We start from the raw sequence: 56,096 nt of genomic DNA, 5'->3' as shown, positions 1-56,096 counted from the left end.
GTCTGGTCAACTTCGGCGAGAGCCCCGCGGACGTCCGCAGGCGTGAGCTGATCGGCCGGATCAACCAGCCGCTGCGCGGCTGCTACAAGATCGCCATGCTGAGCCTCAAGGGCGGCGTCGGCAAGACCACGACGACGACCACGCTCGGCTCGACGTTCTCCTCGCTGCGCGGCGACCGGGTCATCGCGGTGGACGCCAACCCCGACCGCGGCACGCTGGCGCTGAAGGTGCCCAGGGAGACCACGGCGACCGTGCGGCACCTGCTGCGCGACGCCTCGAAGATCACCCGGTACAGCGACGTGCGCGCGTACACCTCGCAGTCGCCCAGCCGGCTCGAGGTGCTGGCGTCGGAGCAGGACCCGGCGGTGTCGGAGGCGTTCAGCGACCTCGACTACCTGCGCACGATGGGGCTGCTGGAGCTCTTCTACAACATCGTGCTCACCGACTGCGGCACCGGCTTGATGCACTCGGCCATGAAGGGCGTGCTGGACCAGGCCGACTCGCTGGTGCTGGTGTCCTCAGGCTCGGTGGACGGCGCGCAGACCTCGGCGGCGACGCTGGACTGGCTGGACGCCCACGGCTACCGCGACCTGGTCGCGAAGTCCGTCGCGGTGATCAACTCGGTGCGGCCGGGCTCGGGCAAGGTCGACCTGGACAAGCTGGCCGCGCACTTCGCCCAGCGGTGCCGCGCCGTGGTGCGGATCCCGTTCGACACGCACCTGGAAGAGGGTGCGGAGATCGAGCTGGACAAGCTCGCACCGGACACCCGGCTCGCGCTGCTGGAGCTCGCCGCCACCGTGGCCGACGACTTCCCGAACAACTGACGCGACGAGGGGGCCTCGGTGCGAGGCCCCACCGTTGTCACTCTTCGTCGTCCGGCTTCTTCTTGCGCTGCTCACCGAGCTTGCGCAGGAAGTCCGGGTCGTCGTCCGGCGCCACGATCCGACGACTGGGGGCGGTATCGACCCGGTTCGGTCCGAACGCACGCCACAGCAGCACGGCGATGGTGAGCGCACCGATCACCGCGAGCAGGTAGAGCATGGTCGCCACCTCCTTTGCCACGAGATTACCCGTGTCGCGGAGGTGCACGTCGTCAGTGCCGAACCGGCTCCGTCGCCTCCGTGGTCAGCTGGGACAACAGCTGCTGCACCTCGGACTCCCGGAACCTGCGGTGCCCGCCCGGCGTGCGGATCGAGCCGATCCGACCGGCGGTGGCCCAGCGGGTGACCGTCTTCGGGTCGACCCGGAACAAGTTCGCGACCTCACCCGGTGTCAGCAGGCGTTCCCCCTGGTGTCCCTGCGTCACGGTCACGGCATCCTCCCCGATGGCGATCAGACGTACCGGACGCATCGTGGCACCCCACCCATCGGGTACTCGAACGCTTGGGTGATGGTAAAGAGGTAGTAAGGGACGAAGCGCGCGGTTCGGACATCGAGGTCGGTGGGCCTACCCTGTGACCGGTGGACGCTCTTGATCGACAGATCATCGCCGCGCTGCGGGAGAACGGCCGGGCCACCTACGCCGACCTGGGGCGCAAGGTGGGCCTCTCGGCCTCCGCCGTGCACGAACGGGTCGGCAAGCTGGAAGCCACCGGCGTGATCGTCGGCTACCACGCGGTGGTCGACCCGAGCGCCGTCGGCCTCGGCGTGACCGCCCTGGTCAGCATCCACCCCACCGACACCGCGGACGACGACGAGCTGGCCGTCGCGCTGGCCGAGCTGGTCGAGGTCGAGTCGTGCTACCGGGTGGCCGGCGACGAGTCGTTCATCGTGAAGGTGCGGGTCGCCACGGTGGACGACCTGGAACGCTCGCTCGGCCGGCTGCGGCGCATCCAGGGCGTCGCGCGCACGCGCACCACGGTGGTGCTGTCCACCCGGTTCGAGGGCCGTCCGAACACCGCGGCGGCCGGTCCCGCGGACGACGCGTAACCTGGGTAACCGTGCACCTGGGTCGTGATGTGACGCTCTACATCGGCGCGCGCCTTGGCATGGTCGCCGCGGTCACCGCGCTGCTCGTGCTCGTGAACGTGCCGCTGCTGGTCGCCCTCGCCGTGGGCGTGGTGGTGGCCCTGCCGCTGTCGCTGTTCGTGTTCGGCGGGTTGCGCAAGCGGGTCGCGCAGGGCCTCGAGGAGAAGCAGGCGGTGCGCCGCGCCGAACGCGAGAAGCTGCGCGCCCAGTTGCGCGGCGACGCCGCCTAGCGCCTCACAGCACCAGCAGGATCGCCCCGCCGACGTTGGCCAGCACCATCACGGCCAGCACGGCGCCGATGTTCGTGCTCTCGCGCAGCCGCAGGGCCAGCGCCAGCGGGCCGATCGGCAGCAGCACCGGCTTGCGCTCCCGGTTCGCGATGCGGGCCGCGCCGAACGCCACGCCGAGCGGGTTCAGGCCCAGCTCCCGCGCGCCCTCGACGTCGGCGCGCCACTGCTCCAGGTAGCGGTCCCGCTGCTCGCGCCGCAGCCGCAGGGCGGCGGCTCGGACCACGGCGAGGGCCAGTCGGGTCGTGAGTCTGCTCATCGGGCGACCTCCGGTCGGGTGACGGGCTTGGCCTTCGTTCGGCTCGCGGCCTTCGCGCACACCTTGAGCGCCTCCTGGGCGCCTTCGGGCGTGAGCACGTACATCCGGCGGCGCGGGCCCCGGCGTTCGCTGTCGTCGTCCCACGACGAGGTGACCCACCCGGCCCGTTCCAGGCGGTCGAGCAGCGGGTAGACGCTGCCGGACGGGCGCCCGGTCAGCTTGATGATCTCCAGGCCCCAGCGCGGCTGGTCGCTCCCGAGGAGCACCTCCAGCACGTCGACGGTGGCGCCTCCGATGCGTGCGAGCGGTTCCACGCCTCAAGCCTACCTATGTAGATTAAGGGTTGTCCACCCGTCGGGGTCCGCCCGTCGTCCCCGACGGTCCGGCCCGGCGGCGAATCGGCGCGGGATTCCCGCCGGGAATTGGCCCGGTCCCCGGCCGCGACCCGTGCCACTGTTCGACCGTGCAACGGCGATTCCTCGGAAGAACCGGGCTCGAGGTCAGCGAACTCGCGCTCGGCACCATGACCTTCGGCAGCCAGACCGACGAGCCGACCGCCCACCGGATCCTCGACGACTTCACCGCCGCGGGCGGCACCTTCGTCGACACTGCCGACACCTACCAGCACGGCGGTTCGGAGCAGATCCTCGGCAGCTGGCTGCGCTCGCGGAACCGCGACGACCTGGTGATCGCCACCAAGGCGTACGGGGAGATGGCCGCCGGCGCACCGGTGAACGGCGCCGGCCGCAAGCACCTGGTGCGGGCCGTGGAGGAGAGCCTCCGGCGGCTCGGCACCGACTACGTCGACCTCTACCAGATCCACGTCTTCGACGACGCCACCCCGATCGAGGAGACCCTGTCCACCCTCGACCGACTGGTCGGCAGCGGCAAGGTGCGATTCGTCGGCGCCAGCAACTACACCGGCTGGCAGCTGCAGAAGTCGATCGACCTCGCCCGTCACCACGGGTGGGAGCCGTTCGTCAGCCTGCAACCGCTCTACAACCTGCTCGACCGCGACGTGGAGCTCGAACTGCTGCCGATCTGCCGCAACGAGGGCCTCGGCCTGATCCCGTGGAGCCCGCTCGGCGGCGGCAGGCTGACCGGCAAGTACACCCGCGAGATGACCGAGGCCCCGGCCGGCACCAGGCTGGCCGATCGGCGGCAGTCGGTGCACCAGGACGCGACCGAGGGCACCTGGCAGGTCGTGGAGGCGGTCTCGACCGTGGCCGCCGAGGTCGGGAGGACGCCGTCCCAGGTCGCCCTGCGCTGGCTGCTCCAGCGGCCCGGGGTGACCGCCCCGATCATCGGGGTCCGGACCCCGGAGCAGCTCCGGGACAACCTCGGCGCCACCGGTTGGTCGCTCGACGACGACCGGCTGGAGCGCCTGACCGACGTCAGCAGCCGGCCGTTGCCCTACCCGTACGGCCTGCAACGCCTGCCGCAGTTCGTGCGCCGGCCGTCCTGATCGGAGCGGACGGGTCCGCGGCGGCGCGTCCGGTCACCGCGCGAACGCCACCGCCGCGTCGTCGGCCAGGCGCTCGATCACGTCCCGCAGCTCCAGCGCCTCCAGCCAGTGCCCCGGGATGGCCTCGACGCCGTCCCGGGCGCCGAGCAGGTTCCCGCACAGCGCGCCGGTCGAGTCGCTGTCCCCGGAGTGGTTGACCGCGAGCAGCAGCCCGTCGGCCAGGTCGCGCGCGGCCAGCGCGGTCAGCACCGCGATCGCCAGCGCCTCCTCGCCGACCCACCCGCCGCCCAACGCCGTCTCGATCACCTCGGGCGTCGGCCGCACGCCGCCGACGCCCAGCTCGACGGCGAGGTCCAGCAGGGCCAGCTGCTCCTCGTGGCCGTCCCACCTGATCAGCTCGGCGCGGGCCACCTCGATCGCGGCCGGCAGCGGCGCGCCCGCCAGCAGCTGCCCCACGAGCACGGCCAGCACGCCCGCGGACAGGTAGCCGCTGGGGTGGCCGTGGGTCAGCGCGCCGGTCGCGGCGGCCAGCTCGAACACCTCGCGCACGTCGTCGGACCACAATGCCACCGGCGCCGCGCGCATCACGGCGCCGCAGCCCTTGGAGTCGTTGATCGGCGCGTCCACCGTGCCCAGCACGCCCGAGCGCAACGCGGTCAGGCACGTGTTGCCGGGCGCGCGCAGGTCGTGCAGCTCGGGCACGTCCAGCAGCCACCCGTCCGGTCTGACCTCCGGGCCGCCCTGCGTGCGCAGCCACCGCGCGTACGCCACCCGCACCTCGTGCACCGGGTCGCTGCCGCGCTTGCGGGCCAGCAGCAGGCCTTCCAGCGTGAACAGGGTCATCTGCGTGTCGTCGGTGATCGCGCCGAGCCGGCCGTAGGCGGGCGCGTAGTCGGTGAGGCCCGATGGACCGAACCGGCCCCGGATGCGGTCGATCCGGTCGAACTCGATCGAACCGCCGAGCGCGTCGCCGACGGCGCCGGCGAGGAGGCTGCCGCGGAGTGGGCCGATCGGAAGTGAGGTCACGTCGCAGAAGTTATCGTGCCGGCGTGACGACTTCGGTAGACCGATGTAGCTCCCGGACCAGGGAATGGGTGTGCGAGGCCGTCCGCATCATCGAAGCGGACGCCAACCGCAGCGCCGACACGCACCTGCTGCACTTCCCCCTCCCACCGGAGTGGGGCATCGACCTGTACTTGAAGGACGAGTCGACCCACCCCACCGGCTCGCTCAAGCACCGGCTCGCGCGCTCGCTGTTCCTCTACGCGATCTGCAACGGCTGGGTGGTCGGCGGCACGCCCGTGATCGAGGCGTCGTCCGGCTCCACGGCGGTGTCGGAGGCGTACTTCGCGCGCCTGCTCGGGTTGCCGTTCATCGCGGTGATGCCCCGTTCCACCAGCCAGGAGAAGGTGACGCTGATCGAGCGCCAGGGCGGGCGGTGCCACTTCGTCGACGAGCCGGGCGCGATCTACGACGAGTCCCGGCGGCTCGCGGCCGAGCTGAACGGGCACTTCATGGACCAGTTCACGCACGCCGAGCGGGCGACGGACTGGCGCGGCAACAACAACATCGCCGAGTCGGTGTTCCAGCAGATGGCGCTGGAGTCCGCGCCCGAGCCGGAGTGGGTCGTGGTGGGTGCGGGCACCGGCGGCACGAGCGCCACCATCGGCCGCTACATCCACTACCGGAAGCTGCGGACCCGGTTGGCGGTGGTGGACCCGGAGCACTCGGTGTTCTTCGACGCGTGGCGCGACGGGAGCCCGTCGTTGACCGGGACGCGCGGGTCGCGGATCGAGGGCATCGGGCGACCGCGGGTGGAGCCGTCGTTCATCGGCAACGTGATCGACCGGATGATCAAGGTGCCGGACGCGGCGTCGGTGGCGACGATCCGGCACGTCGAGGACGTGCTCGGGCGGCGCGTGGGCGGGTCGACCGGCACGAACCTGTGGGGCGCGTTCCAGCTGATCGCGGAGATGCGGGCGTCGCGGTTGCGCGGGAGCGTCGTGACGCTGCTGTGCGACGGCGGCGAGCGGTACGCGCACACGTACTACGACGACGAGTGGGTGGCCGCGCAGGGCATGGACCTGGAACCGCACCTGGCCGCGTTGGCGAGGTTCCGCTCGACCGGCATGTGGGGCCGGTGATTCCTGCTTTCATGGGAACGCGCGGGGCGTGCCGTGCGTCGCAGCGGGGATCGGCGCGTGGGAAGGGGTGTGCGGTGAGCGCGTGGCGGACGGCGGAGGTGCTCACGGCGGAGGACGTGCTGGCCAGGTCGGTCGCCGATGCCGACAAGGCGATGCGCGAGGCGGCGAAGCTGCGGTACCCGCAGCGCGAGCCGTCGGCCGACGACGTGCGCCGGGTGATGCAGTACGCGAAGTCGAACGCGGCGACGCCGGAGCTGCAGGCGTTGCAGCGCCGGATCGCGGGCGGCTACCTGAGCTGGCGCCAGGTGCTCATGGGCGAGGCCGCCGACGACCGCGGCGTGAAGGCGGCGCTGGAGGCGGACCGCGACGCCCTGGCCGCGCTGTGCCGCGGCGAGGAACCACGCGTCGAACCGCCGAAGCCCGCACCGCGTGACGACGACGAGCCGATGACGTTCACCGAGGACGCCTGGTAGCGGGCGAGCACTGGCGCGGGCACACCGAGGGCGCGACCACGCCCGCGCGCAGCGATCCGAACAGCCTCAGCCCGCGCACCCGACCGGTCTGGCGCCCGGAGCGCGGGCAGCGCGCCCCGGTGGTCCAGGACCGGCCAGGAATGGGCCAGGGCTCAGCCCAGCACCAGCGCGGCGGGCACGGCGATGCCCCACACCAGCATCGCCAGGCCCGTGTCGCGCAGCACGGGGATCAGGTCGCGGCCCTTGCTGCCGTTCAGCACCCGTCGCGCGCCCAGGACGACCAGCGGCAGGGCCAGGAAGCCGATCAGGGCCAGCGGCACGCGCAGGCCGATCGCCAGCGTGATCAGGAACGGGATCGAGACCAGGGCGAGGTAGAGCCTTCGGGAGTCGCGGTCGCCCAGGGTGGAGGCCAGCGTCCGCTTGCCCGCCTGGATGTCGGTGGGGATGTCGCGCAGGCTGTTCGCGATCATCACGCCGGTCGAGAACGCGCCCATGGCGACCGCGCCGCCGATGCCGATGCCGGTGACCTCGCCGGTCTGCACGTACAGCGTGCCGAGCACCGCCGCCGGCCCGAAGAACAGGAACACGGCCAGCTCGCCGAGACCCGAGTACCCGTACGGCTTGCGGCCACCGGTGTAGAACCACGCCGCCGCGATGCACACCGCGCCGAACGCCACCATCCAGTACCGGCCCGACAGCACCACCAGCACCAGGCCCGCCACCGCGGCCACGCCCAGCGCCGCGAACGCCGCCGTGCGCACCGCACGCGGATCGGCCGCACCCGAGCCGACCAGCCGGAACGGGCCGACGCGGTTCGCGTCCGTTCCCCGGATGCCGTCGGAGTAGTCGTTGGCGTAGTTCACACCGACCTGCAACGCCACCGCCACCACGAGCGCCAGCGCCGCCCGGGTCAGGTCGAAGCCGTCGATGTGGTGCGCGGCGCCCGCGCCGACCAGCACCGGCGCGATCGAGTTCGGCAGCGTGCGGGGGCGGGTCCCCGATACCCACTGGGCGACTGTGGCCATGCCGGACATCCTCCGACATGGTGAACGGGGACCCGCTCCCGGGTGGTCGCGTGATCAGCAGGCGGTGGCGCCCGACACGCCCGACACGTACGCCCGGGCGACGAACTTGCCCGTCGCGATCCGGAACCAGATGTTCGAGGTGCCCTGCGAGCCCGTCACGGACTGGCCGGTGACCTGGCACTCGACCCGCACCTGCGCGTAGTTCGCGGCCAAGCCGACCTGCGAGGCCGTCGACGTCGCGCCGCTGCGCACGTTCAGCGGGTCGCCCGCGGTGCGGACGAAGCCCGCCGGGCCCGAACCGGTCCACTGGTAGGTGACGGTGACCCAGGCGTTGTCGGTCAGCTTCAGGCCGTCCCAGAACGTGCCGTCGGCCAGGTCGATGCCCGCCGGGTTGGCCACGGTGCGGCCGAACTGGTCCTTGCCGCCGTTGTAGCCGTCCTGGTAGGCGGCCTGCGCCTCGGGCTTGCCCTGGGGCAGGTCCTTCCACATCTCCCGGGTGGCCGACGGGTTCCAGTAGTCGTCCTTGGTGTTCCACGGGCCGACGTCCCACACCGGCGCCCACTCGCAGCGGCCGTTCGACGCGCACACCCGCACGCTGTACGTGCCGGTGCCCTTGGCCGACAGGCCGCGCCGCGACGGCAGGGCGACGAAGTGGTCCCGGCTGACGATCACGTGCCCGTTCGCGGTCGTGCCGCCGACCAGGCCCTCACGGGTCGCGTAGACCCGGTAGGACAGGCCCGCGGCCTGCGCGACGACCCCCGACGCGGCGGTCGTCGTGAACGCCCGCAGGTCCACCTGGCTCACGGCGGGCGACGCCTTCTCGGCCGTCAGCGCCAACCGGACCTGCACGGTGGTGACGGAGGTCGGCAGCACGGCTGGCGCGTCGGGACGCGCCTCGACCCACTCGGTCCACTGCTCGTCGCCGACCGCGCCGCGCACGTCGACGGCGACCTCCGCGCCGGCGGGGACGCTGCTCTTCACGGTCGCGGCGACGGCGTTGACCGGCGCGTCGAACGTCCGCGGTTCGAGTTGCAGGAACCCGGTGCGGATGGCGGCCCGCGCGCTCGCGGGCGTCGGTGCGGCGCGGTCGAGCCGCACCGCGCCGTCGTGCGTCGTGACGCCGTTGTCGTCGGCGTCCACTGTGGACAGGTCGGCTCGCCACTCGACGTCGGCCGCGGCCGCGGCGGGCGACGCGAGCCCGGCGGTCAGGACGGTGGCGACGGCGAGCGGTATCAGGTAGCGCCTGGTCATCGCAGCACTCCTCGTCCGGGCGCGCGGTGCGGTGGTGACCGCGGCAGGGCCGCGCGCCTCGGCGCTGCGAGCCAATCGCCTGGCGTGGTTAGCTGTCAACCAACAATCTTGCTAATAAGACAGAACCTCACCCAAACGAGCTAGCGACCGCCCTCCGATCGACCTTGCCGGGTCCGCGCGACGGCAGCTCCGCCACGAACACGACCCGCTTCGGCATGGCGAACCGCCCCACCACGTCGCCGACCGCCGCGCACAGCTCGTCCACGTCGGGCGGTTCATCCGGATTTTCCGGCACCACGGCCGCCGCCACCACTTGGCCCCACTCGGGATCGGCCAGCCCCACCACGCACGCCTCCCGCACGCCGGGCTGGGCCGTCAGCACCCGTTCGACCCTGGTGGGGGCGATGTTCTCGCCGCCGCTGATGATCACGTCGTCGGCCCGGCCGAGCACCTCCACCGTGCCGTCGGCGCGGACGCGGCCGAGGTCGCCGGTGCGGAACCACTCGCCGAACGGCTCGCCGCCCTGGTAGCCCAGCGCCAGCACGGGGCCGCCGACCTCGATCCGGCCGTCGACCAGCCGCACGCGCACGCCGTCCAGCGGCAGCCCGTCGTAGACGCAGCCGCCGGACGTCTCGCTCATCCCGTAGGTGGTGACCACCCGGACGCCGAGCTGCCGCGAGCGTTCGAGGAGGGTGGGCGGGGTGGCCGCACCGCCGATCAGCACGGCGTCGAACTGCCGTGCGGCGGCCAGCCCCGGGCCGTCGGCAGCCACCAGGCGGGCCAGCTGCGTCGGCACGAGGGCGGTGTAGTGCCGTCCCGGCGTGGCCAGCACCGGCCGGGACGCCACGGCGAAGTCGGCGGCGCGGAAACCGGGGGCCAGGTCCATCACGCCCGGCTCGACGCCCGCCACGACCGACCGCACCAGCACCTGGATGCCCGCGATGTGCGTGGTCGGCAGGGCGAGCAGCCACCGGCCGGGCCCGCCGAGGCGGGCGTGGGTCAGCTCGGCGGACGTGGTGAGCGCGTCCGCGCCGAGCAGCACGGTCTTCGGCTCGCCGGTGGAGCCCGACGTCGTGACCGCGAGCGCGGCTCCGGTCTCCCAACCGCGCAACGGCGGCAGGTCCCCGGGCTGTGCCGTCACCGGGCCGCCGCCGGAGGTCAGCGCGGCCCTCAGCTGGTCGAGGGTGACCATCAGTAGAAGTAGGGGTAGTCGGACCAGTCCGGCGGGCGCTTCTCCAGGAAGGCGTCCCGGCCTTCCACCGCCTCGTCGGTCATGTACGCCAGGCGCGTGGTCTCGCCCGCGAAGATCTGCTGCCCGACCAGGCCGTCGTCGATCAGGTTGAACGCGTACTTCAGCATCCGCTGCGCCGTCGGCGACTTGCCGTTGATCTCCTTGGCCCACTCCAGCGCCGTGGACTCCAGCTCGGCGTGCGGCACGACCGCGTTCACCGCGCCCATCCTGTGCATTTCCTCGGCGGAGTAGGTCCGGCCGAGGAAGAAGATCTCGCGGGCGAACTTCTGGCCGACCTGCCGGGCCAGGTACGCCGAGCCGTAGCCGCCGTCGAAGCTGCCGACGTCGGCGTCGGTCTGCTTGAACCTCGCGTGCTCGGCGCCGGCCAGCGTGAGGTCGCACACCACGTGCAGGCTGTGCCCGCCGCCGGCCGCCCAGCCGGGCACGACCGCGATGACGACCTTCGGCATGAACCGGATCAGGCGCTGGCACTCCAGGATGTGCAGCCTGCCCGCGCGGGCCGGGTCGATGGTCTCCGCCGTCTCGCCCGACGCGTACTGGTAGCCGCTGCGCCCGCGGATGCGCTGGTCGCCGCCCGAGCAGAAGGCCCAGCCGCCGTCACGCGGCGACGGGCCGTTGCCGGTGAGCAGGACGCAGCCGACGTCCGAGCTCATCCGGGCGTGGTCCAGCGCGCGGTACAGCTCGTCGACCGTGTGGGGCCGGAACGCGTTGCGCACCTCGGGCCGGTCGAACGCGATGCGCACCGTGCCCTGGTCGACCGCGCGGTGGTAGGTGATGTCGGTGAAGTCGAACCCCTCGACCGCCTTCCAGCGGGCGGGGTCGAACAGCTCGGAAACGTCCTGATCTGCCACGCCAGGGACAATAGGCCCGCGCCGCGGCTGAGAGGCGGTCCGGTCCGGCTCAGCGCGTGGAATCACCTGGTCGCGGGCTGAGCGACAATGTGCGGGTGAACCCGTCCACCGCGCAGGCCAGGGTGCTCGTCGACGAGCTGATCCGCAACGACGTCCGGCACGTCGTGCTGAGCCCCGGATCGCGCAACGCGCCGCTGTCCTTCGCCCTGCACGAGGCAGCCGCGGCCGGCCGGCTCACCCTGCACGTCCGCGTGGACGAGCGCACCGCGGGCTTCCTCGCCCTCGGCCTGGCCAAGGGCGGCGGCGAGGTCACCGCCGTCACCTGCACGTCCGGCACCGCCGTGGCGAACCTGCACCCCGCAGTGCTGGAGGCCCGGCACGCGGGCGTCGGCGTCATCGCGCTCACCGCGGACCGACCCGTCGAGCTCTACCGCACGGGCGCCAGCCAGACCGTGGACCAGCAGCGCGTCTTCGGCCTGGACACGCTCCAGTTCCCCATCGCCGAACGCCGGGAGAACCAGAACGGCCTGTGGCGCTCGCTGGTGTGCCGCGCCGTCGCCACCGCGCGCGACCAGGGCCCGGTGCACGTCAACGTCCCGTTCCGCGAGCCGTTGGTGCCCGACGGCGACGACGACTGGCCGGAGAGCCTGGACGGCCGCCCGTTCGACATGCCGTGGACCCGCGCGGCCCGCCGCACGACCACCTCCACGCACGTCGCCGACCACCTCGGCCCGCGCACCCTGGTGATCGTCGGCGACACCGAGCACGACCTCTCCGACCTGGCCGAACGCGCCGGTTGGCCGGTCGTCGCCGAACCCACCGGCCACGGCCTGCGCCACGGCTCGCTCCTGCTCAACGCGGGCGGGTTGCCCGACCACCTCGTGCCGCAGGCCGTGGTCGTCGTCGGCCGCGCCACCCTCTCCCGCGGCGTGCTCAAGCTCATCGCGCGGACCCCGGTCGTGCACGTGCTGTCCGACGAGCTCGACTGGCCGGACCCGCAGTTCACCGCCACGCACACGTCGACCGACCTGGTCCTGGGCGAGCACGACGTGGACGACGACTGGCTCACCGCCTGGCAGCACGCGGACAAGGCGGTCGCCGACGTGGTGGACGGCCTGCTGGCGGAGGAGCCCTGGCCGACCGGCCTGCACGTGGCCCGCGACCTGGTCGCCGCGCTGCCGCCGGGCGCGAACCTGTTCCTCGGCTCGTCCAACCCGGTCCGCGACGTCGACCTGGTCGCCGGGCCGCGCCGCGACGTGCGCACCTACGCCAACCGGGGCGTGGCAGGCATCGACGGCAGCGTCTCCACCGCCGCCGGCATCGCGCTCACCCGCGGCCCGACCTACGCCCTGATCGGCGACCTGACGTTCCTGCACGACGCGAACGGCCTGCTGATCGGTCCCGGCGAGCCGCGACCCGACCTGACGGTCGTCGTGCTCAACGACGACGGCGGCGGCATCTTCGCGTTGCTGGAGCAGGGCGCGAAAGAGCACGAGCGGACCTTCGAACGCGTTTTCGGCACGCCCCACGGCGTCGACCTGAAGTCGCTGTGCGCGGCGCACCACGTGCCGCACACCGAAGCCTCGACACCGGACCAGCTGAGACGAGCGCTCGACCGGCCGAGCGGAATCCGGGTGGTGGAAATCCGGGCGGAACGCCACGAATTGCGCGATCTGCACCGACGGTTGAAGGACGCCGTGTCAACCGCATTCCAATAGTGGGAATCCTACCGACGGGGGTACAGCCCGCCGGTGGCCGCGACTAGCTTCGCCGCATGTCCCTGAGAGCGAAGCTGACCCTCGGTACCGCCGCCGCGGCGTCCCTGCTCCTGCTGGCCGGCACGGCGACGGCGGCCGAGCCGGGAGCACCCGGCATCGGCGACCCGTACTACCCGAATGCGGGCAACGGCGGGTACGACGTTTCCCATTACGACATCAGGCTCAACTACCGGCCCGGTGACGACACCCTTTCCGGCACCACGACGATCCTGGCCAAAACCACCCAGGACCTGAGCCGGTTCAACCTGGACTTCCTGTTGAAGGTCAGTTCGGTCCGGGTGAACAACAAGGTCGCCGCGTTCTCGCAGTCCGGCGGCGAGCTCGTGGTCGACCCGCGCGGCACGCTGCGCGAGGGCTCGAACGTGACGGTCGTCGTCACGTACTCCGACGTGCCCTCCACGCACGCCGTGGACGGCTACACGTCGTGGAAGCGGACGCCGGACGGCGCGCTGGCCATCGACCAGCCCGACATCGCGCCGTGGTGGTTCCCGAGCAACAACCACCCGACCGACAAGGCGAAGTTCGACATCTCGGTGGCCGTGCCCACCGGCGTCGAGGTGATCTCCAACGGCACGTTCGGCGGCACCGCCCAGCAGATCAACGGCTGGACCCGCTGGCGCTACCGCAGCCTGGAGCCGATGGCCACCTACCTGGCGTTCATCGCGATCGGCCAGTTCGAGATCCGCCAGTCGACCGCGCCGAACGGTCAGCCGGTGCTCAACGCCTACTCGGAGCGGCTCGGCGCGGACTACGGCGCGGCCGTGGCCAGCATCGAGCGCACGCCCGAGGTGACGGAGTTCCTCGAGACGCAGTTCGGGCCGTACCCGTTCGAGGCGCAGGGCGGCGTGGCGACGCCGGGCATCGGCTTCGCGCTGGAGAACCAGACCCGATCGACCTACGACACCGCGTTCTTCCGCCGCGGCGCGAACACCTACGTCGTGGCGCACGAGGTCGGGCACCAGTGGTTCGGCGACTCGGTGTCGGTGCAGGGCTGGAAGGACATCTGGCTGAACGAGGGCTTCGCCAGCTACGCGGAGTGGCTGTGGTCCGAGCACGTCGGCGAGGGCACGGTCCAGGAGAACTCGGACTTCGTCTACGCCTCCTACCCGGCCGACAGCCCGTTCTGGCAGGTCCTGCCCGGTGACCCGGGCGCGTCGAACCAGTTCCACAGCGCCGTGTACGACCGCGGCGCGCTCACCGTGCACGCGTTGCGCGGCGAGATCGGCGACGAGGCGTTCTTCGAGCTGCTGCGGGAGTGGCCGGCGGCGAAGCGCAACGGCAACGCGACGACGGACGAGTTCATCGCGTTCGCCGAGGCGCTGTCCGGCAAGCAGCTCGACGAGCTGTTCCAGACCTGGCTGTTCACGCCGGGCAAGCCGGCGGTCGCGCCGGGCGCGGCCGGTTTCGCGGCACGTGCCGCGACCGTGACCGAGCCGAAGTCGTTCAAGAAGATCCAGGAGACGCGCGAGCTGCTCGCGGGTCACCAGCACTGAGCAAGTCGAACGTCACACGCGGGGCCGTCCTCGACCCGGGGGCGGCCCCGCGTGCGTCCACCTTTCAAGCCTCGCCCGATCGCAACCTGCGCAACGCTTCCGTGCTCGTCCGGCTCAGGTTCTCCAGGCCCCGCTCGGTGAAGATCAGCTCCAGGGCGAACGAGCGCTTGCCGCCGAACTTGAACTGGGCCTCCCCTTCCTCCGCGTCCAACTCGCAGACGATGTCGCGGTCGTCGTCGACCTTCACCCACGCCTCGACGTCGGTACCGCCGGCACTGATCACGGGCACCTCCTGGTCTTACTGTCCGTTGCCGTCCGTTACTATCCGTGTGAGATGCTAAGGGGAAAGTTCTCCTTAGGTGCTCGCTCGATCGGCTAGATCCTCACGGAGGCCGGGGTCATGCGTGCTCGTCAGACGTTGGAGCGGCGGCAGCTCGGCCTGTCGCTGAGGCGCTACCGCACCCTGCGCAGCGCTTCCCAGGCCGAGGTCGCCGCGATCGTCGGGGTGAGCGATTCGCGGATCAGCAAGGTCGAGGACGGCACCGCCACGCTCACCACCGAGCAGCTCGCGCAGGCGCTCGACTTCCTCGACGTGCACGGCGCCGAACGCGAGACCGTCCTCGAACTCGGCGCCCGCGCTCGCAAACGCCTGCGCCGCAGCGCGAAGGACGTGCAGCCGTACACCGACACGCTTCCCGGCTCGTTCCAACGGCTCGCCGACATGGAAGCGGACGCCACGGCGATCTACTGCTACGACTCCGGCGTGATCCCGGGCATGCTCCAATCTCCGGCTTACATCCGCGCCGGGATGAGCTCGGCCAACGGCGTGTTCTGGGAGCCGTCGGAGACCGAGGTCGAAACCCGCTACACGTTCCGCCGGGACCGACAGGCGAGGATCTTGGAGTCGGACGAGCCGAAGAAGCTCGAATTCGTCTTCACCGAGGACGCGGTCGAGTGTGGCGGAGGAAGCGCGGAGACCAGGCGTGAACAGCTCGAACACCTGCTCCAGCTGGCCGAACAGCACCTGGACATCACCATGCAGGTAGTGAGGTCGGGCGACCTCAGGAACCCCGTTCCGAGCGGCGGGCTGATCGTGCTCGACTTCGACGGCACCGCGCCGAATGTCGCGTTCGCCCCGACGATCTACGGGCCGTCCACGTACTTCGACGACCCGGTCGACACCGCGAACCTGTTGCGGGCGTTCAGGAAAGTCCAAGGCCTGCCCGTGGCCACGCGGATACGATCGAGTTGATCCACAGGCGGCTACTGGAGGGTGACCATGCCGGACTCACCGCGTGACACGGGCTGGTTCAAGAGCACCTACAGCGCCCCCGCCAGCGACGCGTGCGTGGAGTGCCGCATAACCGCCGACCACGGCGTCGGTGTTCGCGACTCCAAGAACCCGGGCGCGGGCGCGTTGTGGGTCGGTTCCGCCGCCTGGTCGGGGTTCGTGGCGGGCTTGAAAGCGCGATAACCCGGTTATCGGCCTTCGAGGGCTTCCCGAAAGGGCAGCATCTTGGCGTGCGCCTCGTGGACCTCGGAGTCCGGGTCCGACTCGGCGACCAGGCCGCAGCCGGCGAACAGCCGCGCCGTGCGGCCGTCCACCTGCGCGCAGCGCAACGCGATGCCGAGCTCGCCGTCGCCGTTGCCGTCGATCCAGCCGACGGGGCCCGCGTAGCGACCGCGGTCCATGCCCTCCAGCTCCTCGATCATCGCGATGGCGTCCGCGCGCGGCGTGCCGCCGACGGCCGCCGTGGGGTGCAGCGCCTCGCCCAGCGCGAGCAGCGACGGCGTGCCGCTGAGCGTGCCGATGACGTCGCTGGACAGGTGCGAGACGTTCGGCAGCCGCAGCACCGAGGGCCCCTCCACCGACATGGTGTCGCAGAACGGCTGCAGCGTCTGCACCAGCGACGCCACCGCGTACTCGTGCTCGTCGAGGTTCTTGCCCGACGACAGCAGCGCGGCGGCCAGCTCGTCGTCCGACATGCCGTCGTGCGGCCACGTCGTGCCGGCGAGCACGCGTGAGTCGACCACGGACCCGCTGCGCCGCAGCAGCAGCTCGGGCGTGGCGCCGATCAGGCCGTCCACGGCGTACACCCAGCACTCCGGGTACCGCCGGGCCAGGCCTTCGAGCACGAACCGGTGGTCGATGTCGACGTCCGCGACCGCGAGCAGGTCGTGTGCCAGCACGACCTTGTCCAGCTCGCCCGCGCGCATCCGCTCGACCGCCGCGCGCACGGCCTCGCGGTACCCGGTGACGGACACCTGCCCGTCGCTGTAGCGCACCTCCGACGGCTTGCGCACCGGCTCGACCCGTCGCTTGCCGCCGCCGCCGATCGTGGTCAGCCAGCTGTGCCCGTTGCGGCGGCCGAGCACGACCTCGGGCACCACGAGCACCGAGTGGCCGGGTCGGTCGGAGAACGCCATGCTGACGAACGCCACCGGTCCGGTGCCGGGCACGCCGAGCTCGTCGTCCACGACGAGGTCGTCGGTGAACTCGCGCCACCAGCGGTCGGCGGCGGCGAACCGGTCGGGTCCCGACACCTCGAACCGGGCCGCCTCACCCCATCCGACCAGGCCCGTTCCGTCCCGCACCCAACTCAGCGCACCGGTCGGCGCGGGTAGCCCGCCCAGCAGGTTGTCGCCCGCGACGCGCCTGGTGTGCACGCGCAGCCGTTGTCGGGTCCGCGAGGCAGGAGCTGAGGTCACGGCGTCGAGGGTATGGACTCATCGCTGAGATCCGGCGCGGAGGCCGCCCTAGACTCCTCAGTTGTGGTGGACGACGCAGTGCGGACAGGTGCCCGCCCCAAGGCCCGGCTCCTGGTCAGCCGGGCGTTGGTGCTGCTGGGCGCGGTGGTGACGCTGATCGGGGTGATCCTGCTCGCGGCGTGCTGGCGCGACGACCTGATGATCGAGGAGCGACTGGGCAAGGCGACCGCCGAGGTGGTGTCCGTCTCGTTCCAGCGGACCGTGGTGCGCTTCGCCACGCCGGACGGCGCGGTGCACAGCCCGTCCCAGGGCCTGCTGTACCCGGAGGGGTTGGAGCCGGGCCAGTTGGTGCGCATCGAGTACGACACGGCCGACCCCGAGGTGGCGCGGGTCGCCGGGCGCACGGCCGTGCTCGCGCTGCTGCCGATCGGCACCTTCCTGCTCGCGGTGTGGGCGGTGCTGCTGCCGCTGCTCTGGTGGGTGACCCGGAGAGGCAAGCACGGCAGGTTGTGACAGTTCTGCCGTAAATCAGCCTCCAGGTGTAACATCGGGTGCATGGACCTGGAGGCGCAGTTCGAGCGCACCGTCGCGGCCGAGCAGCGCGTCGAGCCGCGCGACTGGATGCCCGACGGCTACCGGAAGACGTTGATCCGGCAGATCGCGCAGCACGCGCACTCCGAGATCATCGGCATGCAGCCCGAGGGCAACTGGATCAGCCGCGCGCCGTCGCTGCGCCGCAAGGCGATCCTGCTGGCGAAGGTCCAGGACGAGGCCGGGCACGGGCTGTACCTGTACGCGGCGACCGAGACGCTGGGCGCGGACCGCGGCGAGCTGACCGAGAAGCTGATCTCGGGCCGGCAGAAGTACTCCTCGATCTTCAACTACCCGACGCTGTCCTACGCCGACGTCGGCGTGATCGGCTGGCTCGTCGACGGCGCCGCGATCTGCAACCAGGTGCCGCTGTGCCGCACGTCCTACGGGCCGTACGCGCGGGCGATGATCCGCATCTGCAAGGAGGAGTCCTTCCACCAGCGGCAGGGCTACGAGCTGCTGATGACGATGATGTCCGGCACCGACGCCCAGCGCGCGATGGTGCAGGAGTCGGTGAACCGCTGGTGGTGGCCGTCGCTGATGATGTTCGGCCCGCCGGACGCCGAGTCGTCCAACACCGAGCAGTCGATGAAGTGGCGGATCAAGCGCAACACCAATGACGAGCTGCGGCAGAAGTTCGTCGACATGACCGTGCCGCAGGCGGAGAAGCTGGGCGTGACGCTGCCCGACCCGGAGCTGAGGTGGAACGCCGAGCGCGGGCACCACGACTTCGGCCAGCCCGACTGGGACGAGTTCTGGCAGGTCGTCGGCGGTAACGGGCCGACCAACGCGCAGCGCGTCGAGCACCGGCGCAAGGCCCACGAGGACGGCGAGTGGGTGCGTGCGGCGGCTGCGGCGCACGCTTCGAAGCACGCGGTTGTCGAGGAAGGTGTGGCATGAGTGCGTCGTGGCCGCTGTGGGAAGTGTTCGTGCGCGGCAAGCGCGGGTTGAACCACGTGCACGTCGGGTCGCTGCACGCGCCGGACGCCGAGATGGCGCTGCGCAACGCGCGTGACGTCTACACCCGGCGCAACGAGGGCGTGTCGATCTGGGTGGTGCCCGCGACGGCGATCACCGCGTCGTCGCCGGACGAGAAGGACCCGTTCTTCGAGCCGAGCGGGGACAAGGTCTACCGGCACCCGACGTTCTACGAGATCCCCGAGGACGTGCCGCACCTGTGACCCGGGTGCGGGTGTCCCGCAGAACACAGTGACAACGGCCCCCGACGAACGTGCGGTGACGCGATGAGCTTTGACAACGCGTACGAATCTTTGATCGACCACGAGGACGCGCACTGGGCGTTCGGGACCGGGTTCTCCGAGCCGTTGGCCGGGGTGGACCGCGAGGTGCCCGACGTCGACCGCGCCGACCTGGCCGCGTACTGCCTGATGCTCGGCGACGACGCGCTGGTCATGTCCCAGCGGCTGGCCGAGTGGTGCTCCCGCGCGCCGGAGCTGGAGGAGGACGTCGCGCTGGCCAACATCGCGCTCGACCTGCTCGGCCAGTCCCGGATGCTGCTGACCAGGGCGGGCGAGGTCGAGGGCGCGGGCCGGGACGAGGACGCGCTGGCGTACCTGCGCGACGAGCGGGACTTCCGCAACGTGCACCTGGCGGAGATCGAGTGCGGACCGTTCGCGGGCGGCGACTTCGCCACGACCATGGCGCGGCTGCTGGTGTTCTCGTCGTGGAAGCTCGCGCAGTACTCGCGGTTGCGGGCGAGCGCCGACCCGGTGTTGGCGGCCGTGGCGGCGAAGGGCCTGAAGGAGCTGGCCTACCACCGCGACCACGCCGCCCAGTGGGTCGTGCGGCTCGGCGACGGCACCGAGGAGTCGCACCGGCGGATGCGGGCCGGGTTGGCGCGGGTGTGGCCGTTCCTGGCCGAGCTGTTCACCCCGCACCCGGTCGAGCTGCGGCTGCCCGGTGTCGCGGTCGACCCCGCCGAGCTGCGGTCCGAAGTGGACGGTGTGCTGGACGCGGTGCTGGCGGCGGCGGGGCTGGCGCGGCCGGCGGACGTGCCCGCGGCGCGGGTCAACGGGCTGGCCGGGCGCGACGGCGTGCACACCGAGGCGTTCGGCTACCTGCTGGCCGAGATGCAGCACCTGCACCGGTCGTTGCCGGGGGCGTCGTGGTGAGCACCGCCCTCGAAGTCGCCGCGCGCGTCCGCGACCCGGAGCTGCCGGTGCTGACGCTGGCCGACCTCGGCGTGCTGCGCGAGGTCACCGAGTCCGGCGGTCGGGTGTCGGTGACGATCACGCCCACCTACTCGGGGTGCCCGGCGATCGACGAGATGGCCGCCGACCTGCGGCGGTCGTTGCTGGCGGCGGGGTACGCGGCGGTGGACGTGCGGCTGTCGCTGTCGCCCGCGTGGACCACGGACTGGATCAGCGAGGCCGGGTTGCGCAAGCTGCGGGAGGCGGGCATCGCGCCGCCGTCCCGGCTGGGACCGCGCGCGGTCGGTCCGGTGCCGTTGAACCTGACGCCGCCGTCGCGGCGGGTGACCTGCCCGCGGTGCGGGTCGTCGCGGACCGCGGAGGTGTCGCGGTTCGGGTCCACGGCGTGCAAGGCGCTGCGCCGGTGCGCGGACTGCGCCGAGCCGTTCGAGCACGTGAAGGAGATCTGATGGCACGGCCGGTGTTCCACAAGCTGACCGTCGCGTCGGTCGAGCAGCTGTGCCCGGACGCCGTCGCGGTGACGTTCGAGGTGCCGCCGTCGCTGGCCGCGGACTTCGCGTTCGCCCCAGGGCAGTACGTGACCCTGCGCAACGGCGACGAGCGGCGCTCGTACTCGATCTGCGCGCCTGCCGGCGGTCCGCTGCGGATCGGGGTGCGGCGGGTGGACGGCGGGCTGTTCTCCACGCTGCTGGTGGACCGGTTGCAGCGCGGCGACGTGCTGGAGGTGCTGCCGCCGCAGGGCAACTTCACGCCGTCCGGCGGGTCGCACCACGGTCTGGTGGTGGCCGGGTCCGGCATCACGCCCGCGTTGTCGATCGCGGCGTCGGTGCTGGCCGGCGGGGCGCGGGTGACGATGCTGTACGGGAACCGGCGTGCGGACACGGTGATGTTCGCCGAGGAGCTGGCGGACCTGAAGGACCGCTACCCGGCGCGGTTCCAGCTGGTGCACGTGCTGTCGCGGGAGCCGCGGGACGTCGAGCTGTTCAGCGGGCGGTTGGACGCGGCGAAGCTGCGGGCGCTGTTCTCGACGGTGGTGCCGTGGGCGGACGTCGACGCGTGGTGGCTGTGCGGGCCGTACGGGATGGTGCGGGACGCGGAGGACGTGCTGGGTGCGTTGGGCGTCCCCCCGTCCGCCGTGCACCACGAGCTGTTCTACGTGGACGAACCGCCGCCTCCGCCGCGCCGCGCGGAACCGTCGGCTTCCGCTTCGGCCACCGCCACGGTGATCCTGGACGGGCGGACCACCGAGGTGCCGCTGCCGGCGGACGTGCCGATCCTCGACGCGGCCCAGCGGGTGCGCGCGGACCTGCCGTTCGCGTGCAAGGGCGGCGTGTGCGGGACGTGCCGCGCGCTGGTCGTGTCCGGTGAGGTGGAGATGCGGCGGAACTACGCGCTGGAGCCGCGCGAGGTGGAGGCCGGTTTCGTGCTGACCTGCCAGTCCGTTGCCGTGACCTCGGCGGTTACCGTGGATTACGACGCCTGATCTGGCACATTGTGCCCATGGCACGGTCGGCGCTCTGGGGACTGCTCATCGGCACGACGCTGATGACGGTCCTGTTCATGGTCACCTTGGCGGTGCCGTCCGGTGACGACTCCGCGCCGTTCCTGGCGTCCCTGGTCGCGTCCGGGATCGTCGGCGTGGTCCTGGGAGGCGTCCCGGGCACGGTGGTCGGCGTCGTGGTCGGAGCCATCCGCCGCCGTTCCCGGCCCCCGGTCCAGCTGCCACCCCCACCACCCCCGCTCCCCGTCCCGCCTCCGGTGAACGACCGCTGGTCGGCGATGGTGGGCCGCTGTGAGCTGGCCGTGCAGCGGGTGGGCGCCGCCGTGGCCACCGTGCCCGCGTCACCGGCCAGGGCGTGGCTGGAGCGGATCGCCGCGCAGTTCGCCGCCGAGCTGCCGGACGTGCGCCGGATCGCCGACCTGGGCCGAGCCCTGGCCGCCGACCAGTCCCACCCGGTGACCGACCGCCTGACCGCCGCCGTCCACGACTTCACGTCGTTCGAGGACGAGGTGGGCCGCGTGGCCCTCCGACTCCTGGACCAGACGTCCCTGGACGCGGTCCGCACCCACCTGGAAGTCCTGGAACAACAACTGCCGCACATGGGCAATGGTTAGAGCGTCGGGTGGCGGCCCTGATCGAAGGCGTCCAGCGCGCTCCGGCTGCCCTGAACAGCGCGAAACCCGGCAACCGACCGTCCGGACGGTGAACCGGGTTCACTTCCAGGCCCTACTGGGCCTGGCGTGACCGACTGTACACAGAGCGCGTTGATCCGCCAAACGGCCTAACGAGGCGTGGACGACGCCTGCCACCAGGCCAGGACCTCCTCCGCCACCTCCGGCATGGCGACGAGCAGGCCGTCCACCGGCAGGGGTGCGTCCTCGCCCCGCCGGTCCAGCACGGCGGCGCCCGATTCGACGGCCAGGGCGACCGCGCCGGCCACGTCCCACTCGTGGTAGCTGTCCAGGACGGCGGCGGCGGCGTGGCCCAGGGCCACCTGGGCGACGGCCAGGGCCTTCGAGCCCAGCACCCGCACGCCCGTGCCCGCCACGGCGGCCCGCGAGATGAACTCGCCCATCCCCGGCCACGGGCCGGTCCGCGTCATCTCCGTGCACACGATGGAGCTCACCGCCTGGTCGCCGAGCCGCACCGGCGTGCCGTTCGCCCGCATGCCGCGACCCCGCGCGGCGGCGTAGATCTGGGCCCGGTACGGGTCCGCGACCACCCCGACGACCGGACCCCACCGGTCGATCAACGCCAGGCTGTACGCGCACCAGGGCACACCGGCGACGTAGTTCGCGGTCCCGTCGACCGGGTCGACCACCCAGCGGAACTCCGCGTCGCTCACCACGTCGCTGTCGGTGTCCTCGCAGAACACCGGGATGTGCGGGAACTCGGCCGTCAGCACCCGCCGCGTGTGCCGCTCCAACGTCCGGTCCGTGTCGGTCACCCAGTCGAACGGCGAGGTCTCGTCATCGGGTCGCGCGCCGCGCCCGGCGGTCGCCATGATCACGTCGGACGCGTCGTTGGCGAGTCGGCCCGCTATCTCCAGCGCGATCGACACCAGGCCGGGATCGACGGGCTGCGCGGGTCGGGACGACAAGACGGTCATGCCGACCTAGTGTCACCGCACAGAGTGACCGCGCCACGTACTCCAGGTGAACCCGTGGCCAACGTCGACCGCGACGCGAGGTGTTCGGCGCGCGTTCGCGGAGGTGTCACGCCGCCGTGTCCTTCGCACCGCATGGTGATCGGCGTGCGCGTAGCGATCGTCACCGAGAGCTTCCTGCCCCAGGTCAACGGGGTCACCAACTCGGTGCTGCGGGTCCTGGAACACCTCCGGGCGCGCGGTCACCAGGCGTTGGTGGTGGCTCCCGGCGCGGGTGCCGACCACCACCTCGGCACGCCGGTCGTGCGCGTCCCGGCGGTGGACCTGCCGAGGTTCAGCTCGCTGCCCGTCGGGGTGCCGACGCGCAAGGTGCTGACCGCGCTGGCCGACTTCCGGCCGGACGTCGTGCACCTGGCGAGCCCGTTCGTGATGGGCGCCCGCGGCCTGTCCGCCGCACGCAGGCTCGGCATCCCGACCGTCGCGGTCTACCAGACCGACATCGCCGGGTTCGCCGGCCACTACGGCCTCGGCCTCACCGCCCGTGCCGCCTGGCGGTGGACGCGCCGGCTGCACGCGCAGGCCGACCGCACGCTCGCGCCGTCGACCTGGGCCGTCGACGCGCTCCAGGAGCACGGCGTGCCGCGCGTGCACAGGTGGGGACGTGGCGTGGACGTCGAGCTGTTCCACCCGTCCCGGCGGGACGACGCGTTGCGCGCCTCGTTGGCGCCGAACGGCGAGCTGCTCGTCGGGTACGTCGGCCGGCTGTCGCCGGAGAAGCGGGTGGACCGGCTCGCGGCGCTCGCCGACCTGCCCGGCGTGCGGCTGGTGGTGGTGGGTGAGGGGCCGGAGCAGGCGCAGTTGCGGCACGACCTGCCCGGCGCGGCGTTCCTCGGGTTCAAGAGCGGCGCGGACCTGGCCACGGCGTACGCGAGCTTGGACGTGTTCGTGCACACGGGCCCGCACGAGACGTTCTGCCAGGCCGTGCAGGAGGCGTTGGCCAGCGGTGTGCCCGTGGTCGCGCCGGACGCCGGCGGGCCGCGTGACCTGGTGCAACCCGGCACCGGCTACCTGTTCGCCGACGACGGGCAGCTCAGGCGGGCCGTGGTGGAGCTGGGCGACCCGCTGCGCCGCCGCCGGTTCGGGCAGGCGGCCCGGCGCTGGGTGCGCGGGCGCACTTGGTCGGCCGTGTGCGACGAGCTGCTGGGCCACTACGCGGCCGTGCTGGACCTGCCGGAGCGCCGTGCAGCATGAGGATCGGGCAGGCATGAACATCGGGCAGGCATGAAGGTCGGGCACGCATGAGGATCGTCCAGCTGGCCAACTTCTACGGTCCGCGCTCCGGCGGCCTGCGCACGGCGCTGCACCACCTCGGCGACGGTTACGCGGCGAACGGGCACCAGGTCACGTTGGTCGTCCCGGGCGCCGCGCACGCCGACGAGGAGCTGTCGCCGGGCGTCCGGCGGGTGACGTTGCCCGCGCCGCGCATCCCCGGCACCGGCGGGTACCGGGCGGTGGACCCGTGGCGCGTGCGGGCGTTGCTCGACCACCTGTCGCCCGACCGGCTGGAGGTGTCGGACCGGCTCACGCTGCGCGGCATGGGCCGGTGGGCGGCGGCGCGCGGCGTGCCGAGCGTGGTGATCTCGCACGAGCGGCTGGACCGGCTGCTGGAGCAGTTCCTGCTGCCCACGCCGTTGGCGCGGCGGGTTGCGGACCGGGCCAACGCGCGGATGGCGGCGTCCTACGACACGGTGGTGTGCACGACGGAGTTCGCGCGGGAGGAGTTCGACCGGATCGGTGCGCGCAACGTGGCCCGCGTGCCGCTGGGCGTCGACCTGCGGACGTTCACGCCGACCCGGCACGACCGGTCGTTGCGGGCGGAGCTGGCGCGGGGCGCCGACGCGCTGCTCGTGCACTGCGGGCGGTTGTCGGCGGAGAAGCACGTCGAGCGCAGCGTCGACACGGCGGCGGAGCTGCACGCGGCCGGGCACGACGTGCGGCTGGTCATCGCCGGCGACGGTCCGCGCCGGGAGGCGTTGGAACGCCGTGCGGCCGGTCTGCCGGTCACCTTCCTGGGGTTCGTCGGCCGGCGCACGGACGTCGCCGACCTCCTCGCCACCGCCGACGTCTCCCTGGCGCCGGGCCCGCACGAGACGTTCGGCCTGGCCGCCCTGGAAGCGCTGGCCTCCGGCACCCCGGTGGTCGTCTCGGCGTCCTCGGCATTGCGCGAGATCGTCCGCCCGTCCTGCGGCGCCGCCGTGCCCGACCACGCCCCGGCGTTCGCCGGCGCCGTGACCAGCCTGCTGGACCACCCCGAGCCGACCCGCCGTTCCGCCGCCCGTGCCCGCGCCGAGGAGTACCCCTGGCAAGCCGCCGTCACCGGCATGCTGACCGCCCTCCGCGCCACCTGACCCCCGCGTGTCCGACCTCCAGGACACGCGCGTTCCGGAGGGGGACACGCGGGGCTGAGGGTCGGCCGGGCCGGGGCTCAGGGTTCGGGTGGCGGGGTTGAGGGCGTCACCTAGGCTTCCGGCATGGCGCGTGCAGGTCTGGACAAGAACCCCCGCGAGGTCGCGGAGATGTTCGACGGCGTGGCCAAGGGCTACGACCGCACGAACTCGGTCATGACCCTGGGGTTCGACCGGCGCTGGCGGGAGTGGAGCAGGCGGGTCCTGGACGCCAAGCCCGGCGAGAAGGTGCTGGACCTGGCGGCGGGCACGGCCGTCTCCACGGTGGAGTACGCGGCCTCGGGCGCGTGGTGCGTGGCGGCCGACTTCTCGCTGGGGATGCTGCTGGGCGGCGCGCACCGGCCGGTGCCGAAGGTGGCCGCCGACGCCCTGCGCCTGCCGTTCGCGGACAACTCCTTCGACGCCGTCACGGTGTCCTTCGGCCTGCGCAACTTCAACGACACCGAGGCCGCGCTGCGCGAGATGGCCCGCGTGGTCAAGCCCGGCGGACGGCTCGTGGTGTGCGAGGTCTCCACGCCGACGTTCCGCCCGTTCCGCTTCGTCTACATGCGCCACCTGCTGCGGATCCTGCCGCTCATCGCCCGGTTCGTCTCCTCCAACCCGGAGGCCTACAAGTACCTCGCCGAATCCATGCGCACGTGGCCCGACCAGCGCGCGCTCGGCGAGATCGTGGCCCGCGCCGGCTGGGAGGACGTCGCCTGGATGAACCTCACCGGCGGCATGGTCGCGCTGCACCGCGGCACGAAGCCCGCACCGCCCCAGGCCTCGTAGCCCTCGAGCGCGCAAAGCCTCAGCAACGCGCAAGTAGACTCGCCCTGGACTTTGTGAACACGGGCACAAGGAGCGGGGATGACGACTCCCAGCCGCCGCAAGGCAGGCGAGGACGCCGAGGTGATCGTGGTCGGCGCGGGGCCCGCGGGCTCCACCGCGGCCACCTACCTGGCACGCGCGGGCCTGGACGTGGTGCTGCTGGAGAAGAGCACCTTCCCGCGCGAGAAGGTGTGCGGTGACGGCCTGACCCCGCGCGGGGTCAAGCAGCTGATCGACCTGGGCATCGACACCCGCGAGGAAGCCGGCTGGCTGCACAACCGCGGCCTGCGCGTGGTCGGCGGCGGCGTCACGCTGGAGCTGGACTGGCCCGAGCTGGCCACGTTCCCGCCCTACGGCCTGGTCCGCCCGAGGCAGGACTTCGACGAGATGCTGGCGAACACCGCCGTCGCCGCGGGCGCCCGCATGCACCAGCAGACCACCGTCACCGGCGCGGTGGTCGAGAACGGCCGGGTCGTCGGCGTCGAGGCCAAGCAGGGCCCGGACAAGACCCCCGTCACCTACAGGGCGCCCATCGTCCTGGCCTGCGACGGCGTCAGCGCCCGCCTCGCCCTCAGCGTCGGCATCCAGAAGGACGACGCCAAGCCGATGGGCGTCGCGGTCCGCCGCTACTACGCCAGCCCCCGCACCAAGGACGACTACCTGGAGTCGCACCTGGAGCTGTGGGACCGCGCCAACGACGTCCTGCTGCCCGGCTACGGCTGGATCTTCGGCATGGGCGACGGCACCGTGAACGTCGGCCTCGGCATCCTCAGCACCTCCAAGGCCTACGGCACCACGGACTACCGCGCGCTGCTCAAGAGCTGGCTCGACGGCACCCCCGAGGAGTGGGGTTTCCGCGAGGAGAACGCCACCGGCAAGATCGGCGGCGCGGCCCTGCCGATGGGGCTGAACCGCAAGCCCCACTACCGCGACGGCCTGCTGCTCGTCGGCGACGCGGGCGGCATGGTCAACCCGTTCAACGGCGAGGGCATCGGCTACGCCATGGAGTCGGCCCGGATCGCGGCCGAGACCGTGGTGCAGGGCCTGGCCCGCCAGGGCGCGAGCCGCGAACGCGCGCTGCACGGCTACCCCGTGCGCATCGAACAGGCCCTGGGCAGCTACTACCGGCTCGGCAACGTCTTCAGCAAGCTCATCGGCAACCCCACGGTCATGCGCACCGCCACCAAGTACGGGCTGCCGCGCAAGACCCTGATGAAGCTGGTCCTGAAGCTGCTCGCGGGCCTTTACGACCCCAAGGACGGCGACTCGTTCGACCGCATCATCACCGCGGCCACGAAACTCGCCCCAACGGCCTAACGGGCCTCCGCTAACCGACGCAGCGCCGACTTGAGAGTCGGCGCTGTTTCGTTTTCGGTGTGCTCCCGTTCACCGACGGGTCAGCCAACTGTTGATCTGCACCGTGAAAGTGCAGGTCAGCGCCTATGACGGGGGTGCCCGTCACGCCTCTGTGTGACGTTCTACACTGACCCTCAGGTCTTGTGAATCAGTTCACAACCGGCTGAGATGCCTTGTGAAGTGTTTCACAAGCGACCTGCGGATTGTTAGGCACGCCTAACCTCCGGAGGCCGCAAGAACACCCTTTAGGGTGCGCAACGGTCGGCGGTGCACCACCACCGCGACGCGAGGAAAGGACGACGGAGAGTGCTGGACCCTTACCTCCCCCTCGTATTGATGTTCGTCCTCGCCGGGGCCTTCGCGCTGTTCTCGGTGACGGCCGCGCCGTACATCGGTCCCCGCCGCTACAACCGCGCGAAGCTCGACGCCTACGAGTGCGGCATCGAGCCGTCGCCGCAACCCGTGGTGGGCGGTGGCCGCATGCCGGTCGCCTACTACCTCACGGCGATGCTGTTCATCCTGTTCGACATCGAAATGGTGTTCCTCTACCCCTTCGCGGTCTCCGCGGACCGGCTCGGCCTGTTCGGCCTGGTGGAGATCGCCCTGTTCGTCGCGACGGTCGGCTTCGCGTACGCCTACGTGTGGCGTCGCGGCGGCCTCGACTGGAACTGAGGGGGAAACCAGTGGGTCTCGAAGAGAAGCTCCCGAACGGCATCCTGCTCGCCAGCGTGGAGAAGCTGGTCAACTGGACCCGCAAGTCCTCGCTGTGGCCCGCCACGTTCGGCCTGGCGTGCTGCGCGATCGAGATGATGACCACCGGCGGCCCGCGCTACGACCTCGCGCGGTTCGGCATGGAGGTCTTCCGCGCCTCGCCGCGCCAGGCCGACCTGATGATCGTCGCGGGCCGGGTGACCAACAAGATGGCGCCGGTGCTGCGGCAGATCTACGACCAGATGCCGGAGCCGCGCTGGGTGCTCGCCATGGGCGTGTGCGCCTCCAGCGGCGGCATGTTCAACAACTACGCGGTCGTGCAGGGCGTGGACCACGTCGTGCCGGTCGACATGTACCTGCCCGGCTGCCCGCCGCGGCCGGAGATGCTGATCGACGCGATCCTCAAGATCCACGCGAAGATCATGGACGAACCGCTCGGGGCGAACCGCGCCGCGCTGCTGGCCGAGTCCGGCCACCAGACGGCCATGATCCCGTCCTCCGAGCGCTTTGCGAAGAAGTGAGCGGCATGGCAAACGACAGCAGCCCAGGCGGAACCGGCGCTGAGCAGGGCAAAGACGTCGAGAAGGCCCCCGGCGCGGGCACCCCGCAGACCGAGGGCAACCCCGAGGCGCTCAGCTCCGCGAGCATGAACGAGGCCCAGCACGAGGAGCACCTCGCGCGCGGCGGCATGGTCGCGGGCAAGGCGCGCCAGGGCATGTTCGGCATCTCCGGCACCGGCGACACCTCCGGCTTCGGCGGCCTGCGGCTGCCCGCCCACGTCGCCGCGCCGTCCGAGCGGCCCTACGGCGGCTGGTTCGACGAGGTCGCCGACGAGCTGCTGGCCGCGATCCGGGAGAAGGGCCTGCCCGCCGACACGGTCCAGCAGATCACCGTCGACCGCGGCGAGATCACCTTCTTCCTGCGCCGCGAGAACCTCGTGGACGTGGCGCGCATCCTGCGCGACGACCCGGCGCTGCGGTTCGAGCTGTGCAGCTCGGTGTCCGGTGTGGACTACGGCGCCGACGCGCCGCAGCGGCTGCACTCGGTCTACCACCTGACGTCGATGACCTACCGCCGGCGCATCCGGCTGGAGGTCGCGGTCGACGTGGACGACGCGCACATCCCCAGCGTGGTCTCGGTCTACCCGACCGCGGACTGGCAGGAGCGCGAGGCCTGGGACATGTTCGGCATCGTCTACGACGGCCACCCGGGGCTGACCCGGATCCTCATGCCGGACGACTGGGACGGCCACCCGCAGCGCAAGGACTACCCGCTCGGCGGCATCCCGGTGGAGTACAAGGGCGCGGAGATCCCCCCGCCAGACCAGAGGCGGTCCTACTCATGACCGAGCGACTTTCCGACGTGACCACCGGCACCGACACCAGTGCCGCGGGCCGTGACAGCGAAGCCCACGACGCCGGCCGCACCACGCCGGACACCGACGCGTACGCCGGCTCGCGCCAGACGACCGAGGGCACCGTCTACACGGTGACCGGCGGCGACTGGGACGAGGTGCTGGCCGAGGCCGCGGGTGACGAGCGCATCGTCATGAACCTGGGCCCGCAGCACCCCTCCACGCACGGCGTGCTGCGCCTGGTGCTGGAGCTGGAGGGCGAGACCGTCACCCAGGCCCGCAGCGTCATCGGCTACCTGCACACCGGCATCGAGAAGAACGTCGAGTACCGCAACTGGACCCAGGGCGTCACGTTCGTGACGCGCATGGACTACCTGGCCCCGCTGCACAACGAGGCCGCGTACTGCATGTCGGTCGAGAAGCTGCTCGGCATCACCGTCCCGCAGCGGGCGCAGACGATCCGCGTGCTGCTCATGGAGCTCAACCGGATCAGCTCGCACCTGGTGGCGCTGGCCACCGGCGGCATGGAGCTCGGCGCGCTGACCGGCATGACCGCGGGCTTCCGCGAGCGCGAAGAGGTCCTGCACCTGCTGGAGTTCCTCACCGGTCTGCGGATGAACCACGCGTTCATCAGGCCCGGCGGCCTGGCGCAGGACCTGCCGGACGGCGCCGAGCAGAAGATCAAGGACTTCATCAAGGTGATGGACTCCCGGCTGCCGGACTACGACAAGCTGCTGTCGGGCCAGCCGATCTGGCGCAACCGCCTCGCGGGCGTCGGCTACCTGCCGGTGGACGCGTGCCTCGCGCTGGGCATCACCGGGCCGATCCTGCGCTCCGCGGGCCTGCCGTGGGACCTGCGCAAGGTCGACCCCTACTGCGGCTACGAGAACTACGAGTTCGACGTGCCCACGTCCAACGCCGCCGACTCCTACGCCCGCTACCTGCTGCGGCTGGAGGAGATCCACCAGTCGCTCAAGATCGTCCGGCAGGCCGTCGACAACCTGACGCCCGGCCCGGTCATGGTGGCCGACGCCAAGGTCGCGTGGCCCGCGCAGCTGACCATCGGCGCGGACGGCATGGGCAACTCGCTCGAGCACGTCCGCAAGATCATGGGCCAGTCCATGGAGTCCCTGATCCACCACTTCAAGCTGGTGACCGAGGGCTTCGCGGTGCCGGCGGGCCAGGTGTACGTGCCGATCGAGTCGCCGCGCGGCGAGCTCGGCTACCACGTCGTCTCCGACGGCGGCACCCGGCCGATGCGCGTGCACGTGCGCGAACCCAGCTTCGTGAACCTCCAGTCGATGCCCGCGATGTGCGAGGGCGGCATGGTCGCCGACGTCATCGCCTCGGTGGCCTCTATCGACCCGGTGATGGGTGGTTGTGACCGATGACGCAGACGCAGGAACCCACCGACCTGTTCGACCAGTCCATCGTGGACAAGGCGCAGGCGATCATCGCGCGCTACCCGCAGGCGCGGTCGGCGCTGCTGCCGATGCTGCACCTGGTGCAGTCGGTCGAGGGGTACGTCAGCCAGGCGGGCATCACGTTCTGCGCCGGCCAGCTCGACCTGACCGACGCCGAGGTCAGCGCGGTCGCGACGTTCTACACCATGTACAAGCGCCGCCCGTGCGGCGAGCACCTGGTGAGCGTCTGCACGAACACGCTGTGCGCCGCGCTCGGCGGTGACGCCATCTACGCCAAGCTCAAGGACCACCTGGACGTCGGCCACGAGGAGACCGCGGGTGAGCCGGGCACGCCGGGCTCGATCACGCTGGAGCACGCCGAGTGCCTGGCGGCCTGCGACCTCGGCCCGGTGCTCCAGGTCAACTACGAGTACTTCGACAACCAGACGCCCGAGGGCGCGCTGGAGCTGGTGAAATCCCTGCAGGCGGGGGACAAGCCCCACCCGACGCGGGGCGCGCCGCTGACCGACTTCCGCCAGGCCGAGTTGCAGCTGGCCGGGTTCTTCGAGGGTCGTGACGCGGACCTGGACGGCCCGTCGGCCGCACCGGAGACGGTGCGCGGGGCCAAGATCGCCGCGGAACGCGGCTGGACCGCGCCGGCCATGCCGGACAACGCGGAGTTCCCGCCGCTGCCGGAGAAGAAGTAGGTAGGGGAGCTGACGTGGTCGACAACCTGACTCCCGTCCTGACGAAGCGCTGGCTGTCGCCGCGCTCGTGGACGCTGAAGACCTACGAGCAGCTGGAGGGGTACACGGCGCTGCGCAAGGCGCTCAAGGCCCACCCGGACCAGCTGATCCAGCAGTGCAAGGACTCCGGGCTGCGCGGTCGCGGCGGCGCGGGTTTCCCCACCGGCATGAAGTGGGGCTTCATCCCGCAGAACGACGGCAAGCCGCACTACCTCGTCATCAACGCCGACGAGGGCGAGCCGGGCACCTGCAAGGACATCCCGCTGATGATGGCGGACCCGCACTCGCTGATCGAGGGCATCATCATCACCTCGTACGCGATCCGGGCGAACTTCGCCGCGATCTACGTGCGCGGCGAGGTGCTGCACGTGATCCGCCGGCTGCACGCGGCCGTGCGCGAGGCGTACGAGGCGGGCTACCTGGGCAAGGACATCCTCGGCTCGGGCTTCGACCTCGACGTGGTCGTGCACGCGGGCGCGGGCGCCTACATCTGCGGCGAGGAGACGGCGCTGCTGGACTCGCTGGAGGGCAAGCGCGGCCAGCCCCGGCTCAAGCCGCCGTTCCCGGCGACCGCGGGCCTGTACGCCTCGCCGACCGTGGTGAACAACGTCGAGACGATCGCCAGCGTGCCCTACATCGTCAACGGCGGCGCGGACTGGTTCCGCACCATGGGCCGCGAGCGGTCGCCGGGCCCGAAGATCTTCTCGCTGTCCGGCCACGTGGAGCGCCCCGGCCAGTACGAGGCCCCGATGGGCGTCACGCTGCGCGAGCTGCTCGACCTGGCGGGCGGCATGAAGGACGGCATCCCGCTGAAGTTCTGGACGCCGGGCGGCTCGTCCACCCCGCTGTTCACCGCCGAGCACCTGGACGTGCCGCTGGACTTCGAGGGCGCGGCCGAGGCCGGTTCGATGCTGGGCACCACCGCGTTGCAGATCTTCAACGAGACGGTGTCCGTGCCGTGGGCGGTCATGAAGTGGACCGAGTTCTACAAGCACGAGTCGTGCGGCAAGTGCACGCCGTGCCGCGAGGGCACCTACTGGCTCGTGCAGATCCTCCAGCGGATGGTGCGCGGCGAGGGCACGGCCAGTGACATCGACACGCTGCTGGACGTCTGCGACAACATCCTGGGCCGCTCGTTCTGCGCCCTCGGCGACGGCGCGGTCAGCCCCATCACCAGCGGCATCAAGTACTTCAAGCACGAGTTCCTGGCCTTGTGCGACCAGAACTCACCCGAGAAGGATCAGGCAGCAGCCCTGGCGGGAGCAAGCGCATGACCATCGAGGCAACCGCACCCGAGAAGAGCACGGAGCTCGTGGTCCCCGAGGGCCACGTGAAGCTCGTCATCGACGGCGTCGAGGTCGTCGCGCCCAAGGGCGAGCTGCTCATCCGCACCGCGGAGCGGCTCGGCACCGTGATCCCGAGGTTCTGCGACCACCCGCTGCTGGAGCCCGCGGGCGCCTGCCGGCAGTGCCTGGTCGAGGTGGAGATGGGCGGCCGGCCGATGCCGAAGCCGCAGGCCTCCTGCACCATGACGGTCGCCGACGGCATGGTGGTCAAGACCCAGCTGACCTCGCCGGTGGCGGACAAGGCGCAGCAGGGCGTGATGGAGCTGCTGCTCATCAACCACCCGCTGGACTGCCCGATCTGCGACAAGGGCGGCGAGTGCCCGCTGCAGAACCAGGCGCTGGCGCACGGCCGCTCGGACTCGCGGTTCCACGAGCACAAGCGGACGTTCCCGAAGCCGATCCCGATCTCGACGCAGGTCCTGCTGGACCGCGAGCGGTGCGTGCTGTGCCAGCGCTGCACGCGGTTCTCCGCGCAGATCGCCGGCGACCCGTTCATCGAGCTGCTGGAGCGCGGCTCGCAGCAGCAGATCGGTGTCGCGCCGGAGAAGCCGTTCCAGTCGTACTTCTCCGGCAACACCATCCAGATCTGCCCGGTCGGCGCCCTGACCAGCGCCGCGTACCGGTTCCGCGCCCGGCCGTTCGACCTGATGTCCACGCCCGGCGTGTGCGAGCACTGCTCCTCGGGCTGCTCGACGCGCACCGACTGGCGGCGCGGCAAGGTGCAGCGGCGGCTGGCGGGCGACGCGCCCGAGGTCAACGAGGAGTGGACCTGCGACAAGGGCCGCTTCGCGTTCACCTACGCGACGGCCGGCGACCGGATCCGCCGCCCGCTGGTGCGCGACAAGGCCAGCGGCGAGCTGCGCGAGTCGTCTTGGACCGAGGCGCTGCAGCACGCCGCCGAGGGCCTGGCGAAGGCGCGTGACGGCAAGGGCGTCGGCGTGCTGGCCGGCGGTCGCCTCACCGTCGAGGACGCCTACGCGTACTCGAAGTTCGCCCGGATCGCGCTGCGCACCAACGACGTGGACTTCCGCGCCCGCGCCCACTCGGCCGAGGAGCTGGAGTTCCTGACCGGCGCGGTCCTCGGCCGGAACCCCGACAACGGCGGCGTCACCTACGCGGGCATCGAGTCCGCGCCGGCCGCGCTGCTGGTCGCGTTCGAGCCGGAGGAGGAGTCGCCGATCGTGTTCCTGCGGCTGCGCAAGGCGGCCCGCAAGAACCGGACGAAGGTCTACCACCTGGGCCAGTTCACGACGCCCGCGGTGGAGAAGACGAACGGCGTGCTGCTCGCGTGCGTGCCAGGCGGCGAGCCCGCCGCGGTGAACGCGCTGCCCGAGCACGCCGCCGACGTGGTCGAGGAGCTGGCGAAGCCGGGTTCGGTGATCCTGGTCGGCGAACGCGCCGCCGAGGTGCCTGGCCTGTTCTCCGCGGTCGCCGCGCTGGCCGAGCGGACCGGCGCGAACGTCGCCTGGATCCCGCGGCGCGCCGGTGAGCGCGGCGCGCTGGAGGCAGGCCTGCTGCCGACGTTGCTGCCGGGCGGTCGCCTGGTGGGCGACGCGGCCGCGCGGGCCGAGGTCGAGCAGGCGTGGGGCCTGGAGCCCGGCGCGCTGCCCGCCGAGGCGGGCCGCGACACCACGGGCATCCTGACCGCCGCCGCGAGCGGTGGGCTGGACGCGCTGGTCGTCGGCGGTGTCGACCCGTTCGACCTGCCGGACCCGGCGCTGGCCGAGCGCGCGCTGGACTTCACCGGTTTCGTGGTCAGCCTGGAGCTGCGGCACAGCGCGGTCACCGCGCACGCCGACGTGGTGCTCCCGGTCGCGCCCGCGGTGGAGAAGGCGGGCAGCTACCTGAACTGGGAAGGCCGCCCGCGCCCCTTCGGCACCACGATCGAGGGCACCGGCGCGCTGTCGGACGGCCGGGTGCTCGACACGCTCGCCGTGGAGATGGACGCGGACCTGTTCACCCAGACCCCGGCCGCCGCGGCGGCCGACCTGGCGCGACTGGGTTCCGCCGCGGTGACGGCGTCCGCGCCGACCGTGCCCGCGCCGACCGTGCCCGCGCCGCTGCTGTCGCAGCCCAAGGCCGGCCAGGCCGTGCTCGCGACCTGGCGCAGGCTGCTGGACAACGGTTCGTTGCAGGACGACGAGCCGAACCTGGCGGGCACCGCGCGCCCGGTGGTGGCCAAGCTGTCCGCCGCCACCGCCGCGCACCTCGGTGTCGAACTTGGTGGCGAGATCACGGTCGCCACCGATCGGGGCGAGGTGGTGCTGCCGGTCGAGGCGGCCGACCTGCCCGACGGCGTCGTGTGGCTGCCCGGCAACTCCGGCGCGGTCACCGTGCGGCGCAACCTCGTCGCCGGCCACGGGTCCGTGGTGGCCGTCTCCCCGCACGTCACGGGCTCCGCTGAGCAGATCACGTCGCCCGCTGGAGGCAAGGCATGAGCAGCGCTGAACTCCTGGCCGACGATCCGCTCTGGCTGATCGTCGTCAAGGTCGTCGGCATCTTCGCGTTCCTCGTGGTCATGACCCTGTTCATGATCAACTGGGAGCGCAAGGTCGTGGCCCGGATGCAGCAGCGTCCCGGACCGAACCGGGTCGGCCCCGGCGGCTGGCTCCAGTCGCTCGCCGACGGCCTGAAGCTCGCGTTCAAGGAGGACATCCGCCCGGTCCTGGCGGACAAGTGGGTGTTCTTCCTGGCGCCGGTGATCTCCACGATCCCCGCGTTCGTCGCCTTCTCGGTGATCCCGCTCGGCGGCGAGGTCTCGATCTTCGGCGAGCGCACCGCGCTGCAGCTGGTCGACCTGCCGGTCGGCGTGCTGGTCGTGCTGGCCTGCTCCTCGCTCGGCGTCTACGGCATCGTGCTGTCGGGCTGGGCGTCCGGCTCGCCGTACCCGCTGCTGGGCGCGCTGCGCTCGGCCGCGCAGGTGATCTCCTACGAGATCGCGATGGGCCTGTCGATCATCGCGGTCGTCATGCACTCGCACTCGCTGTCCACCGCCGACATCGTCGACGCGCAGAGCGGCGGCTGGTACTTCTACCTGCTGCCGGTCAGCTTCCTCATCTACGTCTGCTCGATGGTCGGCGAGACCAACCGCGCGCCGTTCGACCTCCCCGAGGCCGAGTCGGAGCTGGTCGGCGGCTTCCACACCGAGTACAGCTCGCTGAAGTTCGCGCTGTTCTTCCTCGCCGAGTACGTCAACATGGTCACCGTCTCGGCGCTGGCCACCACCCTGTTCCTGGGCGGCTGGCGGTTCCCGTTCGTCGGCGACGACCACGTCCTCAACAGCGGCTGGTTCGGCCTGCTCTGGTTCGTGGTCAAGACGCTCGGCTTCCTGTTCCTGTTCATCTGGCTGCGCGGCACGCTGCCCCGCCTGCGCTACGACCAGTTCATGCGGCTGGGCTGGAAGTTCCTGGTCCCGATCGCGCTGGTCTGGTTCGTCGCGGTGGCGGTCGCCCGCTACCTGCGCCAGGAGTGGGAGGCCAACAGCGGCCTGGACACCAGCACGGCGCTGATCGTGATCGGCGGGTTCCTCGCGGTGGTGCTGCTGATCGCGTTCCTGCTGCCGGACAAGCGGGAACCGCACGACCCCGACGCCGTGCCGGTCACCGGTGGCGGCTACCCGGTGCCGCCGCTGGACCTGAAGGTCCCCAAGCCGCCGCCGCGCAGGCAGGTGCGGGTGGCCGAGCTGCCCGGCGCCGAGAACCAGACGCAGGAACCGGCCGCGGTACCCGCAGCTTCACACAAGGAGGCCAGCGATGGGCGTGTTTGATCCCGTCAAGGGCTTCGGCGTCACCTTCGGCACGATGTTCAAGAAGGTCGTCACCGAGGAGTACCCCGAGGTCAAGAAGGTCACCGCGCCGCGGTTCCACGGCCGCCACCAGCTCAACCGGCACCCGGACGGGCTGGAGAAGTGCGTCGGCTGCGAGCTGTGCGCGTGGGCGTGCCCGGCGGACGCGATCTTCGTCGAGGGCGGCGACAACACCGAGGACGAGCGCTACTCGCCCGGTGAGCGCTACGGCAAGGACTACCAGATCAACTACCTGCGGTGCATCGGCTGCGGCCTGTGCATCGAGGCGTGCCCGACCCGCTCGCTGACCATGACGAACGAGTACGAGCTGGCCGACGACAACCGGCAGAAGCTGATCTTCACCAAGGAGGACCTGCTCGCGCCCCTGCTGTCCGGCATGGAGCAGCCGCCGCACCCCATGCGGCTGGGCGAGAACGAGCAGGACTACTACGTGAACGGGCCCAAGCTGGCCCGCGAGGCGGGCGTGCCCGCCGGCGCGATCGTCGAGACCGGGCCCGAGGAGGCGGGCAGGTGAGCCTCTCGTTCCTGCTCCAGCAGCCCGACGAGGTCCAGCGGGTGGTCGACACCGTCACCACCGGCGAGGCGGTCGCGTTCTGGATCCTCGGCCCGCTCGCCCTCGCCGGCGCGCTGGGCATGCTCTTCGCGCGCAACGCGGTGCACTCGGCGCTGTGGCTCGTGCTCACCATGCTCAGCCTCGGTGTGCTCTACATGGTCCAGCAGGCGCCGTTCCTCGGCTTCGTGCAGATCATCGTCTACACCGGCGCGATCATGATGCTGTTCCTGTTCGTGCTGATGCTCGTCGGCCGGGACAGCTCCGACTCGGTGGTCGAGGTGCTGCGCGGCCAGCGGCTCGCCGCGGCGGTCATCGGCGTCGGCTTCGCCGGCATCGTGGTCGCCTCGGTCGCCCGCGCGCTGACCGACGTCGAGCCGGTCGGCCTGGCCGCGCAGAACACGCGGAACGGCGGGAACGTCGCCAACATCGGCGAGGCGCTGTTCACCGACTACCTGTTCCCGTTCGAGCTGACGTCGGCGCTGCTGATCACCGCGGCGGTCGGCGCGATGGTGCTCGCGTTCACCTCGCGCACCGGCAAGGACGCCAAGAAGACCCAGAAGCAGCTGGTCGAGGAGCGCTTCCGCGGCGACCGCCCCGGCTCGCTGCCCGGCCCCGGCGTGTTCGCCACCGCCAACTCGGTGGCCACGCCCGCCCTGCTGCCGGACGGCTCGGTCGCCGCCGAGTCCCTGTCCGAGCTGATCGAGACGACCGCCAAGGAAACTCTCGAGGACGACGTCGCGGAGGTGTCCGGCAGCGGGCACGAGCCCGACGCGCACGCGCTCAAGGGAGAGTCGTCGTGACCCCTACGTACTACCTGCTGCTGTCCGCGCTGCTGTTCAGCCTCGGCGCGGTCGGCGTTCTGGTGCGGCGCAACGCCATCGTGGTGTTCATGTGCGTCGAGCTGATGCTCAACGCGGTGAACCTCAGCCTGGTCACGTTCGCCCGGATCAACGGCGGGCTGGACGGCCAGGTGATGGCGTTCTTCGTGATGGTCGTCGCGGCGGCCGAGGTCGTGGTCGGTCTGACGATCATCATGGCGATCTTCAAGACGCGTCGCTCGGCCTCGGTCGACGATTCCAACCTGCTGAAGTACTGAGAGGTCCACGGTGACGGAACCTGTTGCCGCCAGCGGGATCGGCAGTCTCGCCTGGTTGTTGCTAGCCCTGCCGGCCTTCGGCGCGCTCGTGTTGCTCGTGGGTGGCAAGCGCACCGACAAGTGGGGTCACCTGCTGGGCTGCGCCACCGTGATCGCCGCGTTCGCGTACGGGGTCGCGCTGTTCTTCGACACGGTCGCGCTGTCGCCGGACGCGCGCACCACCGAGGTGCACCTGTTCGACTGGATCCCGGTCGAAGCGCTGAACGTGGAGTTCGGCCTGCGCCTCGACCCGCTGTCGCTGACGTTCGTGCTGCTGATCACCGGTGTCGGGTCGCTGATCCACATCTACTCGATCGGCTACATGGCGCACGAGGCCGGGCGGCGGAAGTTCTTCGGCTACCTGAACCTCTTCGTCGCCGCGATGCTGCTGCTGGTGCTCGGCAACGGCTTCGTGACGCTGTACTTCGGCTGGGAGGGCGTCGGCCTCGCGTCGTACCTGCTCATCGGCTGGTACCAGCACAAGCCGGAGGCCGCGTCGGCCGCGAAGAAGGCGTTCCTGATGAACCGGGTCGGCGACCTGGGGCTGGCGATCGCCATCTTCCTCATGTTCAAGACCCTGGGCACGACCCAGTACACCGAGGTGTTCGCCCGCGTCGGCGAGTTCTCCTCGGCCGAGGTGCTGGCGATCACGTTGCTGCTGCTGCTCGGCGCGTGCGGCAAGTCGGGCCAGTTCCCGCTCCAGGCGTGGTTGCCGGACGCGATGGCGGGCCCGACGCCGGTCTCCGCCCTCATCCACGCGGCCACGATGGTCACCGCGGGCGTGTACCTGATCGCCCGCTCCAACCCGATCTACAACCTGTCGGCCGACGGCCGCCTGGTCGTGATGATCATCGGCGGCGTCACGCTGCTGATCGGTTGCATCATCGGCTGCGCGTACGACGACTTCAAGAAGGTGCTGGCCTACTCGACGGTCAGCCAGATCGGCTACATGATCCTGGCCGTCGGCCTGGGCCCCATCGGCTACGCGCTGGGCATCATGCACCTGCTCACGCACGGCTTCTTCAAGGCCGGGCTGTTCCTCGGCGCCGGTTCGGTCATGCACGGCATGAACGACGAGGGCAACATCCGCCGCATGGGCGGGCTGATGAAGAAGATGCCGATCACCTTCGTCACCTGGACGCTCGGCTACCTGGCCCTCATCGGCTTCCCGTTCCTGTCCGGCTACTTCTCCAAGGACGCCATCATCGCGGCGGCGTTCAGCATGGAGGGGTGGCGCGGCTGGGTCTTCGGCGGCGTGGCCGCCCTGGGCGCGGGCCTGACCGCGTTCTACATGACCCGCCTGTTCGTCCTGGTGTTCCTGGGCAAGCCCCGCTACACCGAGCTGCGCTCCGCGGACGGCCGCGAGTACCACCCGCACGAGTCGCCGGTCAGCATGACGCTGCCGATGATCGTGCTGGCGGTCGGCTCGGTCGGCGCGGGCTGGTTCTTCTCCTCCGGCCACAACCTGGCGGGCTGGCTCACGCCGTCGCTGGGCGAGCTGCAGGAGCAGCACGGCGTGCTGGACCACGGCGTGGTGAACATCCTGGTGCTGGCCCTGTCGGCGCTCGGCGCCGCGCTCGGCTTCCTGCTCTTCCTGCGCGGGGAGCAGCCGGTGGAACGGCCGGCGCGGGTGTCGTTCCCGGTCCGCGCCGCGCGTGCCGACCTGTACGGCAACGCGCTGAACGAGGCGCTGTTCGCGCGGCCGGGCACCTGGCTCACCCGCGCGCTGGTGTTCGTGGACAACAAGGGCGTCGACGGCCTGGTCAACGGGTCGGCGGCGCTGCTGGGCGGTAGCTCGGGCCGGCTGCGCAGGCTGCAGACCGGGTTCGTGCGCTCGTACGCGCTCTCCATGCTCCTGGGTGCGGTCTTCGTCCTGGGCGCGCTGCTGATGGTGAGGTTCTCGTGAGCTGGACGCTGATCGCGCTGCTCCTGCTGCCGCTCGTCGGCAGCCTGGTGGTGGCGTTCCTGCGGGGCAACGACCGGTTGGCCAAGTCGGTCGCGCTGGCGTTCTCGCTGGTGGAGCTGGGCCTGGCGGTGCTGGCGTGGACGGCGTTCGACCCGGGCGGCGACCGGCTGCAGCTGACCAGCTCGGCCGAGTGGATCCCGGCCTTCGGCGTGCACCTGTCGTTCGGCGTGGACGGCATCGCGCTGGTGATGATCGCGCTGATCGCGTTCCTGGTGCCGGTCGTCATCGGCGGCTCGTGGGCGGACAAGCTGCCCGAGGGCCGCAGCGCGGGCGGGTTCTTCGCGCTGCTGCTGGCCATGCAGACCGGCATGGTCGGTGTCTTCGCGGCCACCGACGTGTTCGTGTTCTACGTGTTCTTCGAGGCCGTGCTCGTCCCGATGTACTTCCTGATCGGCCGCTTCGGCGGGCCGAACCGGCAGTACGCGGCGATGAAGTTCTTCCTGTACTCGCTGCTCGGCGGCCTGATCATGCTGGCCTCGGTGATCGGCCTGTACGTGGTCAGCGCGGACGAGATCGGCCAGGGCACGTTCGACTGGGCCACGCTGGTCACGGTCACCCGCGACCTGCCGCTGTCCACCCAGATCTGGCTGTTCCTCGGCTTCTTCGTCGCGTTCGCGATCAAGGCGCCGCTGGTGCCGCTGCACACCTGGCTGCCCGACGCCGGTGCGGAAGCGCCGGTCGGCGCGGGCGTGCTGCTGGTCGGCATCCTGGACAAGATCGGCACGTTCGGCTTCCTGCGCTACTGCCTGCCGCTGTTCCCGGCGGCCAGCAAGGAGCTCGCGCCGGTCGTGCTGGTCCTGGCCGTGGTCGGCATCCTGTACGGCTCGCTGCTCGCCGTGGGCCAGTCCGACATGAAGCGGTTCGTGGCCTACACCTCGATCGCGCACTTCGGCTTCATCGCGCTGGGCATCTTCGCGTTCAGCTCGCAGGCCGGCGCGGGCGCGGTGCTCTACATGGTCAACCACGGCATCTCGACCGGCATGTTGTTCCTGGTCGTCGGCATGGTGATGGCCCGCGGCGGTTCGCGCCTGATCGAGGACTACGGCGGCATGGCCAAGCTGACCCCGGTGCTCGGCGGGCTGTTCTTCGTGGCCGGCCTGTCGTCGCTGGCGCTGCCGGGCACCAACTCGTTCGTGAGCGAGTTCCTGGTGCTCATCGGCTCCTACCCGAACGAGCCGGTCTACACGATCCTGGCCGCCGTCGGCATGGTCCTGGCCGCGCTGTACGTCCTGTGGCTGTACCAGCGGGTCTTCCAGGGCCCCGTGCGCGGCACCGCGATGCTCAACCTGGTCGGCGGCCCCGGTGCGGCGGTCGACCCGGAGAAGGCCGCCGTGCCGGACCTGAACAAGCGCGAACTGGCCGTGCTCGCGCCGCTGGTGGCACTGATCCTGGTGCTCGGCTTCTACCCGAAGCCGGTGTTGGACGTGATCACCCCGTCCGTCGGGGCGACGCTCAGCGAGGTCGGGGTGGCCGACCCGGTCGCGCAGGAAGGCAAGTGACGTGACGACGTTCCTCTCGCAAGTGGAGCGGCTGCAAGCCCCGGAGATCGACTACGGGGCCGTCGCACCGTTGCTGATCGTGCTCGGCGCGGCCTGCCTCAGCGTGCTGTTCGAGGCGTTCCTGCCCAAGGCGCAGCGGTGGGCGGCGCAGGTCGTGCTGACCCTGCTCACGCTCGCCGCGGCGGGCGCCGGGCTGGCCTGGTACGCGTCCGCGGAGAGCACCCTCGAGCAGGGCAAGCTGACGCTGTCGGGCACGATCGCGGTCGACCGCCCGGTGATCTTCCTGTGGGGCACGCTGCTGCTCCTGGGCCTCGGCGCGGTGCTGCTCATCGCGGACCGGTCGGTCGAGCCGGGCGGCGCGTTCGTCGCGGACGCCTCGATCCTGCCCGGCGCGCCGGTCGGCGTGCGCGAGCAGCTGCGCCGCCGGGAGATGCAGACCGAGGTCTTCCCGCTGACGTTGTTCGCGCTCGGCGGGATGATGACCTTCGTCGCGGCGAACGACCTGCTCACCATGTTCATCGCGCTGGAAGTGCTGTCGCTGCCGCTGTACCTGATGTGCGGCCTGGCCCGCCGTCGCCGCCTGCTGTCGCAGGAGGCCGCGGTGAAGTACTTCCTGCTCGGCGCGTTCGCGTCGGCGTTCTTCCTGTACGGCGTGGCCCTGCTGTACGGCTTCGCGGGCTCCGTGAAGCTGTCCGACATCGCGACCGCCACCACGGCCACCGACCGGTCCGACACGCTGCTCTACGCGGGCTTCGGCCTGCTCATCGTGGGCCTGCTGTTCAAGGCCTCCGTCGGCCCGTTCCACGCCTGGACGCCGGACGTCTACCAGGGCTCGCCCACGCCGGTGACGGCGTTCATGGCGGCGTGCACGAAGGTCGCCGCGTTCGGCGGCATCCTGCGCGTGCTCTACGGCGCGTTCGAGCGGTCGAGCTGGGAGTGGAACGGCGTGCTGTGGGGCGTGGCCATCGCGTCCATGGTGATCGGCGCGGTCCTCGGCCTGACCCAGACCGACGTGAAGCGGATGATCGCGTACTCCTCGGTGGCGCACGCGGGCTTCCTGCTGATCGGCGCGATCTCGCTGAACGACCAGGGCCTGTCCGGCACGATGTTCTACCTGATGGCCTACGGCTTCACCACGATCGCCGCGTTCGGCATCGTCAGCCTGGTGCGCAACGGCGACGGCGAGGCCACCCACCTGTCCCAGTGGGCGGGTCTGGCCAAGCGGTCGCCGGTGGTGGCGGGCGTGTTCACGTTCCTGCTGCTCGCGTTGGCCGGCCTGCCGCTGACCAGCGGGTTCGTCGGCAAGTTCGTGGTGTTCGCGGCGGCCGTCGAGGCCGAGATGGTGCCGCTGGTCGTGATCGCCCTGGTGGCCTCGGCGGTGGCGGCGTTCTTCTACCTGCGGGTGATCGTGCTGATGTACTTCAGCGAGCCCGCGGCGGACGGCCCGACGGTGAGCGTGCCCGGCGCGTTCACCACGGTGGCCATCACCCTGGGTGCGGCGATCACGCTCGTGCTCGGCGTCTTCCCGTCGTTCGCGCTCGATTGGGCGGGTGCCGGCACGTTCATCTTCTAGTGGTACGTAGGCTCTGTAGCCGTGACCAGTAGCGAGCGGGCGGGGACGGGGTTCCGGTTTGCGGACCCCGTGCTCGCGGAGGTGGTTCAGGACGGGCTGGCCGAGGTGGAAGAGCTCTTGCACAAGGTCGTGCAGAGCGAGTTCCACCCGGTGATGGAGACGTCCTTGCACCTGGTGTCCGCGGGCGGCAAGCGCATCCGCCCGCTGTTCACCATCCTGTCCGCCCAGTTCGGCGGCACGTGGGACCGGGAGAGCGTGATCAAGGCGGCGGCGGTGGTCGAGCTGACCCACCTCGCCACCCTGTACCACGACGACGTGATGGACGAGGCCACGATGCGCCGCGGCGCGGAGTCGGCCAACGCGAAGTGGGACAACAGCATCGCGATCCTGACCGGCGACTACCTGTTCGCGCACGCGTCGGCGCTGGTCGCGGACCTGGGCACGGGTGCGGCGCGGATCATCGCGGAGACGTTCTCCGAGCTGGTGACCGGCCAGATGCGCGAGACGATGGGCCCGCGGGCCGGTGAGGACCCGGTCGCGCACTACCTGACCACGATCGCGGAGAAGACCGGTTCGCTGATCGCCACGGCGGCGCGGTTCGGCGCGATGTTCTCCGACGTCACGCCGGAGCAGGTCGAGGCGCTGCAGTCGTACGGCGACGTGATCGGGGCGGCGTTCCAGATCTCCGACGACGTCATCGACATCGCCTCGCCGTCGGAGGAGTCGGGCAAGACGCCCGGCACGGACCTGCGCGAGGGCGTCAAGACCCTCCCCATGCTCTACGCCCTGCAGGACGAGCCGGACTCACGCCTGGCGAAGCTCCTGGCCGGCCCCATCACCGACGACGCCGAGGTGGACGAGGCCCTGACCCTCCTCCGCGCCTCCACGGGCCTCCAGCGGGCCCGCCAGACCCTGGACGACTACGCCGCCCGCGCCCGCGCCACCCTGGGCGTCCTGCCCGCCGGCACGGCCCGCGACGCCCTCGAATCCGTGAGCGAGTACGTCGTCACCCGCTCCCACTGACCCGCGTGCCCTACTTCCGGAACGCGGGTCAGGTCAGGTCGGGGAGGGGGAGGCGGCGGCGGGTGCGGACGGTGTCCGCGGTGAAGATGGCCAGGGCCACCCAGACCAGGGCGAACCCGAACCAGCGCGACGCCGGCATCGGCTCGTGCATCACGAACACGCCCCACGCGAACTGGAGCACGGGCGCCAGGTACTGCAGCATCCCCATGGTCACCAGCGGCACGAGCCGGGCGCCCGCGCCGAACAGGATCAGCGGGACGGCCGTGACCAGCCCGGCCGAGACCAGCCACAGCGCGTGACCCCACCCGCCCGAGTGGAAGGTCCCTGCCGGGCCCAGCCAGACCAGGTACCCGACCGCGATCGGCGCGAGCACGATGCTCTCCGCGGTCAGGCTGGCCGTCGCGTCCAGCGGCACCGTCTTCTTCAGCAGCCCGTAGACGCCGAACGAGCAGGCCAGCACCAGCGAGATCCACGGCAGCCTGCCGTAGTCCACCGCCAGCACGACGACCGCGGCCACCGCGATGGCCAGCGCGGCGTACTGCGGCAGGCGCAGCCGTTCGCGCAGGACGAACACCCCGAGCAGCACGCTCACCAGCGGGTTGATGAAGTAGCCGAGCGCGGCCTCGACGACGTGCGAGGTGTTGACCGCGTGGATGTAGACGCCCCAGTTGACCGCGATGAGCACGGACGCCGCGGCCACCATCGCCCAGCCGCGCGCCGACAGCCTCCGGATGCCCGCCCAACGGCCGAGCACGGCGGTGATGACCACCATCACGACCAGCGACCACGCGATGCGGTGTGCCAGGATCTCCACGGAACCGGCCGGCTGCAGCAGCGGCCAGTACGCGGGCACGATGCCCCAGAGGAGGTACGCGCCGACGCCGAACGCCATCCCACGGCTCGTGCGGTCGACATCCGTCGTGGCAGTGGAGGCAGAGGTCAACGGCGGCACCCGGACTACTGTACGCGGCCGTTTTGGCTGGTCAGTTGCTCCAGGTGGCCTACTATCGATACCTGACCACAGGTCCGGCCGGCCCCACGCGCCGGACCCGGCGGTCAGGGTAGTTTTGCACCGCTTCCCCTTCCGGGTGAAGGCTTGGAAGCGGAGCGTGTCGGGGTGTGTGACAAGCAGCAGTGGGAGGGTCTCCCGTGAGTTCGCTCTTCGGGCAGGTGTGGCTGTGGAGCCTGCTGTCCTTCGTGGCAGGCGTCGCACTCACCTGGCTGGTCCTGGTGCGTCCGGCGAAGCGGGAGCTGGAAGACCTGGAGGAACGCCTCCTCACGTCGCCCCGCCCCGCCACCGGCTCGACCTCGGGCAGCTCGGTCGCGCCGAGGGCCGACGCGGGTGACGAGTTCGACAACTGGCACGTCGAGGCGTCCCGGTCGCTGGCCGACGACGTGCTGACCCCGGCCGCGCCGCGGTACGAGCCCGCCGCCGAGCACGCCCGGTTCGACGCGCCGCCCGAGCCGGCCCGCTACGACGTGACGAACCTGAAGCTCGACCAGCGCGACTCGCTGCTGGAGGAGCTGGACGACGAGCACCGGCCGTTGTCCGACTTCGAGGAGCAGCACGACTTCCCCGAGCACGACGCCGAGCCGCCCCGCAGCCTGTTCGAGCGGCTGACGCCGGGCGAGGACGACCGGGAGGCGCTGGAGCCCCGGCCGCGGTCCTACGCGCCCGACGACGAGCCCGAGCTGCCCGCCGAGACGACGCACCTGATGCCGGCGGTGCCCGCCGCGCCGGTCGCCGAGGTCGCGCCCCGGCAGGAGGAGCCGACCGCGCCGCCGGAGGTCGAGGTCTTCCAGCCGCGCGAGGTGTGGCGCGAGGAGCCCGTCCGCGAGGTCTACGACGAGGACGTGGACACCGCCGGCCACGAGGAGGAGGACGAGCCGGAGCCCAGGCCCGGCGCTGCCGAGGAGACGGCGCTCATCCCGGCCACCGCGCTGGCGCAGGCCATCGCCGAGGTGGACGGCGAGCAGCGGCGGACCGAGGAGCCCGAGCCGCAGGTGTGGCCCGAGCACGACCTCACCGGCCACTTCGCGCCGGTGGACGTCGAGTCGGCGCGTGGTGAGCTGTCCGAGCAGGCCACGAGCCCGACGTCCAGCGACGAGGCATTCCTGAACCAGCTGTCGCGGACCGACGCGCGGCCGACCGAGGCCCTGACCGAGGTGCGCCCGGTCGACCCCCGCCTCGCCGAGCCCGTCGCGCGCCCGGCCGACGACGTCCGCGAAGAAGAAGGCCCGCAGACCGACGTCATCCGCGCCGTGGCCGACTCCGCGCCGGTGGAGCCGGAGCCCGAGGTCGCCGAGCCGCCGCGCGCCCCCGAGCCCGCCGCCGCGCCCCAAGCCGCCACGCCCCGGCCGACCGCCGCACCGGCCGCCGAGCCCGAGGTGGCGGAGCCGCCGGCGTTCGAGCCGACGTTCGTCCCGCCGCCCGCCGAGCAGCCCCTGCCCACCCGGTCGGCCGAGAAGCCCGCGCCGAAGCCGGAGCCGAAGAAGGACGAGCCGGCACGGCCGCGCAGCCTGTTCGAGCCGCTGGCGGACGACGGCGAGGAGCCGGAGCCCGAGCAGCCACGCCCGGCGCCCGCGTCGTCCGGCAACGACCAGCCGTTCGTGCCGACGCTCTCGCCCGAGCTGCTGGCCGGCAACCCGCTGCCGATGAACCCGACCGGCCTGCCGCAGCGGCCCACCCGTCCCGCCGGCGCCCCGCGCACGCCCTCGCCCGCGCCGCTCGCGCCGAAGCCGATCACGCCGCCGCCACCGCGCCCGGTGCGCCCGCGCCCGGTCGGGTTCAGCCCGAGCACCGGCGGTCGGCAGCCCGCGGCCGGCAGCACCCGCTTCCAGGGCCAGCAGGAGGGCTTCAACCCGCGCTCGCCGTTCGGCCCCGGCTCCGTGCTGCCGAAGTCCGACGGCCTGGCCCCCGCGCCGGAGTTCCAGGTCAAGGCGACCCTGACCGGCCGCCGGTACTTCACCAACGAGTCGGCGAACTTCCGCGAGACGCGCGCGGACGTCTGGTTCCGCACCACGACGGACGCGGAGAAGGCGGGCTTCCGCCAGGCTCCGTAGCCACGGCTTCCCTGGGGAGGGAAAGCGCGAAGACCCCCTGTTCCGGGAGGCGGAACAGGGGGTCTTCGTCGTCGTGGGTGGCGTTCTAGCCGGCCACGGTCCAGGTGTCCTTGCCGTGCAGCAGCGCGCGCAGGTCCGCGGGCTTCGCGGCCTTGGCCTGCTCCACCTGCTCCCGCGCGGCGTCGTCGTACGTGGTCCGCGCGGTGTTGCGGAACACGCCGGTGACGGTGTGCTGGAGGTCCTGCGTCGACAGCCGCGACAGCGCGAACGCCAGGTTCAGGTCCGACGCGTCGTGCACCACGACGTCCTCCGGCGAGACGTCCGCCGACTTGGCCACGGCCAGGCCGAAGCCCTCCCGGACCACGGCGTACTCGCCGTTGCCGAACGTGATCGGCTGCCCGTCGACCACGTTGATGATCCGGCGCGCGGCCTCGTCGGCGTCCTTGAGCACGTCGAACGCGCCGTCGTTGAAGATCGGGCAGTTCTGGTAGATCTCGACCAGCGCCGACCCGCGGTGCTCGGCCGCCTGCCGCAGCACCTCGGTCAGCCCCGCCCGGTCCGAGTCGACCGCGCGGCCGACGAACGTGGCCTCCGCGCCCAGCGCCAGCGACACCGGGTTGAACGGGTGGTCCAGCGAGCCGAACGGGGTGGACTTGGTGACCTTGCCCTCTTCGGACGTCGGCGAGTACTGGCCCTTGGTCAGGCCGTAGATCCGGTTGTTGAACAGCAGGATCTTGAGGTTCACGTTGCGGCGCAGCGTGTGGATCAGGTGGTTGCCGCCGATGGACAGCGCGTCGCCGTCACCGGTGACCACCCACACCGACAGGTCCGGCCGGGCCACGGCCAGGCCGGTCGCGATGGCCGGCGCGCGCCCGTGGATGGAGTGCATGCCGTAGGTGTTCATGTAGTACGGGAACCGCGACGAGCAGCCGATCCCCGAGACGAACACGATGTTCTCGCGCTTGAGGCCGAGCGTGGGCAGGAACGACTGCACGGCGTTGAGCACCACGTAGTCGCCGCAGCCGGGGCACCAGCGGACCTCCTGGTCCGACTTGTAGTCCTTGGCCTTCTGCGGCTCGTCCGCCGTGGGCACGCCGACCAGCCCACCAACGGTCGGCAAGCCCAGTTCCGTCGCCGTCATTCGGACACTCCCTTGATCACGTCGGCGAGCACGTCCTGAAGCTCTTCGGCCTTGAACGGCAGGCCTTGCACCTTCGTGTAGCTGATCGCGTCGACCAGGTACTTGGCGCGCAGCAGCAGCGCCAGCTGGCCGAGGTTCATCTCCGGCACGACGACCCGGTCGTACCGGGCGAGCACGTCGCCGAGGTTCTTCGGGAACGGGTTGAGGTGCCGCAGGTGGGCGTGCGCCACCGGCATGCCCAGCTTGCGCACCCGCCGCGCCGCCGCGCCGATCGGGCCGTAGGACGAGCCCCAGCCGACGACGAGCACGCGCGCCTCACCGGACGGGTCGTCCACCTCGACGTCGGGCACCTCGATGCCGTCGATCTTGCGCTGCCGCAGCCGCACCATGTAGTCGTGGTTGGCCGGGTCGTAGGAGATGTTGCCGGTGCCGTCGGCCTTCTCCAGCCCGCCGATGCGGTGCTGCAGGCCGGCCGTGCCTGGCACCGCCCACGGCCGCGCCAGCGTCTCCGGGTCGCGCAGGTACGGCCAGAACGTGCCGTCCGGCGCGTTCGGCTCGGTGGCGAACGCCACGCGCAGGTCGGGCAGGTCGGCCACGTCCGGGATGAGCCACGGCTCGGAGCCGTTGGCGATCGCGCCGTCGGACAGCAGCAGCACGGGCGTGCGGTAGACCAGCGCGATGCGCGCGGCCTCCAGCGCGGCGTCGAAGCAGTCCGAGGGCGACCGCGGCGCGACGATCGCGACCGGCGACTCGCCGTTGCGGCCGAACATCGCCTGGAGCAGGTCGGCCTGCTCGGTCTTGGTCGGCAGGCCGGTGGACGGGCCGCCGCGCTGCACGTCGATGACGATCAGCGGCAGCTCGGTCATCACGGCCAGGCCGATGGTCTCCGACTTCAGGGCCACACCGGGGCCGGACGTCGACGTCACGCCGAGCGCGCCGCCGTAGGACGCGCCGAGCGCGGCGCCGATGCCCGCGATCTCGTCCTCGGCCTGCAACGTCGTGATGCCGAAGTTCTTGTGCTTGGACAGCTCGTGCAGGATGTCCGACGCCGGCGTGATCGGGTACGTGCCCAGCACCAGGGGCAGCCCGGACTGCTGGCCTGCGGCGACGAGGCCGTAGGCGAGCGCGGTGTTGCCGGTGATCTGGCGGTAGGTGCCCTGGTCGAGCTTGGCGGGCGCGACCTCGTAGGTGACCGCGAAGGACTCGGTGGTCTCGCCGTAGTTCCAGCCCGCCCGGAACGCCAGCACGTTGGCCTCGGCGATGTCGGGCTTCTTGGCGAACTTCTCGCGGAGGAACCGCTCGGTGCCCTCGGTGGGCCGGTGGTACATCCAGGACAGCAGGCCGAGGGCGAACATGTTCTTCGCCCGTTCCGCGTCCTTCTTGCCGAGGCCGGTGTTCTCCAGGGCGCCGATGGTCAGCGTGGCCATCGCGACCTTGTGCACCTGGTAGGCCTCGGTGAGGGAGTTGTCCTCGAGGGGGTCGGCCGCGTAGCCGACCTTGACCAGGTTGCGCTTGGTGAACTCGTCGGTGTTGACGATCAGGATCCCGCCCTTGGGCAGGTCGTCGATGTTCGCCTTGAGCGCCGCCGGGTTCATCGCCACCAGCACGTCGGGGCGGTCGCCGGGGGTGAGGATGTCGTAGTCGGCGAAGTGCAGCTGGAAGCTGGAGACGCCGGGGAGCGTGCCCTGTGGCGCCCGGATCTCGGCCGGGAAGTTCGGCTGGGTGGCGAGGTCGTTGCCGAAGGCGGCGGCTTCCGAGGTGAAGCGGTCACCCGTCAGCTGCATGCCGTCGCCGGAGTCGCCGGCGAACCGGATCACCACGCGGTCGAGCTTGCGGACCGTGCCGGTCTTGTCCGGCGAGCCACCTGGCGCGGCGCCGTTACCAACGTCGGTAGTCATGTCCTACGCCGATCCCTTTCCTCACAACGCCCGAGGGCTGCTGCCCCCGTGCCCCTCCGCGAGGGTAGTCGTGCCCGCGCGGGAGCCGGTTTCTCCTGTACCACTGTGCGGGACGGTACGTCCCACCAGGTGCGCGGGGCGCGAACTGGGCAGTATCCGAGTAGTACCGGCCGGTAACTGTTACTCGAAGTTACAGTTATTCGGGCCGGCTGTCCAGGTCAGTCGCGGCTGCTGATCCGGGCCTTCATCGCGGCGAGCTTGGCCTGGAACTCCGGCGTGGCGATCGAGGCCACCTGGGGCGTCAGCTCGGTGTCCACGGCCTGGGCGTGGTCGGCGAGGGTCGCGGTGGTGCGCATGGACGCCTTGATCGTGCGGACCAGGTCGCGCGGGGCGTCGGCCGACGGACGCGCGAACTCGACCGCGGCGGCGACCAGCTCGTCGTGCCCGCCGTCGACCTTCGCCCAGGCCAGCCCGTGGGATACCGCCGCGTCCGCGGGCAAAACCTGGCCGAACAGGGTCATCGCGGTCGCGGTCTGGGGGCCGGCGAGCCGGTGCAGCATCCACGTCATCCCGCCGCCGGGGTGGATGCCGAGCTGGAGGAACCGCGCGTCGAACTTCGCGTTCGCGTTGACCAGGCGCACGTCGCACGCCAGCGCCAGGTTGAGGCCCGCGCCGACCGCCGCGCCGCCGACCGCCGCGATCGTGGGCAGCGCGCAGCCGGCCACCGCGAGGAACCCGGCGTAGATGCGCCGCAGGCCCTCTTCCCGGGCCTCGCCCAGCGCGGTGAGGTCGGCGCCCGCGCAGAACGCCGGTGGCGCGCCCGTGATCACGACGGCGTGCACGTCCGCGTCGTCCTCGCAGGTCCGGACGGCGGCCACGAGCTGGTCGGAGAGGTCGAGCGTGAGCGCGTTGCGGCGTTCGGGGTCGTGCACGGTGATGACCGCCACGCGGTCGGAGCGTTGCAGGAGCACTTCGGCCATGCGCGCGACTCTAAGGTGCCGGCGGGCGGTCCAAGAGTCGGGACAGCACTACGGTCGAGACGGTGCGGTCGATGATCTCGACGGCCCGCAGCCGTTCCAGCGCGGTCTCCAGGTGGTGGATGTTCGCCGCGCGCAGGTGCACGATGGCGTCCGCCGCGCCGGAGACGGTGTAGGCGGCGCGGACCTCGGGCATCGGCTCCAAGCGCTGCTGGATGTCGTGCGGCGCGACGTTGCCGCGGCAGTGCACCTCGACGAACGCCTCCGTGCCCCAGCCGAGCTGCTCGGGGTCGACGACGGCGGTGAAGCCGCGCAGGACGCCCGTGTCCAGCAACTTGTCCACCCGCCGCTTCACCGCGGGTGCGGACAGGCCCACCTCCTTGCCGATGTCGGCGTAGCTGGAGCGGGCGTTCGCCATCAGGCGCGAAATGATTCGCTGGTCGATCGTGTCCACACGCAACATTCTGCCCTAGAAGACGCAATATCGCGGCGTTGTTCGAGGGTCAGACGGCAATCTACATTTCGATCCATGACCTCGGTTTCCTTCGCGGGCCCCGGTGACGAGCCGATCGTGCTCGACGTCGCCACGTCCGCCGCGCAGGTGCGCGTGCCGACCACCCGTCGGTACCTCATGTGCCCGCCCGCGTACTTCACGGTGGAGTACGCGATCAACCCGTGGATGGACCCCACGCAGCCGATCAGCACGTCGTTGGCGATGGAGCAGTGGACGGCCCTGAAGGAGACCTACGAGCGCCTCGGGCACGAGGTCGAGACCATCGAGCCGCAGCCGGGGCTGCCGGACATGGTCTTCTCGGCCAACTCCGGCACGGTCATCGACGGCCAGGTCCTCGGCTCCCGCTTCCGCGCGCCCCAGCGCGCCGCGGAAGCCGACCACTTCCGCCGCTGGTTCCTGGCCAACGGCTACCGCGACGTCGTCATGCCGGAGCGCACGAACGAGGCCGAGGGCGACTTCACCTGGACCGGCAAGTACCTGCTGGCCGGCACGGGCTTCCGCACGGACCCCCTGGCCCACTCGGAGGCCCAGGAGACCCTGGGCGTGCCGGTCATCTCCCTGCAACTGACCGACCCCCGCTACTACCACCTGGACGTGGCCCTGTTCGTCCTGGCGGACGACCTGATCGCCTACTACCCCGACGCCTTCTCCCCGGGCAGCCGCCGCGTCCTGCGCCGCCTGTTCCCGGACGCCGTCATCGCGACCGCCGAGGACGCCGCCTGCCTGGGCCTGAACGCGGTCTCCGACGGCCGCCACGTGATCCTGCCGGTCGAGGCGACCGCGCTGGCGGACCAGGTCGCCCACCGCGGCTTCGAACCGGTCTTCGTCGACATCTCGGAACTCCGCAAGTCCGGCGGCGGCCCGAAGTGCTGCACGATGGAACTGCGGGACTGATCCCCTTCGACTTCGCGCTGGTCAGCCGGCATCTGGCCGCCTGACCAGCGCGAACATCACGCGGTCGGAGCTACGGCGTGCGGCCCGTCAGGCCGACGATTCGCGCGATCAGGGGCGCGTCCGACGGCACGGGCACCTCGGGGCCGAAGAGGCCCATGTCGCGTCCCATCGACGCGGTCAGGACGAGGTCGGCGTGGACGAACTCCAGCACGTCCCCGTCCCACGACGGCGCCTGGCCCGTGGCCTTGGCCAGGTCCCACGTGTGCACGACCGTCTCGCCCAGCACCATCGCGCCGATCATTCCGGCCGGCGTCTCCTGCGGGCCGCCCATCGTCGTCGTGCCGGTCCAGGCCGACGGCTCGCCCCACGCGACGGCGCGGTCGCGCAGCAAGTCGCCCAGGTCCGCGGCCCAGTCGCCCCCGGTGAGGTCGACGTCCGCGTCCGAGGCGGCGGGCGGCGGCACGGGCGCCTTGCGCGCGGAGGCGTTCAGCGACGGCCCCCAGAACAGCAGGTGGTTGACGAGCTTGCGGACGTCGAACTCGGCGCACGGCGTCGGCGCGCCCAACTGGTCGGGCTTGATGTTCCCGACGACCTCCAACGCGGTCGCCACGGCTTTGTCGATCAACTGCTCACGGGACATGCCGCCCACCGTAGGAACGGTCGCCGCGGGTGTATTGAACAAAGGCGACATACCCTCGCGACCGTGACGAGGGACGAGCGCGAGTTGGCGTGGCAGCGGCACCAGAGCCACGAGTTCCACCAGCCCTCGCCCGACCTGGCCGCGCACGTGGCGCGGTACTGGGTGGTGCGGTGGCGCTACGACCGGCCGTACCGCCAGCTGATCGTGCCCTACCCGAACGTGCACCTGACGTTCCACGAGGGCGGCGCCGTGATCGCCGGCGTGTCCAGCGGGCACGTGTTCAAGGAGCTCGACGGCGCGGGCCGGGTGTTCGGCGTCGCCTTCCGCCCCGGCGCCTTCCGGCCGTTCCTCGGCGCGCCGGTCCAGTCGCTCACCGACCGGACCGTCCCCGCCGAGACCGTCTTCGCCGACCTGCCCGCCCACGCCGACCTCGACGCCGTGGAGGCCCTGCTCCGCCGCAACCTGCCCGAACCGGACCCGAGGGCGGCGGAGGCGGTGGAGATCGTCGAGCGGATCATCCGCGACCCCCTGATGACGCGGGTGGACGTGCTGGCCCGCGAGGTCGGCGGCAGCGTCCGGCAGCTGCAACGCCTGTTCGCCGAGCACGTCGGCGTCGGCCCGAAGTGGGTGATCCGCCGCTACCGCCTGCGCGAGGTGACCGAGCGCATGGAGGCCGGCGGCCGGATCGACTGGGCGGCGCTGGCGGCCGACCTCGGCTACGCCGACCAACCGCACTTCGTCCGCGACTTCACCGCCATGGTCGGCGAGACGCCCACCCGGTACGCCGAGCGCTACGGCGACGCCGTGGCCACCGGCCGGCGCTGAACCGTCCGCTGTCACCCATAGGGCTGATCGCTCTAGCGGACCGACCCCGGTCGGTGCTCCGATCGACGGCACTCGCTGTCGACCAAGGTAGGGAGCGCGCCATGAACGACCTCGACGCCCAGCGTCCGTCGCCCCAACCGCAACAGGAGCAGGAGGAGCCCGTGGAACGGCAGAAGCCTCAGGAGCCGAAGCCTCTCACCGGACTGGAGTGGCTGGTGCGCCAAGCCCAACGGCGCCGTGAGGAACGCCCGGCGGACCCGGCGCGTTAGGCCGCACCGCTAGTCCGACACCTCCCGCTGGAACGCTGCCCACAGCAGGTTCAACGGGTGGTCGGCCGGGAACTTCGCCCGCTCGTCCTTGCGGGCGAAGACCCCGACCAAGCGCTCCAGCTGCGGTTTGCGGTCGTTCGTCAGGGCGACCACCCGCAGGCCCGACCCCTCGCGCAGCTCGTTGTTGGCGGCGACCACGCCGAGGCCGGACGTGACGATCATGCAGCCCTCGACCAGCCCGGACCGCAGCAGCGACATGCCGTACTGGATCTCGTCGATCTCCGCCGCGATGTCCAATTCGTTCCGGTAGTCCGATCCGAACCAGCCGCGCAGGAATTCCGCGATCAACCCGTCACCGGGCACGACCAGCGGCAGCTTCGGCAACTCCCCGGTGCCGACGCTCGCGCCGAGCCGGCTCTCCGGCAGGTTCGTGAGCAGCGCCAACCCGCCGCGCCGCCACTCGATCACGTCGAAGTCCTCGACCCCGCTGTTGCGGCCCGCGTGCGTCACCACGCTGCCGCACACGATGTCGACCTCCTTGGACTCCAGGCTCTTCCAGATGTCCTTGGTGCGGATGTGCACGACCTTCAGCTCCACGTCACGCCGGCGGAAGTCGTCCGCCACGTGGTGCCACGCCTTGGCCAGCGAGTCGAGCATGAACCGCGTCGTGCCGACGGTGACCGTGGTGCCGAGCTTGCGGCGGCACTCGTGAATCGAATCCAGCCACTCGGTCAGGGTGGTGCGCGCCAATTCGACCAGCGCCTCGCCGGTCTGGGTGATCAGCACGTCTTTTCCCCGGCCCTGCTTGACGACCAGCGGCTCCCCGCACAACGACTTGAAGTTGCGGTTGAGCGTGTCGATCTGCTTCTGCACACTGGACTGCTCACGGCCGAGCACGCGGGCCGCGCGCAGTGCCGATCGCGTCTCGTACACCGCGATCAAGGTCCTGAGCTGGTCCAACGTGGTGTCCATCAGCAAGGGTGAGGTGTGCAGGAGCCTGCTGAGCTGGTTGCCCGCGGGCAGGAGCAGTTGCGCCGAGGTCGACATGCAGGGCCTCTCGGGTCGGGGCGTGATGTTCTACCGATTAGTTGTACTGAACTTGACCGCAGTTCGTGCTGAAATTATCCGAAGATCTTGATGGATTTCCCTGGACAGGTATACGCGATCCGTAAGAGACTTCTGCCGCAACCAGGTGCTTGTTCACGTGGGTGCAATCAGGGGGGTATTGGGGGGTTGGGGGGGCCGCCCGGCCGCGCCCCCCCGGGGCCCCCCCACAATAAAAAACCCCCCCAAGCGGTTGGAAAAA

General features: G+C 71.3%; 58 protein-coding genes (1 of these 58 running past the window's edge). 39 read left to right on the top strand and 19 right to left on the bottom strand.

Annotated elements, in window-relative coordinates:
* Positions 1–824, top strand: partial view of a MinD/ParA family ATP-binding protein gene (locus AB0I91_RS03250; protein ID WP_499634987.1) — the 3' portion only. 610 nt of this gene lie to the left of the window's left edge; the window shows 824 of its 1,434 coding nt (coding positions 611–1,434); its start codon lies beyond the left edge, outside the window; the stop codon is at positions 822–824.
* Between the two features lie 37 nt (positions 825–861).
* Here AB0I91_RS03250 and AB0I91_RS03245 read toward each other — a convergent pair whose 3' ends face one another.
* The gene (locus tag AB0I91_RS03245) at positions 862–1,041 is read right to left on the bottom strand and encodes a hypothetical protein (protein ID WP_053715371.1); all 180 of its coding nucleotides are present in this window, start codon (positions 1,039–1,041) and stop codon (positions 862–864) included.
* Positions 1,042–1,093: 52 nt separating this feature from the next.
* Positions 1,094–1,312 carry a BldC family transcriptional regulator gene (locus AB0I91_RS03240; protein WP_241828460.1) on the bottom strand — a complete coding sequence of 73 codons (219 nt, stop codon included), beginning with the start codon at positions 1,310–1,312 and terminating at the stop codon, positions 1,094–1,096.
* A 149-nt stretch (positions 1,313–1,461) separates the two neighbouring features.
* Here AB0I91_RS03240 and AB0I91_RS03235 point away from each other — a divergent pair, with 149 nt between their 5' ends.
* The gene (locus AB0I91_RS03235; protein ID WP_073886017.1) at positions 1,462–1,929 is read left to right on the top strand and encodes an Lrp/AsnC family transcriptional regulator; all 468 of its coding nucleotides are present in this window, start codon (positions 1,462–1,464) and stop codon (positions 1,927–1,929) included.
* A gap of 11 nt (positions 1,930–1,940) precedes the next feature.
* Positions 1,941–2,198, top strand: a complete 258-nt coding sequence (locus AB0I91_RS03230) for a DUF4229 domain-containing protein (protein WP_498776357.1) — start codon at positions 1,941–1,943, stop codon at positions 2,196–2,198.
* A gap of 4 nt (positions 2,199–2,202) precedes the next feature.
* Here the strand turns inward: AB0I91_RS03230 and AB0I91_RS03225 are convergent, their stop codons facing one another.
* Together AB0I91_RS03225 and AB0I91_RS03220 are read right to left on the bottom strand one after the other, a co-directional pair.
* Complete coding sequence (locus AB0I91_RS03225) at positions 2,203–2,514, bottom strand: hypothetical protein (protein ID WP_499615211.1); 312 nt, start codon at positions 2,512–2,514, stop codon at positions 2,203–2,205.
* The gene (locus AB0I91_RS03220; RefSeq protein ID WP_498776361.1) at positions 2,511–2,828 is read right to left on the bottom strand and encodes a PadR family transcriptional regulator; all 318 of its coding nucleotides are present in this window, start codon (positions 2,826–2,828) and stop codon (positions 2,511–2,513) included. Before AB0I91_RS03220 ends, AB0I91_RS03225 begins: the two co-directional genes overlap by 4 nt.
* A gap of 149 nt (positions 2,829–2,977) precedes the next feature.
* Here AB0I91_RS03220 and AB0I91_RS03215 point away from each other — a divergent pair, with 149 nt between their 5' ends.
* Entirely contained in the window at positions 2,978–3,979 is a 1,002-nt protein-coding gene (locus tag AB0I91_RS03215) for an aldo/keto reductase (protein ID WP_499634984.1), read from the top strand.
* 33 nt (positions 3,980–4,012) lie between these two features.
* On the opposite strand, the gene AB0I91_RS03210 is transcribed toward AB0I91_RS03215, so the two are convergent.
* Positions 4,013–5,005 carry an ADP-ribosylglycohydrolase family protein gene (locus tag AB0I91_RS03210; RefSeq protein ID WP_498776365.1) on the bottom strand — a complete coding sequence of 331 codons (993 nt, stop codon included), beginning with the start codon at positions 5,003–5,005 and terminating at the stop codon, positions 4,013–4,015.
* A gap of 68 nt (positions 5,006–5,073) precedes the next feature.
* Here AB0I91_RS03210 and cds1 point away from each other — a divergent pair, with 68 nt between their 5' ends.
* Both cds1 and AB0I91_RS03200 read left to right on the top strand, forming a co-directional pair.
* Positions 5,074–6,123 carry an L-cysteine desulfhydrase Cds1 gene (gene cds1 / locus AB0I91_RS03205; protein WP_498776367.1) on the top strand — a complete coding sequence of 350 codons (1,050 nt, stop codon included), beginning with the start codon at positions 5,074–5,076 and terminating at the stop codon, positions 6,121–6,123.
* Positions 6,124–6,197: 74 nt separating this feature from the next.
* The gene (locus AB0I91_RS03200) at positions 6,198–6,596 is read left to right on the top strand and encodes a hypothetical protein (protein WP_498776369.1); all 399 of its coding nucleotides are present in this window, start codon (positions 6,198–6,200) and stop codon (positions 6,594–6,596) included.
* A 152-nt stretch (positions 6,597–6,748) separates the two neighbouring features.
* Here the strand turns inward: AB0I91_RS03200 and AB0I91_RS03195 are convergent, their stop codons facing one another.
* The 4 genes from AB0I91_RS03195 to AB0I91_RS03180 all read right to left on the bottom strand — a co-directional run bounded on the left by AB0I91_RS03195 (position 6,749) and on the right by AB0I91_RS03180 (position 10,975).
* On the bottom strand, positions 6,749–7,621 hold the full coding sequence (locus AB0I91_RS03195) for a 1,4-dihydroxy-2-naphthoate polyprenyltransferase (RefSeq protein WP_498776371.1): 873 nt from the start codon (positions 7,619–7,621) through the stop codon (positions 6,749–6,751).
* A 54-nt stretch (positions 7,622–7,675) separates the two neighbouring features.
* Positions 7,676–8,872, bottom strand: a complete 1,197-nt coding sequence (locus tag AB0I91_RS03190; protein ID WP_498776373.1) for a DUF8814 domain-containing protein — start codon at positions 8,870–8,872, stop codon at positions 7,676–7,678.
* Between the two features lie 127 nt (positions 8,873–8,999).
* Positions 9,000–10,064, bottom strand: a complete 1,065-nt coding sequence (menE, locus tag AB0I91_RS03185; protein ID WP_499615221.1) for an o-succinylbenzoate--CoA ligase — start codon at positions 10,062–10,064, stop codon at positions 9,000–9,002.
* A complete protein-coding gene (locus tag AB0I91_RS03180; protein ID WP_498776377.1) occupies positions 10,064–10,975 on the bottom strand; it encodes a 1,4-dihydroxy-2-naphthoyl-CoA synthase in 912 nt (303 codons plus the stop codon). The genes menE and AB0I91_RS03180 overlap by 1 nt, the downstream gene beginning before the upstream one ends.
* A 95-nt stretch (positions 10,976–11,070) precedes the next feature.
* Here AB0I91_RS03180 and menD point away from each other — a divergent pair, with 95 nt between their 5' ends.
* Positions 11,071–12,693 (top strand): 2-succinyl-5-enolpyruvyl-6-hydroxy-3-cyclohexene-1-carboxylic-acid synthase, encoded by a 1,623-nt coding sequence (gene menD / locus AB0I91_RS03175; protein WP_498776379.1) that lies wholly within the window; start codon positions 11,071–11,073, stop codon positions 12,691–12,693.
* Positions 12,694–12,749: 56 nt separating this feature from the next.
* The gene (locus AB0I91_RS03170) at positions 12,750–14,246 is read left to right on the top strand and encodes a M1 family metallopeptidase (protein ID WP_498776381.1); all 1,497 of its coding nucleotides are present in this window, start codon (positions 12,750–12,752) and stop codon (positions 14,244–14,246) included.
* 64 nt (positions 14,247–14,310) lie between these two features.
* Here AB0I91_RS03170 and AB0I91_RS03165 read toward each other — a convergent pair whose 3' ends face one another.
* The gene (locus tag AB0I91_RS03165; RefSeq protein WP_499634980.1) at positions 14,311–14,529 is read right to left on the bottom strand and encodes a hypothetical protein; all 219 of its coding nucleotides are present in this window, start codon (positions 14,527–14,529) and stop codon (positions 14,311–14,313) included.
* Between the two features lie 117 nt (positions 14,530–14,646).
* On the opposite strand from AB0I91_RS03165, the gene AB0I91_RS03160 reads away from it, so the two are divergent.
* The gene (locus AB0I91_RS03160; RefSeq protein ID WP_499634978.1) at positions 14,647–15,498 is read left to right on the top strand and encodes a helix-turn-helix domain-containing protein; all 852 of its coding nucleotides are present in this window, start codon (positions 14,647–14,649) and stop codon (positions 15,496–15,498) included.
* Positions 15,499–15,525: 27 nt separating this feature from the next.
* The gene (locus AB0I91_RS03155; protein ID WP_498776387.1) at positions 15,526–15,720 is read left to right on the top strand and encodes a DUF397 domain-containing protein; all 195 of its coding nucleotides are present in this window, start codon (positions 15,526–15,528) and stop codon (positions 15,718–15,720) included.
* A 5-nt stretch (positions 15,721–15,725) separates the two neighbouring features.
* Here AB0I91_RS03155 and AB0I91_RS03150 read toward each other — a convergent pair whose 3' ends face one another.
* Positions 15,726–16,955: an isochorismate synthase gene (locus tag AB0I91_RS03150; RefSeq protein ID WP_498776389.1), complete on the bottom strand. Its 1,230-nt coding sequence runs from the start codon at positions 16,953–16,955 to the stop codon at positions 15,726–15,728.
* Between the two features lie 63 nt (positions 16,956–17,018).
* Between AB0I91_RS03150 and AB0I91_RS03145 the strand changes: the two genes are divergently transcribed.
* From AB0I91_RS03145 to AB0I91_RS03115, 7 genes are all read left to right on the top strand, one after another.
* A complete protein-coding gene (locus AB0I91_RS03145) occupies positions 17,019–17,468 on the top strand; it encodes a DUF3592 domain-containing protein (RefSeq protein ID WP_498776391.1) in 450 nt (149 codons plus the stop codon).
* Between the two features lie 42 nt (positions 17,469–17,510).
* Positions 17,511–18,446, top strand: a complete 936-nt coding sequence (gene paaA, locus AB0I91_RS03140; RefSeq protein ID WP_499634975.1) for a 1,2-phenylacetyl-CoA epoxidase subunit PaaA — start codon at positions 17,511–17,513, stop codon at positions 18,444–18,446.
* Positions 18,443–18,727 carry a 1,2-phenylacetyl-CoA epoxidase subunit PaaB gene (gene paaB, locus AB0I91_RS03135; protein ID WP_053715320.1) on the top strand — a complete coding sequence of 95 codons (285 nt, stop codon included), beginning with the start codon at positions 18,443–18,445 and terminating at the stop codon, positions 18,725–18,727. Before paaA ends, paaB begins: the two co-directional genes overlap by 4 nt.
* A gap of 63 nt (positions 18,728–18,790) precedes the next feature.
* Positions 18,791–19,678, top strand: a complete 888-nt coding sequence (paaC, locus tag AB0I91_RS03130) for a 1,2-phenylacetyl-CoA epoxidase subunit PaaC (protein WP_499615228.1) — start codon at positions 18,791–18,793, stop codon at positions 19,676–19,678.
* Positions 19,675–20,166 carry a 1,2-phenylacetyl-CoA epoxidase subunit PaaD gene (paaD, locus tag AB0I91_RS03125; protein WP_498776397.1) on the top strand — a complete coding sequence of 164 codons (492 nt, stop codon included), beginning with the start codon at positions 19,675–19,677 and terminating at the stop codon, positions 20,164–20,166. Before paaC ends, paaD begins: the two co-directional genes overlap by 4 nt.
* Positions 20,166–21,200, top strand: a complete 1,035-nt coding sequence (gene paaE, locus AB0I91_RS03120; protein WP_498776399.1) for a 1,2-phenylacetyl-CoA epoxidase subunit PaaE — start codon at positions 20,166–20,168, stop codon at positions 21,198–21,200. The genes paaD and paaE overlap by 1 nt, the downstream gene beginning before the upstream one ends.
* Before the next feature lie 17 nt (positions 21,201–21,217).
* Positions 21,218–21,832, top strand: a complete 615-nt coding sequence (locus AB0I91_RS03115) for a hypothetical protein (RefSeq protein ID WP_499634973.1) — start codon at positions 21,218–21,220, stop codon at positions 21,830–21,832.
* Positions 21,833–21,999: 167 nt separating this feature from the next.
* On the opposite strand, the gene AB0I91_RS03110 is transcribed toward AB0I91_RS03115, so the two are convergent.
* On the bottom strand, positions 22,000–22,827 hold the full coding sequence (locus AB0I91_RS03110; RefSeq protein WP_498776403.1) for an inositol monophosphatase family protein: 828 nt from the start codon (positions 22,825–22,827) through the stop codon (positions 22,000–22,002).
* Between the two features lie 144 nt (positions 22,828–22,971).
* Between AB0I91_RS03110 and AB0I91_RS03105 the strand changes: the two genes are divergently transcribed.
* The 19 genes from AB0I91_RS03105 to AB0I91_RS03015 all read left to right on the top strand — a co-directional run bounded on the left by AB0I91_RS03105 (position 22,972) and on the right by AB0I91_RS03015 (position 44,569).
* A complete protein-coding gene (locus tag AB0I91_RS03105; protein WP_499615234.1) occupies positions 22,972–24,075 on the top strand; it encodes a glycosyltransferase family 4 protein in 1,104 nt (367 codons plus the stop codon).
* 47 nt (positions 24,076–24,122) lie between these two features.
* The gene (locus tag AB0I91_RS03100; RefSeq protein ID WP_498776407.1) at positions 24,123–25,232 is read left to right on the top strand and encodes a glycosyltransferase; all 1,110 of its coding nucleotides are present in this window, start codon (positions 24,123–24,125) and stop codon (positions 25,230–25,232) included.
* Positions 25,233–25,355: 123 nt separating this feature from the next.
* A complete protein-coding gene (locus AB0I91_RS03095; protein ID WP_498776409.1) occupies positions 25,356–26,060 on the top strand; it encodes a demethylmenaquinone methyltransferase in 705 nt (234 codons plus the stop codon).
* Between the two features lie 78 nt (positions 26,061–26,138).
* Positions 26,139–27,416 carry a geranylgeranyl reductase family protein gene (locus tag AB0I91_RS03090; protein ID WP_499634969.1) on the top strand — a complete coding sequence of 426 codons (1,278 nt, stop codon included), beginning with the start codon at positions 26,139–26,141 and terminating at the stop codon, positions 27,414–27,416.
* A gap of 345 nt (positions 27,417–27,761) precedes the next feature.
* Entirely contained in the window at positions 27,762–28,127 is a 366-nt protein-coding gene (locus AB0I91_RS03085; RefSeq protein ID WP_053715312.1) for an NADH-quinone oxidoreductase subunit A, read from the top strand.
* An 11-nt stretch (positions 28,128–28,138) separates the two neighbouring features.
* Positions 28,139–28,687 (top strand): NuoB/complex I 20 kDa subunit family protein, encoded by a 549-nt coding sequence (locus AB0I91_RS03080; protein ID WP_498776413.1) that lies wholly within the window; start codon positions 28,139–28,141, stop codon positions 28,685–28,687.
* A gap of 125 nt (positions 28,688–28,812) precedes the next feature.
* The gene (locus AB0I91_RS03075; RefSeq protein WP_498776596.1) at positions 28,813–29,511 is read left to right on the top strand and encodes an NADH-quinone oxidoreductase subunit C; all 699 of its coding nucleotides are present in this window, start codon (positions 28,813–28,815) and stop codon (positions 29,509–29,511) included.
* The gene (locus tag AB0I91_RS03070; RefSeq protein ID WP_498776415.1) at positions 29,508–30,911 is read left to right on the top strand and encodes an NADH-quinone oxidoreductase subunit D; all 1,404 of its coding nucleotides are present in this window, start codon (positions 29,508–29,510) and stop codon (positions 30,909–30,911) included. Before AB0I91_RS03075 ends, AB0I91_RS03070 begins: the two co-directional genes overlap by 4 nt.
* Positions 30,908–31,630 (top strand): NADH-quinone oxidoreductase subunit NuoE, encoded by a 723-nt coding sequence (nuoE, locus tag AB0I91_RS03065; RefSeq protein ID WP_498776417.1) that lies wholly within the window; start codon positions 30,908–30,910, stop codon positions 31,628–31,630. Before AB0I91_RS03070 ends, nuoE begins: the two co-directional genes overlap by 4 nt.
* Positions 31,631–31,644: 14 nt before the next feature.
* Entirely contained in the window at positions 31,645–32,943 is a 1,299-nt protein-coding gene (gene nuoF / locus AB0I91_RS03060; RefSeq protein ID WP_498776419.1) for an NADH-quinone oxidoreductase subunit NuoF, read from the top strand.
* On the top strand, positions 32,940–35,453 hold the full coding sequence (locus tag AB0I91_RS03055) for an NADH-quinone oxidoreductase subunit G (RefSeq protein ID WP_498776421.1): 2,514 nt from the start codon (positions 32,940–32,942) through the stop codon (positions 35,451–35,453). The genes nuoF and AB0I91_RS03055 overlap by 4 nt, the downstream gene beginning before the upstream one ends.
* Positions 35,450–36,781 carry an NADH-quinone oxidoreductase subunit NuoH gene (gene nuoH / locus AB0I91_RS03050; RefSeq protein ID WP_498776423.1) on the top strand — a complete coding sequence of 444 codons (1,332 nt, stop codon included), beginning with the start codon at positions 35,450–35,452 and terminating at the stop codon, positions 36,779–36,781. Before AB0I91_RS03055 ends, nuoH begins: the two co-directional genes overlap by 4 nt.
* Positions 36,768–37,334 (top strand): NADH-quinone oxidoreductase subunit NuoI, encoded by a 567-nt coding sequence (gene nuoI, locus AB0I91_RS03045; protein WP_498776425.1) that lies wholly within the window; start codon positions 36,768–36,770, stop codon positions 37,332–37,334. The genes nuoH and nuoI overlap by 14 nt, the downstream gene beginning before the upstream one ends.
* The gene (locus AB0I91_RS03040; protein ID WP_498776427.1) at positions 37,331–38,173 is read left to right on the top strand and encodes an NADH-quinone oxidoreductase subunit J; all 843 of its coding nucleotides are present in this window, start codon (positions 37,331–37,333) and stop codon (positions 38,171–38,173) included. The genes nuoI and AB0I91_RS03040 overlap by 4 nt, the downstream gene beginning before the upstream one ends.
* Positions 38,170–38,469 carry an NADH-quinone oxidoreductase subunit NuoK gene (nuoK, locus tag AB0I91_RS03035; protein ID WP_053715303.1) on the top strand — a complete coding sequence of 100 codons (300 nt, stop codon included), beginning with the start codon at positions 38,170–38,172 and terminating at the stop codon, positions 38,467–38,469. Before AB0I91_RS03040 ends, nuoK begins: the two co-directional genes overlap by 4 nt.
* Positions 38,470–38,479: 10 nt before the next feature.
* Entirely contained in the window at positions 38,480–40,414 is a 1,935-nt protein-coding gene (gene nuoL / locus AB0I91_RS03030; protein WP_498776429.1) for an NADH-quinone oxidoreductase subunit L, read from the top strand.
* Entirely contained in the window at positions 40,411–41,973 is a 1,563-nt protein-coding gene (locus AB0I91_RS03025; protein ID WP_499634965.1) for an NADH-quinone oxidoreductase subunit M, read from the top strand. Before nuoL ends, AB0I91_RS03025 begins: the two co-directional genes overlap by 4 nt.
* Position 41,974: 1 nt before the next feature.
* Positions 41,975–43,546, top strand: coding sequence for an NADH-quinone oxidoreductase subunit NuoN (nuoN, locus tag AB0I91_RS03020; protein WP_498776433.1), 1,572 nt, complete (start codon positions 41,975–41,977; stop codon positions 43,544–43,546).
* 21 nt (positions 43,547–43,567) lie between these two features.
* Positions 43,568–44,569 carry a polyprenyl synthetase family protein gene (locus tag AB0I91_RS03015; RefSeq protein WP_498776435.1) on the top strand — a complete coding sequence of 334 codons (1,002 nt, stop codon included), beginning with the start codon at positions 43,568–43,570 and terminating at the stop codon, positions 44,567–44,569.
* A gap of 28 nt (positions 44,570–44,597) precedes the next feature.
* On the opposite strand, the gene rarD is transcribed toward AB0I91_RS03015, so the two are convergent.
* Positions 44,598–45,461 carry an EamA family transporter RarD gene (gene rarD, locus AB0I91_RS03010; RefSeq protein WP_498776437.1) on the bottom strand — a complete coding sequence of 288 codons (864 nt, stop codon included), beginning with the start codon at positions 45,459–45,461 and terminating at the stop codon, positions 44,598–44,600.
* A gap of 257 nt (positions 45,462–45,718) precedes the next feature.
* Here rarD and AB0I91_RS03005 point away from each other — a divergent pair, with 257 nt between their 5' ends.
* A complete protein-coding gene (locus AB0I91_RS03005) occupies positions 45,719–47,632 on the top strand; it encodes a sunset domain-containing protein (protein WP_499634962.1) in 1,914 nt (637 codons plus the stop codon).
* Between the two features lie 85 nt (positions 47,633–47,717).
* Here AB0I91_RS03005 and AB0I91_RS03000 read toward each other — a convergent pair whose 3' ends face one another.
* The 4 genes from AB0I91_RS03000 to AB0I91_RS02985 form a co-directional block, all read right to left on the bottom strand.
* Entirely contained in the window at positions 47,718–48,773 is a 1,056-nt protein-coding gene (locus AB0I91_RS03000) for a 2-oxoacid:ferredoxin oxidoreductase subunit beta (protein ID WP_498776441.1), read from the bottom strand.
* Entirely contained in the window at positions 48,770–50,671 is a 1,902-nt protein-coding gene (locus AB0I91_RS02995; protein WP_498776443.1) for a 2-oxoacid:acceptor oxidoreductase subunit alpha, read from the bottom strand. The genes AB0I91_RS03000 and AB0I91_RS02995 overlap by 4 nt, the downstream gene beginning before the upstream one ends.
* A gap of 218 nt (positions 50,672–50,889) precedes the next feature.
* A complete protein-coding gene (locus AB0I91_RS02990) occupies positions 50,890–51,651 on the bottom strand; it encodes an enoyl-CoA hydratase (RefSeq protein ID WP_499634959.1) in 762 nt (253 codons plus the stop codon).
* A 10-nt stretch (positions 51,652–51,661) separates the two neighbouring features.
* Positions 51,662–52,102, bottom strand: coding sequence for an Lrp/AsnC family transcriptional regulator (locus AB0I91_RS02985; protein WP_230566443.1), 441 nt, complete (start codon positions 52,100–52,102; stop codon positions 51,662–51,664).
* A gap of 75 nt (positions 52,103–52,177) precedes the next feature.
* Here AB0I91_RS02985 and ddaH point away from each other — a divergent pair, with 75 nt between their 5' ends.
* Positions 52,178–53,056, top strand: coding sequence for a dimethylargininase (gene ddaH / locus AB0I91_RS02980; RefSeq protein WP_498776447.1), 879 nt, complete (start codon positions 52,178–52,180; stop codon positions 53,054–53,056).
* 70 nt (positions 53,057–53,126) lie between these two features.
* Here the strand turns inward: ddaH and AB0I91_RS02975 are convergent, their stop codons facing one another.
* Entirely contained in the window at positions 53,127–53,696 is a 570-nt protein-coding gene (locus AB0I91_RS02975) for a TIGR03086 family metal-binding protein (RefSeq protein ID WP_499634956.1), read from the bottom strand.
* A gap of 63 nt (positions 53,697–53,759) precedes the next feature.
* Between AB0I91_RS02975 and AB0I91_RS02970 the strand changes: the two genes are divergently transcribed.
* Entirely contained in the window at positions 53,760–54,521 is a 762-nt protein-coding gene (locus AB0I91_RS02970; RefSeq protein WP_499634953.1) for a DUF6597 domain-containing transcriptional factor, read from the top strand.
* A gap of 278 nt (positions 54,522–54,799) precedes the next feature.
* Here the strand turns inward: AB0I91_RS02970 and AB0I91_RS02965 are convergent, their stop codons facing one another.
* Complete coding sequence (locus tag AB0I91_RS02965; RefSeq protein WP_498776453.1) at positions 54,800–55,837, bottom strand: LysR family transcriptional regulator; 1,038 nt, start codon at positions 55,835–55,837, stop codon at positions 54,800–54,802.
* Between the last annotated feature and the right edge of the window lie 259 nt (positions 55,838–56,096).

Source organism: Actinosynnema sp. NPDC049800 (genome assembly GCF_040656635.1).
Lineage (GTDB): Bacteria > Actinomycetota > Actinomycetes > Mycobacteriales > Pseudonocardiaceae > Actinosynnema.
The sequence above is the reverse complement of the archived record's forward strand: the minus strand, read 5'-3'. Positions and strand labels throughout refer to the sequence as shown.

Excerpts from the sequence above, each read along its gene's own strand:
- AB0I91_RS03195 (WP_498776371.1), bottom strand. The coding sequence starts at position 7,621 with ATGGCCACAGTCGCCCAGTGGGTATCGGGGACCCGCCCCCGCACGCTG.
- AB0I91_RS03055 (WP_498776421.1), top strand. The coding sequence starts at position 32,940 with ATGACCATCGAGGCAACCGCACCCGAGAAGAGCACGGAGCTCGTGGTC.
- paaA (WP_499634975.1), top strand. The coding sequence starts at position 17,511 with ATGGACCTGGAGGCGCAGTTCGAGCGCACCGTCGCGGCCGAGCAGCGC.
- nuoH (WP_498776423.1), top strand. The coding sequence starts at position 35,450 with ATGAGCAGCGCTGAACTCCTGGCCGACGATCCGCTCTGGCTGATCGTC.
- nuoI (WP_498776425.1), top strand. The coding sequence starts at position 36,768 with ATGGGCGTGTTTGATCCCGTCAAGGGCTTCGGCGTCACCTTCGGCACG.
- paaC (WP_499615228.1), top strand. The coding sequence starts at position 18,791 with ATGAGCTTTGACAACGCGTACGAATCTTTGATCGACCACGAGGACGCG.
- AB0I91_RS03115 (WP_499634973.1), top strand. The coding sequence starts at position 21,218 with ATGGCACGGTCGGCGCTCTGGGGACTGCTCATCGGCACGACGCTGATG.
- menE (WP_499615221.1), bottom strand. The coding sequence starts at position 10,064 with ATGGTCACCCTCGACCAGCTGAGGGCCGCGCTGACCTCCGGCGGCGGC.
- AB0I91_RS03225 (WP_499615211.1), bottom strand. The coding sequence starts at position 2,514 with ATGAGCAGACTCACGACCCGACTGGCCCTCGCCGTGGTCCGAGCCGCC.
- AB0I91_RS03110 (WP_498776403.1), bottom strand. The coding sequence starts at position 22,827 with ATGACCGTCTTGTCGTCCCGACCCGCGCAGCCCGTCGATCCCGGCCTG.
- AB0I91_RS03155 (WP_498776387.1), top strand. The coding sequence starts at position 15,526 with ATGCCGGACTCACCGCGTGACACGGGCTGGTTCAAGAGCACCTACAGC.
- AB0I91_RS03245 (WP_053715371.1), bottom strand. The coding sequence starts at position 1,041 with ATGCTCTACCTGCTCGCGGTGATCGGTGCGCTCACCATCGCCGTGCTG.
- ddaH (WP_498776447.1), top strand. The coding sequence starts at position 52,178 with ATGACCTCGGTTTCCTTCGCGGGCCCCGGTGACGAGCCGATCGTGCTC.
- AB0I91_RS03000 (WP_498776441.1), bottom strand. The coding sequence starts at position 48,773 with ATGACGGCGACGGAACTGGGCTTGCCGACCGTTGGTGGGCTGGTCGGC.
- paaE (WP_498776399.1), top strand. The coding sequence starts at position 20,166 with ATGGCACGGCCGGTGTTCCACAAGCTGACCGTCGCGTCGGTCGAGCAG.
- AB0I91_RS03075 (WP_498776596.1), top strand. The coding sequence starts at position 28,813 with ATGAACGAGGCCCAGCACGAGGAGCACCTCGCGCGCGGCGGCATGGTC.
- AB0I91_RS03095 (WP_498776409.1), top strand. The coding sequence starts at position 25,356 with ATGGCGCGTGCAGGTCTGGACAAGAACCCCCGCGAGGTCGCGGAGATG.
- AB0I91_RS03100 (WP_498776407.1), top strand. The coding sequence starts at position 24,123 with ATGAGGATCGTCCAGCTGGCCAACTTCTACGGTCCGCGCTCCGGCGGC.
- AB0I91_RS03160 (WP_499634978.1), top strand. The coding sequence starts at position 14,647 with ATGCGTGCTCGTCAGACGTTGGAGCGGCGGCAGCTCGGCCTGTCGCTG.
- AB0I91_RS03070 (WP_498776415.1), top strand. The coding sequence starts at position 29,508 with ATGACCGAGCGACTTTCCGACGTGACCACCGGCACCGACACCAGTGCC.
- rarD (WP_498776437.1), bottom strand. The coding sequence starts at position 45,461 with ATGGCGTTCGGCGTCGGCGCGTACCTCCTCTGGGGCATCGTGCCCGCG.
- AB0I91_RS02995 (WP_498776443.1), bottom strand. The coding sequence starts at position 50,671 with ATGACTACCGACGTTGGTAACGGCGCCGCGCCAGGTGGCTCGCCGGAC.
- AB0I91_RS02990 (WP_499634959.1), bottom strand. The coding sequence starts at position 51,651 with ATGGCCGAAGTGCTCCTGCAACGCTCCGACCGCGTGGCGGTCATCACC.
- AB0I91_RS03190 (WP_498776373.1), bottom strand. The coding sequence starts at position 8,872 with ATGACCAGGCGCTACCTGATACCGCTCGCCGTCGCCACCGTCCTGACC.
- AB0I91_RS02965 (WP_498776453.1), bottom strand. The coding sequence starts at position 55,837 with ATGTCGACCTCGGCGCAACTGCTCCTGCCCGCGGGCAACCAGCTCAGC.
- AB0I91_RS03090 (WP_499634969.1), top strand. The coding sequence starts at position 26,139 with ATGACGACTCCCAGCCGCCGCAAGGCAGGCGAGGACGCCGAGGTGATC.
- AB0I91_RS02975 (WP_499634956.1), bottom strand. The coding sequence starts at position 53,696 with ATGTCCCGTGAGCAGTTGATCGACAAAGCCGTGGCGACCGCGTTGGAG.
- AB0I91_RS03170 (WP_498776381.1), top strand. The coding sequence starts at position 12,750 with ATGTCCCTGAGAGCGAAGCTGACCCTCGGTACCGCCGCCGCGGCGTCC.
- nuoE (WP_498776417.1), top strand. The coding sequence starts at position 30,908 with ATGACGCAGACGCAGGAACCCACCGACCTGTTCGACCAGTCCATCGTG.
- paaB (WP_053715320.1), top strand. The coding sequence starts at position 18,443 with ATGAGTGCGTCGTGGCCGCTGTGGGAAGTGTTCGTGCGCGGCAAGCGC.